The organism is Thalassoglobus sp. (genome assembly GCF_048270125.1).
In the GTDB taxonomy this organism is placed as follows: domain Bacteria; phylum Planctomycetota; class Planctomycetia; order Planctomycetales; family Planctomycetaceae; genus Thalassoglobus.
The window spans coordinates 1-57,671 of record NZ_JBLWTN010000011.1 but is presented as its reverse complement, the minus strand read 5'-3'; the positions used below and the strand labels follow the sequence as shown (position 1 = coordinate 57,671).

Sequence of the window (57,671 nt, the reverse complement as noted above, 5' to 3'; positions counted from 1 at the left end):
GATTCGGGCCTGAATCGTTGCGTCAGGCGTCGGCCCCTGATCACAATCCAACCCAGACGGAACATCGACAGCCAGCACAGGTTTTCCGATTCCATTCACAGCATGAATGATCGTCAAGTATGGTTCCCGAATCGCTCCCTGGGTCCCTGACCCGAGCAAAGCATCAACGATCCAGTCCGAATTTTGCAACTCAGAAATCAAGCGATCCAGATTCTCAGGCATCGACAGGTTCAGTAACGGAAGTTTCGTCTTCTGAATAATTTTGAAGTTCGTCGCTGCATCACCGTGATAGCTGTTCGGATCGGTACAGGTGATGACAGTCACTTGAAGCCCGGCGATAGCAAGGTGCCGGGCAATGACGAAGCCGTCACCACCATTGTTCCCGGCCCCGCACAAAATCGTCACACGCCCTGTCGCAGATTCTTTCAAAAGAAGCTCAGCGATCCCCCGCCCGGCATTCTCCATGAGAACGATCCCCGGGATGCCGTATTCACGAATTGCGATGTCATCAACTGCCCGCGATTGACTTCGAGTCAAAATTGTAGAACCCATCGACTATCACTCCTGCCCATGTGAGATTGAGTCGAGCAATTACAAGCATGGGAAATAGGCCCAAGCCCTCTGACATTACCAGCAAACGCCCAACTCTTCTTAATATGCCCTTTTATTTCCGAGATTGATAGTCACTCAGTTCATAACATCACTCAGACCGGACATTTTCGCGAGATTTTATAACCTGTTCACAATCTCGGAAAGGGCTTCGAGGAATGCATCGACTTGCGTATCGGTCCCGACTGTAATTCGTAGACCGTCCACTCTCCCGGTTGGGTTTGTTGTTGATTCAGGAGCCGCGTTGGGGAAGTTCATGTAGCGGACGAGGATCTTCCGTGCTTTCAATTGCTCGTAGATCTCATGATGTGACAACGCCGGATGTGTTGTCCAAACAAAATTTGCCTGACTCGGAACGGGATCAAACCCCAGAGTCTTCAAGGACTCCGTAAGCCGCGAACGTGTGGAAAGGATCTTGGCTCGATTTTCCAGCATCCACGCCTGATCACGAATTGCTGCCTCCGCAGCTGCCAGCCCCAGCGTGTTACAGTTATAACTATCTTTCACCTTTCGCATCCCGGCAATGAGGTCCGGGTGAGCGATGCAGAACCCGAAGCGTAACCCGGCAAGGCTGTATGACTTGCTGAAGGTCCGCGTCACGACAATTTGCTTCCCCACCTCAGAGTGCAGAAGCTCCAACTTGTGAGGTTCGTCGACAAAGTCGCCGTACGCTTCATCATGTACGAGAACTCCATTCGGCGGAACGATCGATTGAATCACTTCTCTATCCCAATGATTTCCGGATGGAGAGTTCGGGTTCGGAACGAACAAGAGCTTGGCCTGATCGATTAGAGGTCGATTGATCTTGATATTCCAGGACCAGTCAGGTTCGAGTCGCAACCGCGCGTGACGCGTACCCTGAATCTCGGAGAGAGTTTCGTAGAGGATGTAGCTGGGATAGGGATAGGCGATAAGGTCATTTTTGTCAGCAAAACTCCTGACCAGAATCGTGAGATTTTCATCGCTTCCATTGGCTGGAAGAATCCAGTCTGGATCAAGATTGAACAGTTCAGCGGCAGCTTGACAAAATCCACGTCCAAGTGGGTCCGGGTAGACATTCAGCCGACCTTCAGCAGCCTGTTGAATCGCACTAACGACTTTCGGCGAAGGTGGATAAGGATTCTCATTCGTGTTGAGCTTAACCCAACCAGACTCCTGCGGTTGTTCTCCGGGAACGTACCCTTGAAGGGCTTCAACATCGGGGCGAAAAAGGGACATAAATAAAGGGTGGTCTAAGGTCTAGGACAAGAGTGTGTGAACTGTGAGGTGTGTCGTGAACGAGAGTTTACTGCCAGTCTTTGCGAATTGCTTCGATGCGAGCAGTTAGTTTTTCAACAATCTCCGGATGTTTGGAAGCGACGTTTTTCATCTCTCCTGGGTCGTGATCAAGGTTACAAAGAAAGACACCATCCTGCGGGCCGAGTTCTCCTTTCTTGCTGCGATCCTGAGGATTTATGAGAAGTTTCCAATTGCCTGAACGAATCGCCAGTTGAGGTTTCTTGCCAGCTCCTAGCTGCCAGAACAATTCCTCATGCGGGGATTTATCGTTCTGCAAGAGCACGGACTTGATGCTTCGCCCATCGAGGTGATGTTGCGGGCGGTCGATTTCGCACAAATCTGCGATCGTTGGATACCAGTCGCACCCCATCACCATTTGCTCTCGAACTTCTCCTTGCGGCAATTTTCCAGGCCACGAAATGAACGACGGGACTCGTAGTCCACCTTCGAACAGGCAGCCTTTCGCGCCGCGGTATGGACCGCTGTTCCCACCACCGAAGAAGGCACGTTCCTCGGTAGAATGACCATGGTCTGACTGAAAGATCACAATTGTGTTCTCGCGCAGTTTGCTTTCCTTTAAGAAGTCGAGCACTTCGCCGACTTTTTCATCCATGGTTGAGACGAACTCCGCATACATTCGACGGGGTGATTCAAGATGTTTGTAATGCTCTCGCCATTTTTCCGTCCCCTGCATCGGGTAATGTGGAACGTTGATCGCCCAATACAGGAAGAAAGGTGATTCACTTTTCTCTCTGATAAATTTCTTGCACTCATCAACCATTAAATCGGGAAAGAATTTCCCATCCTCCCAGATCTCCGTTCCGTCTCTCCACAAGTCATGCCGGTTGGGGCCATTCCAGTAGAAGAAATGAGAGTAATTGTCGATGCAACCACCCATGTGACCGAAGGAACTGTCAAAACCTTGAGCGTTCGGCATCGTCTGGTCGTTGTATCCAAGATGCCACTTCCCAACATGTCCCGTACGGTATCCTGCGGATTTCATCATCTCTGCAAGGGTCACTTCCGATGCAGGCATCCCGGCCTGCCCATAAGCAGAAGAGACATTACCCGGAACCCCTGCCCTGGCGGGAAAACGCCCCGTCAGCAAGCCTGCACGAGATGCAGAACAGATTGCCGAAGGAGAGTACATTTGCGTAAACCGAATCCCGGTCGCTGCCAGATGGTCTTGCGTTGGGGTGGTGAGATCTTTTGAGCCGTAACAGTTGGCATCGAGCGATCCCTGATCGTCAGTGTAGATCAACAAAACGTTTGGCTGCTCTGCTCTTGCGACGGAAAAAGTTGACAGAAGGCTTGCAAGAAATGCCAAAGCGAGAATTCGTAAAATCATTTTACTTTTCATTTTCATGTGTTACTTCGCCGGGCACTGCAAGTCTCTGAATGCAGAATCAGTCCCAGCGCATCCCGAGTCGCAGGGTCACCTCCAGTGTTTCACCATCACGAAGGACACCAAGCTTGACTGACCTTCCTGGAACTTCTGCGCCAACAAGATCAACGAGTTGTTGCATGCTGGTTATTTTCCGAGCTTGAAACGTGAGTAGCACATCCCCTTCAAGCAACCCGGCTCTGTCAGCGGGATCACCTGGATAAACCTTGGTCACTTCCATGCCTGGAGCTCCCTGTTTCACTACTCCGGAAACCCCGAGATAAGCTCCGCTGTGAGTCCGAAAATCTTCACCGGCGACCAACCTCTCCCAGTCACGGGTATAGGCCTCAATCGGGACGTGGAAATTCAGGTCGGTGCTTTCACCAATCCGCGTATTGACACCGATGACCTTTCCGTCAATCCCGAAGAGCGGACCTCCGGAGTCTCCACCAACGAGTTCACAGTCGGACTGGATCATCCAGGGATTCTCAAGAATCACTCGCCCCAGTCGCAGCACCATCCCACGTTCTTCCTGATACCCTCCCGGGTGGGCCACAACCATGCACCAGTCTCCCGGCTTACTCGCTTCTTCCGCCATAGAACAATACGGCCAGTCCGTGCGGTCGGACTCAATTTTCACGAGGGAGGCATCAAGGACTTTATTCCGTCCCAGCGACCGCGCCCGATAGCGATTTCCATCAGACATGATCACGGACAGTTTTCGGTCTGGTCGCCCGGAAACATGCGCCGCTGTGAGAACATGGCCTTCGGGACTGACGATCACTCCACTTCCCTGCGCACCGCCGACCTGCAGATTGACCGTGCATTCCTTTAATCGCGGAATGAGCGAGGTCAGGTGGTCCTGCATCTCTTGCAGATCCTTGACCGATTCTGGCACGGGCTTTGTGAACGCTTCCGGAATCACTTCCACGGAAACCGGGTAAGTTTTCGGAACGCTCTCTTCAGCGGTAACTATTCCGACAAAAAGAGACAACCAAAGAAGAGACGCACCTGGAAATATTTTCATAGGAGAACCTATTATCATGCAGGGTAGACTCAAAAATTATAGCGCACATCACTGACAATTCTCCAGCGACTCCTGATTTGCTCTCACAATAACTCGACTCAAGAGCGTTTGATGCAACTCATTCCCAGCGGAAGGGTTGCTCGGTCAAACGGTGAAATGCATCAATATACTTGGCACGAGTTTGAGTCACGATTTCCGCAGGTAATTCAGGAGGAGGACTATTTTTGTCCCAATCTGTCGATTCCAGCCAGTTTCTCACAAATTGTTTATCGAATGACGGTTGCTCCTGCCCCGGCGAGTACAAATCTTCTGGCCAAAACCTCGAACTGTCTGGTGTCAGCACTTCGTCAATGAGAATCAATTCTCCCTCAGCTTGCCCAAATTCGAATTTTGTATCGGCAATGACAATTCCCTTTCCCCGAGCATAGTCGGCAGCTGACTGATAGATGTCCAAAGTCCGCTGACGGAGTTCCGTCGCCAGATCCTCGCCGACCTCTTCGCACATCCGCTCGAAGGAGATGTTCTCATCGTGTCCTTCATCCGCTTTCGTTGCTGGAGTAAAGATCGGCTCTGGGAGCTTGCTGCCATTCACAAGTCCCGCTGGCAACTTGATTCCACAGACCGACTGGGTCTGCTGATACTCCTTCCAGCCAGAACCAGCCAGGTAACCCCGAGCGACACACTCGATCGGAACCACTTCCGATTTCCGGACGACCATTGATCGTCCTTCTAAACCGTTCACATCGGTTCCGTCGGGCAATGGAAGAAGTTGTGCATCCAGGCTCAGCAGGTGATGCGGGACGTTGAGTCGGTCAAACCAGAACTTGCTGATCTGAGTCAAGACACGACCTTTATCCGGAATCCCGGTTGGCAAGATCCAGTCGAAGGCACTGATGCGATCGGTCGCAACAAGCAGCAGACGATCTCCAAAATCGTAGACATCGCGCACTTTGCCATGCCGGACTGGAATGCCCGGAAGATCTGTTTTAACAAGTGGAGACGATGACATGAATTGTTCCTTGAGAGGAGAGTTGCGCCAGATTGCCTTCTTGAAGTCCCAACGTTCAATCAGCGATTGAATTAGAGCATCTTTCGAATTGGTTTGCAGGTTCTGCCTCGTGGCGAACAGCATTTTTCCTAGAGAAATGCGTTCTTCACGGACACACGGTAGAGCAAACTGCTCTACCGACAAATTCAGCTGTGACTTCAACCATCGTGCGAACGGTTGTCAATCAAGCTTGAGCGCTGAGTCTCGAAGCAGAGTGGGCTGAGGGATTTTCTTTCGCAGCGGCCATCCATTTTTGACCAGACCTGCAACCAGTCCACAAGTGATTCCAATCAACAGCCCCATTAAGTGACATTCAGAGCTAACGTTCGGTGTCATTTGGTCAAACACCATCTGAAAGGCGACAATGAAGAGCAGTAATCGAAACTCGCCAGCGACCAGTTGATTCCGCTTTTGGACTTGCCCCCAGGCCAAATAGCCCAACAAACAACCAAGTAATCCCATCACTCCCCCGGAAGCTCCGACGAGGACATAAGGATTCTCAGCAGTGGCTCCCAACGGAATCACTGTCAGCAGAAAGATCGAGAGGACTGCGCAAAGCAAATAGGCGATGGCCATCCAAATCGGTCCCCATGCATCCTCCACACGCTGCCCAAGAATCACCAGACCGACGACGTTCATCAACAAGTGCAACAGACCAAAGTGAAGAAACGCTGAGAAGAAAATTCGACGCGTTAAATTCGGCTCCAGCTCAGTTGGCAGAACGAGAGCACCGATTTGAATCAGGTTCTCTTCGCTGGAAGTGTTTTGAAGCAGCAGAGACGCTTTCTCAACCATTGTGAGCGTGGTTGATTGCATGACCGCCTGCCCGACGCCACCGCTGATCATTTCATAAACGAAGAATCCGACCAAAGTTGCGACCAGCCCCCATGTCGCAAAGTGTGCACTCGAAGCGGGAGAACTGATCAACGCAAACCGGGTTTCATGATCGAGATCAGACTCGATCTCACTCATGATCGACGACGAGCCTGCAGGAGGATGGTGAAGAACACGAACGGGATGAGCCAACCTTCGCTGAGAAGCGATGGCGATCTGCCGGTCCTTCGAAGACTGAAGTTTCTGGAAACTCTGATTTCCATCTTCGAGTCGACCGCTGGCCTGCATTGCAGTTGCCAGCCAGAAACGTTTTGTATCCGCATCAAAATGGCCAAGGGGACCATCAACAAGATGGGCAACTACATCGATTCGTCCACAAAACGCAGCCAGCTTCATCCGCGAGATATTCAACATCAACGCGGAGTTCCCACGTTTCTTTTTGTTCAAGCCACGCCGGAAAGACTCAATCAGCAATTCTGTCTGCCCAGTTTCGCCGAGTGCCTGAAGATAGATATTGGCCAACAGCGGATCTGCAAGAAGTCCTTGAGGTGACTTAGAGGTTTGAATCAATCTCAGAAATCTGTCCCAACGTCCCTGCAACCGCGTTGAGATCACAAATGCTGACTTCCCTACCGAATTATTCCTGCGGCTGATTGCCTCCAAAAGATCAAGGGCCTCTTGATCGCGCTGGCGGGAAAGTAACCACAATGCTCTCACCAAACGTGTCTGTTCGCGCATGCCGCTAAACGGGTGGAGCAGAAATGCAATCCAGGAAAAGAGTGACGCAGCATAGAAACGCCGCGAGCTTAGACAACTGTTCGAAAGTTGAACTGCAATTCCAGGTAGAAGAATCAAAACAAACCAGACACCTCCGGCATAGAATCCGGCGGAATCTTGATCTTTGCTATATGCGAAGAGGAGCACTCCGATTGTGAACAACGTTGGAAGCAGCCGCACGAGACTCGAGATGCGGAACCTCAACAGGTTGATCAACGTCATCCCGCAACTGATCGCGACAGTCCATATCAACAACCAGTTGAGCGACATTCGTGAACAGCCTGTTCTTTAGGAGAGGAGTAAGAAATGAACTCTGCGTAATCCGGGACTATCGCCCCGCCTAATCCGTCCGGGACAATGGTCCCGGGCTACGATGAGTTGGTCATCCTTACTCTGCTGCCTGCCGTTGTGAAAAACAAGAGTTTGTGAAAACAAGAATCTTGCTGAAGCTCATGCCTCAAATCGTACCACACTTCCCGTGACCACAGCGTCCCCCTTTGACTCTCGACGATGACTCTCGATAGCGACATTGCCGCTCACGTTGACGAGAATCTGGAGGTTACGCGAAAGGCACGAAAAAACGAGCGACCTACGCAGGAGACTCTTCTTCCTTCACCTCTTTGTTTTCCACAGTCTCTTTAGCCTCTTCAGTCTCGAATGTCGGTGGCTCAAATTTCGGAGCCGACATTTCAGGTTCGTCATCCTGAACATCGGGACGTGCATAGGTTGACGAAGAATGAGAAGAACTCGAACCGTGCCGAACATCATCTTCGATGCCCTGAATTCCTTTTTTGAACTCAACGATCCCCTTGCCAAGGCTCTTGGCAACTTCGGGCAAACGCTTTCCAAACAGAAGAAGTGCAATAATCCCGACAATCAACATTTCCGGGACGCCAACGCCACCTGGGATAAACCCGAGAAGACTCGATACCATAACTCCACCTCACACCCTGATTTTCAATGATCGATTGTCTGTTTTTTATTTTGGAATGACTTCAGAACGACGCCCTCTCCGGAATAGAACCCGCGGAACAAGGGGTCAATCGTCGCATCATTTGGGAAGAAGCTTTTGTTCTTCATTCATCCCCTCGCGGAAGGAGCGAACACTCCCACCGAGTGACTTCATCGTTGAAGGAAGTTTTTTTCCGAAGAGAAGTAGCACAATAAAACATAACAGCAAAAGCTCGGGAGTTCCTAATCCGAACATCGTCCTGCTCCATTTTTCTAGAATTACTGCGGAAGTAATCGACACTGTGGAAGAAACCGACAGCGAGAGTGGAGGCAGTGCAGTCAGGATAGACGAATACCGCATCCGACAACTGTCGGAGTGAAGGCGACTCGTCTTGCCCACGAACAACGCAAGCGATTTTGAGCAAATTTATAATACCCTTTTGAGTAGCCATGTCAATGACTGAACATCTCATTTCAACTTTCGTATCGATTACATTCGCAAGTCGTTAAGTGAATCCAGGAAATTGGTTATGTCGCAACAATCATCAAAGCTGCACACAAAATTGGTCGAAACTAAAACAGAGCAGCAGCATCAGCGACAGGACAAACTGTCGACTTTGAGAATTGTCACTGATGTATCGGACTGGAAATTTGGGTAAGATATGTCAAGGTATTGGTTGGAAACGAGCAGTTTGAAGTGATTGTTTCGCCGCACTCTATGATCTGCGGTGTCCAGCGAAGTCCATCTGCTTCAATCTGACCACTCGATCCCTGGCCCCTTGACTAGCCAACTCAACGGCTGCGCAGGGTTTATTGATCGGCATGAAGACAATCACGATGCATCGCGCCATCGATCCAAGAAGAATTAGAGACAAACGAAAGCACTCATGAAAGTTTCAATTATCGGTGGCGGTGGTTTAGTCGGTTCTTGTGCAGCCTCCGCACTTCAATATGGTGGGATCGTCAAAGAAATCGCCCTGGTCGATGTGAATCAGGACCTTGTCGAAGGACAGGCCCTTGACCTGCTCCACGGAGCCTCACTGACCTCTGATCAGAAGATCGTGGCTGGCGGACCGGAACTCTCTCAGGATGCAGATATCATTTGCATCACCGCAGGTTTGCGTCGGAAGCCGGAAGAAAGTCGCCTCGACCTGATCAACCGAAACGTGGCATTGTTCAGCAATATTCTCTCTGACCTGAAGTCAGCCGGTTACAAAAAAGAAGCCAAAGTCTTTGTGGTCTCCAACCCCGTAGATGTGTTGACCTACCTGGCAATGAAAGAACTCGATTTGCCACCACAGCAGATCATTGGCCTCGGGACTGTTCTCGACACAACACGCCTGCGAAGCATGCTCGCTCAGCGAATCGCTGTCCCACCCAGTCAGGTTCAAGTCACCATCTTCGGAGAGCATGGAGACAGTATGGTTCCAATCTGGTCGAATGCTCAAATCGCCGGGCTCCCCCTGGAGAAATATCCGGGCGTTACCTCTCAACTGATCGGAGAAGTGGAAAAGAAAACTCGTGGTTCAGGAGCAGAAGTCATCAAGAAAAAAGGTGGAGCTGGTTTCGCTGTCGGAGCTTCGATTGCCGATGTGATTCACACAATTGCTCTGGACCAGGAAAGAATACTTCCAGTCTCGTCTCTTCAAAATGGAGCGTACGGACTTAGCGACGTTTGCATCAGCGTGCCGACTGTCGTCGGAATCAACGGAGCACAATCTCACATCGAGATCGAACTCTGGCCAAAAGAACAAGCTGCCCTGCAACGCTCAGGTCAAGTCCTCCGAGAGACCATCAACAAGGTTCTCGGTACTTAATCGCTTCTGCTCATCGCCTATTCTGGGGTGATATTCTGAGATAATCCGTCCCCCGTCATGTGCTCATCTCGAAACAAGTCAGGCCCCTCGCTTAACGCGCGGGGCCTGACCATGAATTCTTGTGGTGTCACACTTGTGAAACTTGTGGAGTTGTTCAATTGCCAGCTAACGCAAGTTTGCCAAGCCACTGACGAAGGTCTTCAGGCTCAAGATTGATGGTTTTCACAACGCCGTTTTTGTCGACAAGCCAGTACGAGGGAACGATGCTCACGCCGTAGTGCTTGGCGATCGGGTTGCCCATGCCTCGCTTCGATGGGGCTGAAAAGAAAATGTGAGGCCACTGATTGTTCGTCATCTCGATGAATCGATCAACCGCTGCTTCCTCCTTGTCCAGGTTCACCCCGACAACGGCAGCCTCTCCTCCAAAGGATTCAATCACATCGTTGATCAGCTTCATGTCTTCCTGAAAGACGATCGAGTTCGAAGCCCAGAAAGCAATGACAGTCGGGCGACCACGAAATTGATCCGCGGAGAGAAAGTTGCCATCAATTGTCGAACCTCCAAACTCAAGAAGCTCCTGCCCCGGCAAGCGTAGTCGTCGCAACGGATTTTTCACTTGCTCCGCAAATGGAGAACTTGGAAACCGATCTTCAACAATCAGCATGCAGCTTTTGGCTTCCTCAACCAATCCAATCTTATCGCAGATATTTCCGGCAGCGACCAAGTGGATAGCAGCTCGATTTGCCTCTTGTGGGAACTTGTCGGTGAAGAGTCTCGCTTGTCTGGAAAACGCGAGTCCCCACTTGGGATCTTGAGCAGCGTGGTTTTGAGCTTTCAGTTGCGTGTATTGCAACAGTTTGAACGCAGATTCGACTGCGGCAAAGGACTTAGGATCTTTTTTGTAAAGCGTCTCAGCATCTTCCGAGAGCAACCGGACCTGCACCTGATCACCGGCAATCGCCAACTGCAGTCGGGCACTCGCCAACGCAGCCACAGCCGTATTGAAGCTTTCGATCTGCTCCGGTTGATTGTGAGTTTTGACAATCACCTGCTGGGCATGTTCAATCACCTTGAGCAAAGAGCTTGATTTTTGCTGGCCTGTACCACCTTGGCCGATCCCCTGTAACCGGCCGATGTCTTGAAGAAACCATTCAACAGAACCTTTGGCGGCAGGCTTTGCCTCCTTGGCGGATGAATGATTTTTACCCGGTGTCGCAACCATCGCCATTTTGGCTGATTCCGCAGGCTTCTGAATTCTTATCGAATCGTCCAACTTCAGTAGTGGAACATCAATACTCACAGTTGGAGGGACAGTCGGCAAAGAGTTCTCCTCCAGAACCGGTGGAGTTTGAACTTGTGAATCGGCATCTTGCGATCCACATCCCTGAACCAGCAGAACAAAGACAGCCATCCAGACAATCACAAGCTTCTCGCCGGATTGATCAATGAATCGAGCCCCAAAACGGCTTTTCGGCAAGGTTGAAACTATTTTTTGGCTTGAAGAGAGCAATTTCGAATTCATCTGATCGCAATCCTTTGCAATACTGTTGAGTGATACAGATGCGCAGCGTTCCATATTGGCACGCGCAGAATCTGCCGAACGTTTTTTATGCGAAGATGCGAAGATGACGCAAGACCCGTTTCCCGATGAGATTCAGCAGGTCACCGTTCCGGACCTGGGAATAGAAAATCGGCCTGTTTCCCTGGTCAATTGGCTCGTCCCCCCCGACGCCAAAGTCATCGCAGGAGAGCGAATCGCAGAGTTACTCGTTGATTCCACCCTGTTTCATTTGGAATCCGAGCACAATGGGAGACTCAAAAAGTACCTCGTTCCCAGCGGGGTCGAAGTTCAAACCGGGGATTTCATCGCGGAAATTGAGGTCGAAAAGGCTGATACTTACTGATTTCTTTGACGAAAGATGAATGAAGTCCCCATAAATGCGCCCCTCCGCAACGAAAGACCGCTCGACGGTCAGGCACAGAAAATCACCAAGCGAGGATCACGAGTCACTTTGTGAGTGATTATCAAGGGCACCTTTCGAATTGGTGCTCAGGTTCTGACTCGCTCACTTCTTACCGAAGCACATGATTTTCCCGTTCGAAGTATCAGTCCCAATAACCAGATAGCCATCCGCGATGGCGGGAGATCCTGAAATAGATTGCTTCGCCGGGTACTTCCAGACCTCTTTCCCGTCCGAAATATTCAATCCATAAACGTTCCGATCCGCGGAACCGAAATAGACACGCTGACCAGCAATCACCGGCGACGAATCGACCCGCCCGCGAGTCGCGAAAGACCATTTCAACTCACCCGTCTTTTTGTCGAGACAGTGGACATGTTTGTCTCGGCTGCCAAAGATGATCAGGTCATCGGTGACGGCGGGAGAAGTTCGAATCTGTTGCTCCCGCTTTGGAACTGAAAAGCTCCAGACCTCTTTCGAGGTTTCCCAATCGAGTGAGTAAACGCCTCCTCCGTCGGTTCCGAAATAAAGATTTTTATCGGTGGCAGCAGCTGAGGCCAACAGGAGCGCTTCGATTGGAACCTCTTTCGCGGTTGTCCCTTTTTCAATCTCGAAGACTCTCAGAACTGGTTGATCGCAACCGGTCGTGAATGTGTATTTCCCGACAATTGTCGGCGTCGCGTTCACTGGTCCGAATGTTTCCGCCTTCCACACCTGCTCTCCGCTCTTCACATTGAAGCAATATAAGAAGCCGTCGTGCGACCCAAAGATCACGTTGCCATCGACAATTTGAGCTCCGCCTACGATTTCCCCTGCGGTTTCGAAGGCCCATCGCCTCTTCCCTGTCGCGCGTTCAATCGCGTGGAATGTCCCAAAATCGTCACCAACAAAGATGGTCGTTTCATCAAGCGTCAGCGGAGCGTTAAATCCGGGCGCGATGTCGTTTTCAGCGACCATTTCAACGGATCGATACGTCCACAGTTTTTTGCCCGTTTTCAACTCGAAACAATGCACATCACCACTCAACGTTGCAGCGTAGGTCTTCCCATCTGCAATCACCGGCGTGGAAGCGGTTCCATCTGGAGTTTTGAATTCCCATTTAAGTTCGAGTTCGTCAGCCAAAGGACTGGCTGCAACGCCGAGATTTTTCAATCCATTGCGGAAAGAACTCCACGACTCATGCTTCACATCGTCCGCATGGCTTGATGCATTCGCGAACATCATCACCGATGCAAGGACAGCTCCTCCCGACACAACAACTCGACCGATTGGTGTTTTTAATAGGCGCATTTGTATAGCTCCAATAACGAAGAGGCATCGACTGGTCGCGGATTACTCTGCCCGGTCCATTGTTCAGAAGCTTCGCTTGCCATTTTCTCAAACAGGGACTCGTCCACGTTGCACTCTCTGAGTCTCCCGGGTTGTTCGGACTTTTGCACAAGATGAGTCAAGTATTCTGCGAGAATCACTGGAGCCTCTGGATCTGAGTTTTCGCACAAGCCAATATCCTCAGCAAAGTGACCGTACAAATTCGCGATCTCAGGCAACGCTCCATTAAATCGAACGACATGGGGAAGCAGCACTCCGATGGCAATTCCGTGCGTTAAGTTGCAATGGGCGGACAATGGATTCGCCAAAGCGTGTGTTGCTCCCAGCATCGAGTTTTCAATCGCAGCCCCGGCGAAGTGAGCCCCTAAGAGCATCGCTCCGTTGGCATCAACATTTTGCGGTTCCTGTAGAGACTTCAAGAACGACCGGCTTAACAGGCTCCAGGCTTGACGACTGAAGAGCTGAGAGACTGGTCCACGCTTGAGGGTGACATAACTTTCCACAGCATGACTGATGGCATCGATCCCGGTGGCAGCCCGAACAGATCGCGGCATCGTGAGTGTGAGATCCGGATCGAGAATCGCGACCTTGGCGGCCGCTTTCTTGTCGCCGCAAGCCATTTTCATATGTGTCTTTGGATCCGCGACAACGGCGAAAGACTGGGCTTCGCTACCCGTGCCCGATGTTGTGGGAATCGCGATCAGCGGCAACATCGGTTTTGTCGCTTTGCCGACTCCCTTGTAGTCAGACATTTTCCCGCCATTGGTCAGCAGGAAATTAATCCCCTTCGCACAATCCATGCTGCTCCCGCCACCTAGACCGACGATGAAATCGATCTGCTCATTCCGGGCAAACGCGACACCTTTCTCAATATCATCCGACGTCGGATTCGGTTCGACATCATCGAAGACGGCGACTTCGAGCCCCGCTGCGGCAAGGTACTCTTTCGCCCGGTCTTCATGACCGGCATCTTTCAACCCCTGATCGGAGACAAGTAAAACCTTCGAGCCGCCAAATTCGGCAACAAGATCTCCTATCCGGGCAAGCGTACCTTGTCCGAAAACAACACGTGTCCGGGGATCAAAATCAAACTGAGGAATCTGCATGTCCATTCCGTTGGAGGGTCTGCTCGGAGGGCGAGGCTGGGTGGGATATTCGTCTACATATCCTATCGCCACAGAAAAGCAGAGAAAAGCGGGGCTGCCCAGAAAGTCTGATCCGTTGCGATTTCTTCGGATTACCCAAGTCGACCGAATTGGCGGTCGAGCTCATCTCGCGAGAGTTTTAATGCGGTCGGGCGACCGTGTGGACAATGGTGATGGTCGTCACAGAGATGACGCTGGGCCAGCAATGATTCCATTTCTTCGAAGGTCAATCGTTGCCCCGCCTTAATGGCGGCCTTACAAGACATCATATGCAGCAGTTCATCGATTAAGTCACGTCGCTCAAGTTTGCGACCAGACGATTCCAGCAGATCAACAATGTCTCGGAGAAGCGACTTGGGGTCAGCCTTGGCGAGCAGTGTGGGGTAACCGGTCAGAGCAATCGTACTTCCGCCAAACTCCTGAATATGCAGACCGAGTTCCTTCAGCAAATCCTCCTGATCGAGAAGCGTACTCGCCTCACGACTCGAAAGCTCAACAGTCAGCGGAATCAACAACTTCTGAACTTCAACACCCCCAGAGAGAATTCGTCGCCGGAGTTGCTCATACATGATTCGTTCATGGAGTGCATGCTGATCAATCACTGTGAGGCCGTCAGTCGATTCGACGACGAGATAGCAATCGTGAATCTGCATCGCGCGAATTTCCGCAGACGCACTTGCAGGATGCTCGCCCGCTTCGATTGACTCGATATGCGTGACGCCACCTGGCTTATTTGGAAGCTCTGTTCCCGAAGTTCCACCGAAAGAAGATTCGCTCGGTAATTGATCGACCGAAGGTTGCGACGGCGGAGGGCCAACCTCTGGGCCAGCCAGTTTTGAGACAGCTTCAAACAGCGAGCCATGCCCCTTCTGTTCATCGAGCTGATTCTTCGCCCATGAAACCAGCTCGCGCTGCATTTCTCGCGGTTCCGACTTTGGACCGGAAGCTTCTGGCTGAGCACGATCGACGGAAAGTTTGGAATCGAGATCCATCGATAGAAATTTGTTGCGCAAAGTTGAGAGCATCAACCGGTACAGCACCTGGGAATCTCGGAAGCGAACTTCCGATTTCGTGGGGTGAACATTCACATCGACAAGTTCCGGATTCAGATCCAAAAACAGAAACGCAATCGGCTGTCGACCGATCATCACCAAACCGCGATAGCCTTCGCCCAAAGCGTGTTGCAATGAACGGTCCTGAATCCAGCGGCCATTCAAAAACAGGTACTGCCCTTTACGAGTCGATTTACTTTGTGACGGATGCGCAACATAGCCCCACAGCCGCGTCCCTTCATGTTCTGCTTCAACCCAAATTAAGTTTTGGGCGAGTTCGCTGCCGTAGAACAACTCTAGTCTCTCGATAAATCGATGCGTCGCAGGGAGTTCGTAAACGGTTTTGCCATTGTGTCGCAGCACCATGTGCAAGTTCGGATTCGCAAGTGCAACACGCGTGAATTGTTCGGAGATGTGGCCAAACTCAGTCGCCTGCGTCTTCAAAAACTTACGTCGCACGGGAGTGTTGCAGAACAGCTGTCGGACTTCGATTTGCGTCCCCTCTGGACATCCGCACGCTTTCGGCTCTTTAACAATTCCACCATTGACCTCCATTTCCGTGCCGACTTGCTGACCACGCTGCTTGGTCCTCAGTCGGAAGTGTGAGACTTCCGAAATAGACGCCAGTGCCTCACCTCGAAAACCCATAGTCCGCACGCTGAACAGATCATCAGCATCGGCGATTTTACTGGTAGCGTGGCTGGCAATGGAAAGTTCAATATCGTCGGGATGAATCCCTTCACCATCGTCAACGATACGAATCAATTCTGCACCACCCTGCTCAATGTCGACCTCGATTCGGGTCGAGAGAGCATCGACGGAGTTCTCAAGTAACTCCTTCACAACACTAGCAGGACGTTCAATCACCTCCCCGGCAGCGATCTTGTTGATCACGCTGGCAGAAAGCTGATGAATTCGAGTTTCGACATCCGTGTGAGTAGAAGACATAAATCGTACTAAATGAACGTGAAATGACGACAGCAGCAACACAACTCATTCACGATGTGTCGCGTCTCTCAGGAAGACTTGATAGGAAGTTGGCAGCCCCCCCACCACCGGACAAACCAGCGGCTCGAGAAAGGCTCATTGCGTGGACTTAAACGTCACACAAAGCAACCGCCTCTGCGAGACCATCCCAAGGGTCACGAGTCGGAATAAATTCCTGCCCGACATACCCAGTGTACCCAACATCCAAGAGTGCTTTCATGACTGCGGGGTAATTGATTTCTTGAACATCGTCGAGTTCAGCTCGTCCCGGGTTTCCAGCTGTGTGAATATGCCCCAGCCAGTCTTTGTGTTCTCTGATTCGGCGGATGACATCACCATCCATGATTTGCACATGATAAATATCGAACAGCAATTTCACGTGCGACGAACCGACTTCTTTGAGAATATCGATGCAATAATCGCAATGATCTCCCTGATACCCCGGATGCCCTTTCATTGGGTGCGAATCGTCTCGCGTGTTGAGCATCTCAAGACAAACAGTCACATCGTTCTTCTCGGCATCACCTGCAATTTTCTTCAAACCTTCGACGCAGTTTTTCGCACCATCTTCTTTGGAAAGTCCGTTTGCCATGCCTGTGAAAGTGATCACGCTTTTGACGCCGAACTCTTTGCATTGACGAATACGTTCGCGCAACCTGGCGAGACACTCGTCCCATTCATCTCGGTTATTGAAGCCCGTTTGAAAACCATGGCTCCCCGAGATCGCACAGGTCAGGCCGTGCTTCTTCAGAGTCGGCCAATGTTTCGGGTCGATCAATTCAATGCTCTGACATCCGAGTCTCACAGCGACATTGCAGTACTCATCAACATCCGGCCACGCCTTGTTGTAGCACCAGTTAACGAGAGACTGCTTGATCCGATTATTTTTGGCAACAGGGCCCGCTTTGTCTTGCGTCTCTTGATCTTTCGCAGCCTCAGCCGTTTGACTTCTGGTTGCTTGACTTCCGACTGCGACAGCCGCTGCCACGCTGGAGGCGGACCATCTCATCCAGTCTCGTCGAGAAATCCCGCTCGGCTGAGAATTCTCAGAATGTTGATCGTTTGCCATCTCGGTGACTCCTGCAGGAAACGGTGTCACATCGCCTTCATAACGACGTGTTCGACTGAACGCCGATTGTACTCCGACGAGTGCCTGAATCTCAACTGGCCCGGAGAGAGAAAACCGGCCAACAGCTTTAGACTCCGCAGCATCCCCTGCAACGATCCAGCAACAGTAAGCACTTACCAGAAAGCACCTTACAGTTGACTCCGGTCGTAAAGCTGAGCCAGAGTCAATCCGAGGAGCCGGACAAAACCTTCTTCAAACTGCATTCGTATCCGGCCCCCGGTCTCTGTCGGACGAATATCAATCCGGACCGCATCTTGACCTTTCTCAATCGCTTCTAACGCGAGTTCACGACCATTTTGGTTTGCGTTTTCCCGTGCTGGTAAATTCATCCAGGGCAATAGTCGGAAGACAACTTGAAGTGGAGCGGTACTTCCTTCAAGAGTCCCAGGAGGAGTTTCGAGCAGCAGGTCGATCGCGAAATCAAGTTCGGAGAGTAATTTGTCTCCCCCGATCCCGAACCAGAAAATTCCATTTCCAGAACCTAAGTAGACACTGGGATGACCGCCATATATCCGCAGGTCTTCCTCACTTGCATTGGTAGCAACAAGACGATGGAACATCACGTTTTGATGTTCATGAACATCAAGTTCTACGGATTCGATCCCATCAAGCTCACCAACACCAGAGAGGAGGTCTCTGAGCGCAGCTCCAAACGTTTGCGAACCAACCAATTTGAGGCCACCGATCAAAGCGAATTCATTACGTTCAATCGGAATAAACTGAAAGACACCATTGATGTGTTCTTGCTCGGCAGTCGCACGCAATGAATCTGCGATGCGACCAATTGACGCCACGAACGTCTCCGGGAGTTGCTCACCCAGAGCCAGTTCGAAACCTTTGATGAGACCAATCATCGCCTCTTTCTCTCGACGATCCATTTTCCAGGAAATCGTCAGAGTCAGCGGGTTTGAGTCTGACTGGAGTGGCTCGAAGATACTTTTCCGTCCGCCGATATTCTTCATGAATTCGGAGAATTCACTTTCGGGAGTGGCGTCAACGAGTAATTCAATGGCAGCCATTTTTTCTTCAGGCTTGGCTTCCAAACCAATTGTGATCTGTTCACCATCACGAAGAATCTGTGTCATCAACTCCAGCACGCTTTGACCACTCGCTTTTCGCATTTGGTGAGCCGCCTCCGACTCATCGTCACGTTGTTGCAATTCTGCCTGCGAACTCGATTGCAGGGTCGCGATGAAGAAATCTTTCATCAATGGCTGAATATTTCCCAGCATCGCAGAAGCGCTCACATCGTAACGGGCCACCATACTCCGTACGACCTGTTCCGGATCAGGCAGATCTTCCAGCATCGATTCATCAGACGCTGCAAACGCATAACCGTTCTCGACCACCATATTGATGCCACGATTTCGCCGCCCGAATGGAAACTTGTAGACGTTCTCTTTGCCTTCTACTTTTTCCGGTTTCGCTGGCCCCAGAGAAGCCGTCCGAATAAAAGCATCCATGTCATCGACCGGGATGAACGCAACACGAACCGGCTGCGGGGGGAGCGAATCGCTCAGAAAGAACATGAACCCAAACGGCTTGGTACGGCTGACGCCTTCCAGATTCCCTGCTTTGTCTGTCAGGAATTCGTTAATCATATCGGTCATGTCGGACCGACCGGTGGCATCGAACATCGCTGCAATATTCGTTAGCGATTGATCGATATTTTTCACTGCGACCGCAGCAAATGGAAGGCGCGGACCGAAGTCTTCTTCGAGATCGTCCTGTCCAAAGACATTTGCTGGATGAATCGCAAGCAGACTCGCCACGATGATTGCGAACAGAGAATTTTTTGAATTTCGATTCTTCATATTCAACCTGATGACCAAATCTCTAATGACTGAGAGGTCGCTCCCCTGCTCTGAAATCAACGACCGCTTCCCGACTTGTGTGTAACTCCAAGCGGCTTCTTCCGTTTCGGCATTCTTTGAAAAAAAGGCCGAAACAACAAGGATCCACAAAGAATGTCACTCACGATACCCATCCCAGTCACTCTTGGTGTCAGAAAGTTGAAGATTTTTTTCTCGAGACAGTGATCGATTCCGACAGCATCAATTCTTGCAGGATCGCCTCTTTGGCTAGATTTTTTTCGAATCGGTGTTCGTGCTCTACCTCGCAGCGCGCGGCAATTATCGAAACCGCCCACTTCGCTGACAGCGTTCGATAATGAAGCCGGCCTGAATTGATACAATCCTACTTAAGACTCTATCTCCTCAGCCGCTCAGAGAAACTGAGCGAACAAGGAAAACAGTTGAGTGCCGACGGCTGCCAGCGTATCGTGGAGCGATCCCTCTCGACCAGTTTGGCACACAAAGAGTTCACCTTGATCATATCGCACGCAGGCTCCGGACCGTATGAGCAAAACAATTTCGAAGACCATTCTTCTCACTTGGCTTGCGATGACACTGGGCAACCCCATTGCTTCCGCGAATGACTATTTTCGGATCACGGTTGTCGATGCAGAAACAGATCGTGGGATCCCCTTAGTCGAACTCACCACGGTCAATAATATCCGCTTCGTCACCGACTCTGCAGGCGTCGTGGCATTTCACGAGCCGGGGTTGATGAACCAACGGGTCTATTTCAAAGTCTTCAGCCACGGGTACGAATCCCCCCAGGCAGGGTTTGGTTTTCAAGGAAAGTCGTTCGAAATCACTCCCGGTGGCAAAGCGGTCTTAAAGCTGAAGCGACTCAATATCGCTGAGCGTCTTTATCGCGTCACTGGAGAAGGAATCTACCGCGACAGCCTATTGCTTGGTGACAACGTCCCGCTTGCAGAGCCAGCCCTGAATGCCGGGGTGCTTGGTTCAGACAGTGTTGTGAATACGGTTTTCAACAACCGCATTTACTGGTTCTGGGGAGACACCAACCTGCCTGCTCATCCGTTAGGAATTTTCGATGTTCCGGGTGCGACATCAAAACTCGCGAACGACGGTGGACTCTCACCCGATGTGGGGGTGAATCTCAACTATTTCAAAGCGCCCAACGGACTCGCCAAAGCGACCGCTGACATGCCCGGAAAAGGTCCGACCTGGATAGGCGGGTTGATTGCTTTAAAGGACAAAAATCTACGTGAAAAGCTCCTCGCCAGCTACGCGAAAATCGAGCCTCCTTTAGAAACCTACGAAAGAGGGATCATTGAATTCGATGTGGCTGCGGAAGAGTTTCGACAAGTGAAAACGTTCCCGTTGAGCACTCCTCTTTACCCGAATGGGCATCCGCTGAAAGTGACTGAGAACGGTCTGGAGTATGTCTATTTCTGCCTGCCATTCCCGACTGTCCGAGTGCCCGCGACCGCCGAAGCTTATAAGGACTTGTCGCAGTACGAAACTTACACCTGCTTGAAAGCTGGAAGCACCCCAAACAAGCCGCTCATAGATCACGACGAACAAGGAGCCGTCAGATACTCATGGAAGAAAGGTCTCCCATCACTCGACATGAAATCACAAGCGGCATTGGTGAATTCAGGTCTTCTAAAACCAAACGACCTGCGGTTTCGGCTCTTTGACCTCAACACAGGTCGCGCAGTGAACTGCCATGGTGGATCGGTTTACTGGAACGAGCACCGGCAACGCTGGGTCTGCATCATGCTCGAACTCTTTGGTACATCACCTTTAGGAGAAATCTGGTACGCCGAGGCCGACACTCCTCTTGGTCCGTGGCAATACGCCCAAAAGATCGTCACCCATAACAACTACAGCTTCTACAACCCCAAACAACATCCGATGTTCGACCAGGAAGATGGTCGCATTATCTATTTCGAGGGGACCTACACCCATTCGTTCACAAATAACAAAGACCAAACTCTGCGATACGATTACAACCAGGTGATGTATCGACTCGACCTCGATGACGAACGCCTGGCACTCCCGCTACCAATTTATCGAACAATAGACGCTGAGAACAAAGAGTCACTAGCCCTGCGAACTTCCGTCAAACAAGCCCCCCATCACAAAGACCCCGAAAACAAAGACTTAGCCTTCTTCGCACAAGACCGAAAGACCTCGCTAAACATCCCGATTTACACAACACTGACGAATGGCTCTCAACACTTATCTGCAACTCCGAATGAAGGGAAACCACTCTTCTACGCGATGCAAGCAAACCAGCCTGAACCACCTGCAACCACATTACCGTTGTTCGAATTCAAAAACCCTACGAGCGGCGAAAGACACTACACAACCACATCAACAGCCCCCAAAGGATTCATCAACCAAGGCATCCTCTGTCGAGTCTGGACCACAAATCCCAAGCAACCTTAAGCACCACGATACGTAGAAAGAGTTATTTCCGAACACGAGCAAAAGCAGTTTGCTCTATCGTGTGACCGTGTCGAACACGTTTCACCAGAAAAACTGCTGCTCACCACAAGGCAGAACCCGAACACCAGTTAGAATTAATGTGATCGAGTCGATTCAATATTGATCTTTACGCTCTGTCTCGTGGCGAGCAGTTTGCGAGATGATGAAGACGACCTTCACAATCACAACAAACATTAAAGACGCCCGGTCTCTCCTCGTGATGAGTTTGCCCCTCAGTCCTCAAACCCCGTCACACCTTCTAAACTGCCTTCCAATGCAGTTCGATTGCTGGAACTGAATGAGAAAAATTGCGTGGCAAATTAAAACGGATCGACCGCGATTCCCATTGAGATTGCTGGGCACATTACTCTTGCCTCTGAGAATAAAATGCTCAACAAATCAATGGCTGACAGTCTGAGTTCTTTCGGCATCAATCTCAGCGAGGTTCGGGTGTTTAACTAAGTAGTTACCAATAGCTAAGTAATCCATCCGGCCCTTCAGGAATGCTCGAATTGCATCGTCCGGTGAGCAGACGATCGGTTCTTCATGCATATTGAAGCTCGTGTTGATCACCGCAGGAATTCCTGTAATGTCGTAGTAAGCCTTGATGATTTTGTAAAAACTTTCGTTCGATTTCATCGAGACGTTTTGCGGCCTAGCTGTTCCATCAATATGCACTGCTGCCGGGCACATCTCTTTCATTTTTTCGGTGCAATCGAATGTAATTGTCATAAACTGTGCAGTTTTTTCACAGCCATCAGTCTTGAGGAACAGGTCTTTCGAATGCTCTTCAAGGCACGCCGGAGCAAAGGGCATGAATTCGGTTCGCCCCAGCTGATGATTCAACCACAAATTTACCTCAGGATCCTGAGCTGGATACAAAATTGATCGGTTCCCTAATGCCCGGGGACCATATTCCATGCGTCCGTTAAATCTTGCAATAATCCGGTTCTCTGAAAGGAGCTTTCCGATTTCAGATTCTGTATTCACGGAGAAGTCCGCATCGAGTCCCGCTTCCTTAAGAGCAATGCAAATCTCTTCATCGGAATATTCTGGACCGTAATAAACATTGTCAATTTCCAGAGAGCCTAACTTTTCACGTTCAAATGCCAGTAGTCCTGCACCGGTCGCGCAGCCACCATCGCCCATGTTCGGATAGACAAACACCGAATCGACACCCTCGATTTCGTGAATTCGCTGGTTGAGTTTGACATTCGCGTTCACTCCTCCAGACACGACGACGTTCTTGGCGCCGGTCTTGTCAACCCAAACTTCGACCGCTTGCTTCACTACATCTTCGAGAACATTCTGGTACGTCGCAGCGATGTCTCGCTTTGAGAAGTGCTGCGAAAAGTACCGTGACAAAAAGTAGTTCAAGGCACCATGCATTCTGATGTCACCCTCTTCAAGGCCATCAAAACGAGCTTTCAAAACCGGTTCAAGAAGCGTGGAATCTCCATAAGCTGCAAGTCCGACAATCTTCCCTTCGTGCCGACCAGCGGTGAATCCGAGTGCGCTTGTCACGTACTCATAAAAAATACCGAGCGAATACGGAAATTTGAATTGATGAAGCAGTTTGAAACCATCAGGACTGCACGAATAGACCGCACCAGCATTACCGGTTCCGTACCCATCGAGAAGCACCGCGATGGCCTCAGAATAGCCCGACGAATAAAAGGCATTAGCCGCATGCGTCAGATGATGATTGAATCTCTTCAGTTTCCCTTCCAGGTGATACTTTTTCAAACCCTCAAGAAGCTGTTGATTTCGCAGCGTATGATCTTCAACAGCCATGTCTCGCCAGCGGGCAAGTTCTTTTCGGTGCATGCGACGATCGAAAGCAGGAACAGTCGCTGCAAGTTTATAGATCGCCCGCTTCCAAGCCGGTTTGCGCTCCATAAATTCCATTGACGCATCCAGACCAGGAATCGGATCGACAGTTGGAGATTTTTCTAATTTTGAGACTGCACTCCGAAGATAACTTGACGATGCTGACAGGGCTTGAGTGCTGTCACGTTGCCCGTCGAGTTGAACGCTCTTATCAATCGCCTGCGCTTCTCCGTGCGCATCCAGAAAAGCGTAGGCGACCACATCGATTTCGGATGGTGACCAACCTGTTAATTCAAATCCCAGATCGAGTGCCCGATAAGGAAAGCCATCTTGAAGCTTAACTCTCGAAAGTCGCTCCTCTCCACAGGCAAAGACTACTCGACCATCCTCGATGAAGCTGATGGTCGAGTCTTTATCGAGGGGGCTAATTCCCAAAACCTTCATGATATTTTTCCTCAAGGAGGCCTGCCAGTTGGGACATCGTCGCAGGCTGAAAGATCGGCTCTCTTTGGAGAACCTGAAAAACAGACTCAATTCCCAACAGAATCCGATCGCAATCTTGCTCACTTTGGCAGTATGGACCGGGGCCTGGAGAGAGAGATGAACTATGGACTGTAAAGGTCAAATGTCCAAGGCCTGACGACGCTGCAATGTCAAGAAACTTGACAATTCGATGAGCTTCTTCACATTCGAAGTTTAGCCAAACGCGCGACGCAACTCCCAGTTTATTCAATATTCCAATCAAGCGGAGTTTCGCGAGAGCTGGAGATTCCAATCTATTAAAAATCTTCAACCAGCGATCGTAAGGTCGACGCGTTGTCACCATCGTAAGCGGAACTTCCCAAAGGACCTCGCCGCTTCCAAACTCAATGCGTGTTGGCTCCAGCCCCCGATCACAGTAGTCTGGAGCACCATCATCAGGCCAACTTGTGTAGGGACAGACTGAAGAATCAACGAGAAACTGGTGCTCCACCAGAAATTTCTGCACCACATCGCCACTTGAATACCGCCCACCCCGAAAACTTTTCGGTGTTATTCCGGCATCGACCAGCGAATCGAACGTAGCTTGCAACTTTTCGATTTGTGCTCCGGGAGAGAGGTTGTGTGTAAACGATTCGCCTGGTCCAACGGTTTCTGATTGAATTGGCGGAGTATTCCAAGGATGAAGATGCATCCCAATTTCAACATTTTCTGATTCGCTCAGCTTCGTAATTATTTCAGCTGAGGCACGATTCGCAATGACCGCATGATTGCAGAAATACGTCGGACGAATGTCGTATTTGTCGCAAAGCGATTGAAAACGGCCCAATTGGTGAATGTTTGAAACCGACAAATCTCGAACCGGAAACGGCCCCGACCAGTCCCATTCCTCTTCCGTATCAATTGTGACCGTAAATGGAATCAAATTCATAATCAGAAAGTGCCCGCAGAGAAAGAAACATTTCGCAAACAGACTGGGAATGCCAACGAATCAAAACTATAGCATTTGCAGAAAGAATGTTCGCGTCCTGCCCTGTGAAAAAAGAATCATTGTTAATGAAAAGCACTCTTCACAGAGACAGAAAGCAAGAGAGTGTTTCAGTAATAATAAAATCTGATCAAGACCTCGCCCCCATAGATTGATCGCAATTTCATGAGGAGCATGGTTCTCACCTCTCAATGTCTTTTACTTGTACCATACAACCGAGATCAGAATCAACGAAACACCACCCATGCACGAAGTCTCAGGAAAATTCTATCGATTGTTTCGGTTAGAAGCATCCTGCTGAATTTTGTGTAAAAATCTCATTTATCTCATGGTTGTTAGATTACTTTAAACTCCTGTCATCCCTCTGAAAACCACCCTATGACTCTCTAAAATGCTCGCAATGTGCAGCCCATGAGATGCTACATCAGAGTTGCTAGAGCAGTTTGCTCTACCGTGTGCCCGTGAAGAACGCATTTCTCCAGTAAAAATGCTGTTCGCCACGAGGCAGAACCTGCAAACCAATTCGAAAGATGCTCTAGAACCACTACCAGGGGTGGATCAGCTCAGATAGACTCGACGCGACGGATGCCGATTCACCAGCACTCTTATTGTTCTATTTCTCGGACGAGTTCGATGGTGCCAGCTGAGAAAAGAACGGAAGCAAAAGAGCCAGACTGCCGGTACAGGAATCCACTCAATGTTTAGAACCAGTCCGAAAACCTCTGGAAAAGCCGCTTTTCTCAACGTTTGAGAGAGCAATTTCAAGTTTCAGGATCAGTTCTAATAATCGTTTCGCGAAACATACTGAACCTCATTATGAAAATTGAGGGGTGCTTCGCTCTGCCCCGGTGAATACAGACTGTTTTCAATCATCGACTGACTCTTCCATGCACTTTTAAGAACTCCCCCTGATACCTGAAATTGCTCAGTCAAACACTGAGAAAACCAACTATCCCATAAGCTTCCAGAGGGGTTTTAACCAGGCTTTCGTTTTGCGGAAAGTTCGGAGACTATGGTCGCAGGTAACGGTAATAGACTTCGAGGCTTAATGTTGCGACGGCGGTGGAGTAGATTCTGCCGCCGTAGTTTCCCCAGACGCCGCGCGGGTCCCAGCTGCCTGCTTGTGGGCCGACGGTCCGTTGCTCCTGAACGAGCAGGTCGCGGAGAGCGGTGTTCCATTGCTCCCAGTCTCGACCGCCCCGCTTGTGCATTGCCAGAGAGCCATAATACCAATAATAGAGATTCAGCGACGTCCGACTCGGCCTGTTGGCAAGCAGATATCGAACTGCTTCGTCGGTTGCAGTCAGGTCGGTATCGATCCCTAACATCTGTCGACAAAAGAGGGCTTCAGCGGTCATGGCTGGTGAGGGGGCCTCGCCTGCCCGATAGCCTGCTAAGCCGCGATAACGACCAACACGTCGAGAATCGAGAAACTGAATCATGCGATGTTTGGCTTCAAACGGAATTTCAATTCCGGCAGCTTCAGCGCTTTTCAGAGCCATCAATTGCCAACCAAAGATGCTCATATCACCATCGGGCTGTCCTTTGACATACCGCCACCCACCATCGTTGATTTGAGTCGCCAGAATAAAGTTGATGGCACGTTCTAATGGCTTTCTTAAAAATTGAGCATCTTCGCTATCCTTCGAAACGGCGTACGCTTCGGCAATCGCGAAGGTCGCCATGCCGTGGCAATAGACTCCGGAAAACTCTGTCGCGTTCCCGCCCAGGTATCCCGAAGTTTTATCGCCGTTGGGCCATTCGATTGTTTTTTGCTGCGCTACGAGCCAGCGAAGAGCACGTGTCACATTGGGAGAGTAAATCCCCTGATCCACAGTGTTCAGCTTGCCAAGAAACGCCAGAACCGCGAGTCCTGTCACTCCAGTATCTGATTCACGCCCCGCAAATTTTCTGTCGATGCCATCGTCGTCGATGCCGACCTTACCAGAGCCATTCTTACTGGCGTCCCAATACCCGTCCGGATGCTGAACCGAAGCGAGCCACTTCAAGCTCAAGTCGACTGCCTGCTCGGATCGTTCAGACCCGCCATACTTCAGAATCGCCTTCCGGCGAAGTTCGTCTGACCTGAGAATATATGCATTCGGCACACTGTTGATGTCGGTGCGGGCAATCAGCTTTTCATCGGGGAGAACCATCTGCGGACGTTCGCCGGGAACGGGAACAAACTGTCCGAGGCTGCTGATCGAAGCACCGATGTCCGTCCGATCCGGGTTAGGACTTTCAGGCTTCATTAATGGCCGGTAGCGTCCAATCGATGGGGCATCGTTCTCTGTGATATTTCTGAGCGACTGGGTTCTGGCAATTTTGGGATCTATCTGGGAACTACTCGTCGCCGACTCAGTCGGCTGTGCAGCCTCCTGGCCGAGTAAGTCACTCTCCTGCAAAACCGGTGCGGGAGATTCACGACGAGCGATCATCTCATCAATTGGCGCCTTCTGCAGCACTGCCTCAGGCGCAACAGTCGCATTCAGTGACTGCGATGTCGTATCTCGCGTGAGTTGAGGAGCGAGGCGATCCGCACTTCCCTGAGTCGGCTTTTCAAGATCGCTCAGTTCATTCATCCCGATGAGTGGACGGGACATTCTTTGCGCAGCAGCTGAGAAAGTTTCTTTGTCATCGCGAGTTTGCGTTTCTAGCGTCTCCACGTTGACATCAACGGCAGCTTCCTGGAGTGCTCCTTTCTCTGCAGTGATTTCCTGCAGCGGCACCGGCAGAGATTCAGAAGGGAGCAAAGCGGAATCAGAAGAAAGTTCTGGTTTCAGGTCGAGAGCTTCGGTCGGCTTGTCGAGTGCTTGGTCAATCTTCGTTAAGTCCGGTGGAGGAGCTTCGAAACGTTCCCATTCCTGATTCTGACTCGACTTGATCTGATCCCAGACCGGAGTGTTGCCACCTTCCAGATCGACTTTTTCCATAGCTGTTCGATCAGGCACAGTCTGGATGCTGATCGGTTCATCGTCCAGGTTGACGATGTCTGCATAGACTCGCTGCCGATACTCCGGGAGTAAGGCGATCAGCCCACAGGCCAATAAAATATGCACACCGATGGAAAAGAAAAACGCCTTGGATTCCGTACGACGATCTCCCCAGCGAGTTCCGATCATGGTGAGTAAATGTGCGGACGCGAGAATGAACCCAATGATCAAAATCAACACCAGCAACGGTTGAAACAGTGCGATGAGCAATGTCCCAAAATGCCAGGCTTCAGATTGCAAGTCAATGGCTGCGAGGGCCATGCTCAACCCTCCTTGATTTGATTTGCGAGTTGGATACTTTTAATTTTCGCCCGATTGCAAATATTCAGAACCGTCATGACATGCTGATACGGGCCCGGTCCATCCCCACGGATGATGACGGTCTGCTCTGGATATCGTTCCCGCGCGGCTCGGAGATCCTTTTCCAGTTCCTCAACAGTCTTCGCTTCTCCTCCCAGAAAAATTGAACCATCGTTCGCCACATTGACAATCAATTCATCCGGCAGTGCAGTCAGCGGTTGAGCGTCTGAGACGGTCGGCAACAGGATCTCGAATTTGTTTTCGTGTTCGGTGAACTGCGTCCCGACCATGAAGAAAATGACCAGCAACAACACGATGTCAATCATCGGTGTCAGATTGAGTGCTGGCTCTTCAACTTCTTGGGTTTTCAGGGGCATGTCTATTCACTCCGTCGACTTGGCGAATCCAAATGGCAGGGTCAGTAGAGCAACAACTTTGATGATTCGATAGGAGAACCCGGTTGTTCGCTCTCAATCCCTTGGCATTTGTCACTTGTCTATCAGCCTCTTCTTCAGTGGGCTTCGTATGCGGAGGCCCATTCACAGGTGGGACATTTTTAAGTGGCCCCGTTGGCAGGCGGACGATTTGTTTAGCGCCGATTTGGGAACAACTCTTTGACTTCGCCTTTACAAACCGCTCCTAGAGTATATCGGTCATCTCAGTGATCTCGCAGGGTAATTCACGCGATTTCCTTGGGACTCGAGTGAATTGACGCCGATTAGAGCAACTTTTGAAATCGTATTCGCGATTAGTTTCGTTGCGAATTGTCTTGATCATCATGAAAGTGGCCTCTATGGAGACGATGAGCATTGAAAATGCTCTCGTAAACCGAGATAGGCCAAACACTTGTGCTTCCTGACGCTCGATTTTATCAGTTCGCGCCATACTCGGAAACCTGGGTCGTTTCCTCGCTCCATTGCGGTCTCAGTAAACCCAACCCAATCATTTCGGTCATTAAATGCTTCACAATGGGACCAGAGGCATCTCCTCCGGAACCACCATGTTCCAGCACGACGCAGAAAGCGACTCTGGGCGATTCCACCGGAGCGTAACCTGCGAACCAGGCATGATCCGGTTTTCCATCCACTTCCGCAGTTCCCGTTTTCGCTGCCATCGTCATGGAGGGAGTCAACGCAGCGACCCCGGTTCCATGCGGATGATGGACAACCATTTCCAAACCGTGACGAATCGTCGTCAGCGAACGTTCGGAGAGTCCGGGGATTTTTTTCAATGTCTGTTCCGTCTCGGGCAACTCGCGGGATTGTACCATCCGGACTCGCGGTGTCACCAGATAACCGCCGTTCCCGATCGAGGCCATCATTCGCGTTACCTGAAGTGGCGTCGCGAGAAGCTCACCTTGCCCAATCGCCAGTTGCATCGAGGTTCCAGGATACCATTTCTTGCTCGCTTCGGGATCGTGAGGATTCGGCAGGAACCCCGAGCTTTCAAACGGAACTTCGATCCCGGTCGGCTGGCCAAATCCAAATCGTGACGACCAGTCTACGAGGACATCCGGTCCAATCCGCTGAGCCAGATCGTAGAAGAAGACATTGCACGAGCGGCACAACGCATCGTCGAGATGAATCTCTCCATGTCCCAATCCATACTTGCGAAAAATCATACAGCGAAGCTGATCGGGTGAATTCAAATATCCGCGACACTCCAGAACTTCATCCGGCGTCACCTCCCCCTGTTCCAGAGCCGCAGCAGACGTGACGACTTTGAAAACGGAGCCCGGCGGAATTGCCATCTTCGTTGCCCGTGGGAAAAGTGGCTGATGAGGATGCTCAAGGATTTCTTTCCACTCTGCTTCACTTGGCTTCAACATCATTTGCAGCGAGTAACGCGGAGCCGCTGCGGCGGCAAGAAGATCGCCTGTCCAGAGATCCATCGCGATCACGACACCTCCGACTGGTTGCGGATCGCTCTCTGGATTCGAAAGTGCTTGATCCAGAAGTTCTTCAGCCGTACGCTGCAGGCGGGAATCAATTGTCAGGACAACATCTTTTCCATCAACCGGGTCCTGCGAGACCTCACTCGAAAGTTTTTCCCCACGGCGATTGACTTTGTGAATTCTCGTCCCTTCGTGTCCTGTCAGTACGTCATCAAAAGCTTCTTCGACGCCCCCCTGCCCTGCAATTTGATCACGGCCTGCAGAGGCTTTTCGTAATCCAATCAGATGCGGAGCGACATCACCGAGCGGGTAAATCCGTGATGCATGACTTTGAACATGCACACCTGGAAAACGATGCGGAGTTGACTGAATCGCCGCCACAACGCTCAATGGAACGTTCTCGACAAGCACGTGCGGTTCAAGTTCTTCTTTTAAGATGATGGGATCGCTTTGATATCGTCGCGGAGGAGTCGTCAGTTCTTTGCGAATCGTTTCTATAATTCCGCTTAGCCCCTGTTTGAAATCAAGGGGTTGAGGATCATTTTCTGCAAGGGAGTCACTCCTTCTGGCCTCCACCGAGACGACCATGCGTTCGATTCTTTTTTGCAGCCGCTCAGCTCGACTCAGAAGCTCATCTGCTGGCACCTTTGTCAGACTCGAAAGTTTCTCAAAGAGCGCCTGACGATCCCGCTTAAGCTCCTGCTCCATCAATTCTCTAGCTTCCGGATCATCGCGTTGGTTTCGATCGAGCCGAGAATAGACCTGCCGCCGCAGCCAGACGGCATCAAACGGTTCCTCCAGCCAACGATAGTCAACAGCAAGATCGTAGCGAGTTTCGTCGAAGGCCAGCACCGCTCCATCGCGAGAGAGAATTCTTCCGCTGCGAGCTGGAATGGTCTCTTCGACAATCTGTATCTTTTCCCACGGCGAGATGAACTGCTGGGCAATCATCGCCTGAACATGGCAAACACGGATGCCAATCAGAAACACAACCCCGACGACAACGCCGCCAAGTATCCCAAGCCGCATTTGAGGAGAACTTCCAATGCGGTTTGCATCTTCGCGAGAACTGCCGAGGTCGGAGAACGGTTGGTTCTGCATCGATCACTCCCACGCATGACGGCGATGAAGAAACATGAACAGCATGCAGACGGCAATCGAAATCAGAAACGTCAAGGCGACCTGAGCAATTTGCTCCATCCCGATCGTTCCCAGAAAATTGGTGTCCGGAAAATGAACAATTCCAATCCGGCCAACTTTCAAAACGCTTAGGACCAAGAGACAGCGAATCAGCGTGGCAGCAAACGTCGGTCGCTTCATCTCAGACGGTTTTGTCCAGGCAGCGATGAGGGTCACGCTTGTAAACAGCATAACACACAATGGAATCGGCTCCACATGAACAACGCTTGAGAGAAGTCCCGCGACTCCACCCCAGAACACAATCCATTGTGGACGAGAAAACAGGCAAACGACGACGACAGCTAAATCCAGAAACGCAGGAGCAATTCTGAGATCAGTCCACGCTGTCCACCCGAGGTCAGCCACGCAGGCAAACCACATCAGAACAGCGATTACAAAGTTCAAGAACACGAGTCGTCATCCGTGAATTTAGCCGGACACTCCTGGTGTCAGGCGAAAAGTGGCGACCAACGGGTCGCGGGCATTTCGGCACAAACTGCCGGAAAGATACGCGGAATCAACGATTTAGATCAATTGGACTTTGGGGCGTCCGCCGCGAAGCTGACAGATTCGAACCCGGCTGCCTGACAAGTGTCGTACACGTCAACGACATCTCCGAGCGGGACATCGCCCGCGATGTCTAAAATCACTGGATTTTCAGGCCCCAGTTCCGCTAAAGCCCGTAATTGTTCTTTCAGTCGCTCCAAATCCTCGTACACGGTCCCATTCATATCAACGCGTGTTTTCTTGCCTTCTGCCTCAAACATCAGCTTCAACCAGATATCAACCGTCAGTTCTTGTGGCTCTACCGGCGTGATGTCGGACTCCACCGCCCCGGCTGCGGAAAGTTCCGTCGGAAGCAATTCTTCCCGGACTCCACCAGATGCGGTCACCACAAAGAAAATCAACAACAGAAACACAATATCAATCATCGGAGTCATCGCTCCGAAGTCGTGATCACGTTCATGCTGCTGGGGGATACGCATTTTGATTTGAGTTGTCTAGGAATTTTTTTTGATGATGAAGAACGTGTTCACTCTCGTCGATCTCAGAAATAAAGGCTTCACATGAAAAGCATGTTCCGCAGACAAAATTCAGCAGCATGTTCAAAAGTGGCCTGCAGTCATATCGCTCCATCCGTGGCAGTCATTTATCTCCCGGTGTGTTCACCTGGACAAAGGGGACACTGAAGACCTAAATGAAACTTGCTCTAATCACTAGCTGCTATCCTTTGCCAATTACGTGAAATCCAAACTTTGTGACTCCATATTTCGGGCAGATGAGCATGATCGGTTCGATAGCAGAATAGGGTGTTGTGCGGTCACCTCGAATTCGGACGGCGTAAGTTTGCGGGTCACCTTCAGCCCCATCTTGGATCATCTCTTCAATCTGTCCCATCTGAACTTGCTCCGCATTGACGAAATACTCACCCGCGGAATTCACCGTCACGATGAGCCGACGCGGATTTTCATCGTCCGTTGATTGAGTCGCTGTTGGCAATTCGACGACTTCTGTCGGTTCACTTTTCGCAAAGTGTGAGGCGACCAGAAAGAAGATCACCAGCAAAAAAACCACATCAATCAAGGGAGTGATGTCGACTTTAAGTCCATGCTTACGAGATCGGACGGGAAGACGCATGCGCTAGCTCCTCGCCGATCCGGGGTTTGTTTTCGTCGCCTTTCGTTTTTCAATCAATGAACGTCTCAACGGAGAGACGAGGTGCTCCGCCATTAATGTTGTCTCTGCAACGTATTCATCGATGCGATTGCGGAACCACGCATACGCAGCGAGTGCGGGAACGGCGACGCAGAGCCCGAAGAGTGTTGTGACCAGTGCCTCGGAGATAGCAGGTGCGAAGTCGGCCGGCATCGGATTCGCTTTTTCAGTGAACTCTGCAAACGCCTGAATCATTCCCCAGACAGTTCCCATCAATCCCAGCATCGGAGCCAGTGACCCGATGACCGAGAGATATTCGATTTTCCGGGAAAGACGCGCTGCTTGCTCGACACAGGCATCTTCCATTGATTTCTCGACCGCGTTGTATCCGAAGTTCGCTTCCTGTAACCCGGACATCACCACGTAGGACAGAAAGGTCGGCCGTTGACGGCACAACTGATCAGCCTGCTGAAACTGCCCCGCTGAAATCATTTGATGTAATTGTTCTGCGAGTCCGCGCGGCATCAAAGAGCCTTTACGGATGCTCAGCAAATGTTCCATCACAAGTGCGACCATTGCGACGCTCAGGGCAATGATGACGTATCCAATCGCTCCTCCGGCTTGCAAAAGAGCTTGTGGATTGACTTGCCCATTTTCAAAAATCGCACCCTCGGCAGCAAGAACCGGGCGCGAAACGAGAATGAATCCCAGCATCATGCAGGTTGTCATCAAAAATCGAAATCGCTTGGCCATGTGAGTGAAATCCGACTGAGAAAATCTCATCATCCTTCCGAGCATTCACTTACTCAGAATTCGAGTTGATCGAGTCCGTTCTATTTTCAGCCAGCTTTTCGCGGGCAATTGTCGATTCCGAGGTTGTTGGAAATCGAATCAGAAGTTCGCGATACAGAAGATCCGCTTCATGAGTCAACCCCGTTCTTTCGATTGCCTGGGCAGCTTCCAGTGTCGCCCGCGAGGTGAGAGCCTCATGATTCGTGTAAATTATCGTCAATTTCAGAAACTCCGCAGCCGCGAGTCGCGGTTCCCCCAAATGAGCGTATCCACGTCCCAGTAAATACTGCGGCCCAGGTCGGAGCGGTTCCGGCAACAACTCAATCTGATCTCGCCAGCCCTGCAGAATGTTCTCAGTCACCTGACTCTTCGCAATCGCTACCCGCCAGAGTTGAGCCCGCGCAAGCTTCGAGATTCGTGGATTCGGATCACTCGCCAGGTCGTTGAGTTCTCGCTCCGCCAGCTTCCCGGAAACACCGTCAAACAAGAGAATCGAAGCAGCCAGTAATCGCTCTCCATTGCGTGAACTGACCAACATTGAACGAACTGATTTCCGCACAGATTCGCTGATGCTCATGGGTGACCAGACCAGCGGAGCAATCCCCCAATGTCGCGAGTATGGATCGGTATTGATGATTGAACGAAAGGAGGCGATCGCTGAGGCAAGATCCCCTTGTTGTAATCGACACCGAACCAGCCAGGCTGCGATTTCACGATCGACCCATTCGCGCGGCTCGCGATCATAAGCGGTGATGAAATACGACGCGGCATCCTCTAATCGACCTGCGGTATAAGCTTCGATTCCCGCAAGATGGGAGGGGTCGTAATGTGTTTTGATTGTGATGATGTCGTCTGCAGAAATACGCTGCGGATTGCCGTTCAGCGTCATCATCTGTAACTCGCGACCCGTCGAATCAATGATATCACCCACCATGGTAATCGGCCGCAGAGAGCCGGAAGGACGATATGTGACCCGATCCTCAGCAACGCCTGCGGTTGCTCCAACATGGATCAACATGCTGATGGCGGCCAGCAGGATCATGCAAGAGAGCAGACGTTGTTGCGGAAATTGATTCACGAGACAGGCGACCCGGAAGCCCCATCGACCTCTGGAGTGACGGAATCTTTCTCCGAGACCTTTTCAGCTTCAGGAGACCAAACGAGCGGAAGCATCATGAAGAACCCCGCAGTAATTGCCATGTCAGCAATATTAAAGATCCCGGTCCGCAATCCGCCAATGCCAATATTGAAGAAATCGACCACGTACTCGAATCGAACGCGGTCAATCATGTTTCCGATTCCCCCAGCCACAACCAAGGTAAACGCGAGGAAAACATAGTGATTGATGTTCTTGCCAAACAGAAGATAGGCAGAGACACCAAGCAGAACGAGTCCGTTCGTCACCACGAGAATCCAGAACCGGGCTTCATCAGGCAGTTCACCGCCTAATCCCAGAAACGCCCCATGGTTTTCGGCATACGTGATCCGGAAAGTATCAAAGAAAAATGAACGTGGCGGAAGCCCCTTCCAGTTTTGAATTGCATACAACTTCAGCCATTGATCGACGACGACCATCACCACCGAAGTCACGCTGAACCAAATCCAGCGTTCCTTCTTTGAGATCGGCTGTGAAGAACTTACCTGCATCATTTCATCCAATCCTATTCGCTGAAATTCATGTCATCACAGCGAGCTATTTTCATGGAACGGGAAATCCCAATTCCCGATTCCTCAGCGAGTCCGCTTCACGTTGCGGTACAAATACTGCCCATTATTCTGCTTCGCTAACTCTCTCAAGAAATTTCCTGCTCCATCGAGTGCAGGTGCTTGAGATCGTCCGAATTCAATACAGTGAATGCGAGCTCCACCGTGGTTTCGTTTTTTGATTTGGTTCAATTCCGCCGCAGAGAGTGCCTGTTCCGATGCCCCGTCAGTCAACAGGTAAATCACATCCGGGTTGCCTTCAAGTGCCTTCATGATCGCGGGTAAGTGTCGTGTTCCGCCGTCGGCCAAAATTGAACGTAAGCGGCCACTTACCTGCATTCGCTGAGCATCGGTCCCCCAGAACATATTATTGGGACTGTTTCTCGGCTCCAGCAGTTTCACTGTTCCGGAATAAAAGATCACCTGGAATTGCTGCGTTTCATTCAAGCGAGACAAGCTCGCCTGCAACTCTGCCTTGGCTGCCTGAAGTGCTCCATCATTGTCCATACTGAACGAGCGATCAATCACGTAAGCAAATCGCTTCCCGACATCCTCAATTCCCAGAAAAGAGGTTCCCCCAGAGACCGGGGCTCCTGTCCCCTGAGATGTCGTCGGCGTTCCTCCTGCTTCACTCGGTTGAAGCAAATCGTTGTTGGCGAGAATCTTTGGGATCGGAATGCTGCCTGCTCCAATTGTCAGAGGAGCGAGTTGCATGCTTGGAAGTTCCAAGGCGACTGGTGGAGAATTCTCTACGACCGGCTCTTGTGCCGTGAGCGGGTTCTCATAAGCCAACTCAGCCGGAGAGTCCTCGCTTTCGGACTCTGTTTCGTTCTCTGTTTCCGCTGCGCTCGGTCGGGTTCTGATGCCGACGTCGCGAAACGCTTCACCATTATCACCCGCCATATCTGCTTGACAGCTCGGCAGTTGCGACAACAGCACAATCAACCCGGCAACCAATCCATGAAACAATGCCGAAAGTACCCAGCTTGGGACCGTCACCCAACGCAAGTGAGGACGTAACCAGTCCGTCAACCGCGTTTGAGACGATTCTAAACTGGGATTCGACATACGTTTCATCACTTTTCAGGCGAACAATATCTTGTCAGGGCAAACTCGATGCCTCAGCGACGCAATAACTTCCACTGGAAGTTTACGGCGACTACAGAAAAAGGGTCAATGTCGATATTCCCGTTCGCAGTCAACTCAGCCATACATTCGGCCAGGCATCAGGCCTATCCCGAACTAGACCCAGCTCCCCAAATGCCGGGACTCTCACACCAGGGAAGCCCCCGGATCTTCTCCAACTCCATCTTGACCTGATCCCGCTTTTTGGTCTGTAATCCAGACGCTGCTTTCCCATCACCTCATCAACCACGAATTTCCTTGACCACATTCGATCGATACCTGCTGGTTCGCTATCTGCAAACCGTCGCCGTTTTCTTCTGCGCGTCGGCGGGGCTTTTTGTGGTCGTTGATGGATTCGTCAACCTCGATTCATTTCAGCATTCCGCAGAAAAAGCGGACGGCGGAACGGTGATGCTCTTCCAGCTGATGATCGATCACTATTTCTATCAGTCTCTGATGATCATCGAGCTAGCCGGACCTGCAATTGTTGTCATCTCAGCGATCGCTGCGCTTGCTTCGTTTTTGAAGAATGGAGAGTTTCACCCCGTTCTGGCAGCTGGCGTACCGACCTACCGGGCGACGATTTCATTATTACTGGGAATGTGTGTGGTCAACGGTTTCTTGATTGTCAATCAGGAAGTGATCCTTCCAAACGTCGCTTCCAAATTACAACGTCGACATGGTCAAACCGCTGATGACGGACACAAAGTCGATCCGCAATTCGATCCGAGGTGGAAAATGTTCGTCTCGGGCGAAGAAGTCTTCCCAGCAGAAAAGCGGCTTCATAAACCACAGTTCCGGTTACCACCTGTTATCTCACCAAATCAGGATTCAATTTCTGCTGAGGATGCATACTATTTGCCTCCAACAAGCAATGAACCTCAAGGTGGCTGGCTACTGAAAGGGATCACAACAAGTTTTGAAGAACTCTCACTCTCCGAGACCGGAAAGAAAGTCATCGTCCCGCAACCGAATGGAACCGATGTTTTCGTCAACTGTCATCTCACGTTCAGCCAAATGAGTCGACACACGTCCAACCATAGTTTGATGGGAACCGGGACGTTGTTTCAAAGGCTGCAAGAGCCGTATGGCAGCGTTCTCTCTCGCCGCAGCTTGTTAATGCACCTCCACTCACGACTGACGCGCCCGTTACTCACAATCGTCGGGTTGTATATTGTCATCCCACTCATCATTCGCAGAGATAAGATGAGCAACATGCAGCAGGTGACCAACATCGCAGTCTGTATGCTGGTCCTGGGTATTGTTTACGGAATTTCAATGGGCAGTGGCTTTCTCGGTCAAACGGGAATCGTCCGCACCGAACAAGCTGCCTGGGCTCCCCTTGTCTTTGGCAGCGCCTTCGCCACTTGGCTCAGCGGTTTAGTGAGAACATAACTTCTCGACCAAGCTGCTTCATCCTCCTGGGCGATGAACAGCACAAAAGCTCTAAGAACAGATCAGTCGCTGTTGAAGTGGAACGCATCATCATCCACACTGGTTGCCTGGACTCGTTGAGAAAAACCGTTCGCATCAGTGCATACAGAGAATGCACGCCAAGGAGCAGCCGATGGTTCCCACACGCATGGACTTCGTCGCGATCACCACTCTGATCACCATGCTTTCAGGCACGGTGGCATCATCCTTCGCTGAAGGTCAGCCGAATGTGTTGATGATTGTCTCCGAAGATAATGGTCCTGAACTGGGCTGTTATGGCGATGCTTTCGCGCGGACGCCGACTCTGGATCGACTGGCGAGTGAGGGAGTTCGCTTTGAGAATGCGTTCGTGCCGTACTCGGTCTGTTCTCCGTCGCGAGCAGCATTTCTGACTGGGCTGCACCCGCACCAGAATGGACAGATCGGCTTGGCGACTCACAAGTTCGCCATGTACGACAAAGAAACTCCGAACGTTGCCACTCACCTCAATGCGGCCGGTTATTACACAGGCCTCATTGGGAAGCTGCATGTGAATCCAGAGAGTGCCTTCCCTTTCGATTCGCATCAAATCCCGAGTTCCAATTTCCAGAGAAAACAATCGGTCGCTGACTACGCGGCAGCAGCGAAGAAATTCATCAGCGAAGCTGGCGAAAAGCCATTCTTTTTATCTGTGAACTTCCCCGATGCTCACTTGCCGTTTATTCGCAAAGTCAACGGACGTCCCCTCAAACCGCTTAACGAAGACGAAGTCCAGCCAATGCCCTGGATCGGTGTGAATTCTCCAAGGCTGCGTGAACAAGTTGCAAACTATTACAACTGCCTGGAGCGTCTGGATTCCGGTGTCGAAATGCTGCTCGACACACTTGCTGAAAGTGGTCATGCCGAAAACACATTAGTCATCTACTTTGGCGACCATGGAGCTCAATTCCCTCGCGGTAAAGGGACCGTATACGAAGGAGGCCTGCGAGTCCCAATGATCGTTCGCTGGCCCGGACAGACCAAAGCTGGAACCGTTCGAGAGGAACTCGTTTCGACCTTGGACGTGTTACCCACCATTCTGACTGCAGCTGGCCTCGACGTTCCCAAAGAATTGCCGGGCCTGCCTCTTCAACCATTGCTTCGCAATGAAACTCCCGAGTCATGGCGTCAGTTCAATTTCGCACTGACAACCGGCTCTTTCCCACGTGCCTGCTTCGTTCAACATTCAGTGCGTGACGCTCGCTATAAACTTATTTCCAGCCCACACCCCAATACGGAAAATCTGGACGCCAACACCTACCTCGATGAGAAACACCCACACTATGTCATTTCCGGAGCAACAGCTGAAGAACAGCTGGCTGCCCCGGCACATGTTCAACAGGCGTTCGCTCTGTGGTCGAAGCCGCCACGTTTTGAACTTTATGACTTAAAAAATGATCCCTACGAGTGGAACAATCTCGCTGAAAACCCAGATCATGCTGAGGCTCTGAATCGCCTGAAGACTGCCCTCTCTGACTGGCAATCCCGCACTCGCGACCCGTTCATCCTGCAAAAGAATGTCGATGATTACGTCAGCGAACAACTCGCCAACCGAGATTTCAAGTACCGAAAGATGAAAGACTTTCGTTGGTCGTACATTGACGACTTCGCAAAGTGGCGAAACCAGAAGTAGAACATCTTTCGTATCTCCACGGGCACACGGTAGAGCAAATTGCCCTATCGTGGCACAATCTCGAGTGCGGGATGCTTGGCCCGCAATGGCGAGAGATCGTCCAGATTGACTTGTTTTGGAATGATTAGCATCTTGAGATTCGGAAGCTCACTCAATGCCTTCAGACCGTTGGCGGTGACCTTGGTGTCATGGATATCCAGAACCTCCAGACTCCACATTGAAGTCAGCTCGACGATGCCTTTGTCAGTGATGGGGTTGCCCCAGAGCGACAGTCTTTTCACATGTATTTGAAGCCCTACGAAATCAAGCTGTCGATCAGTGATCCCAGTCTTCGCCAGATACAGCCGATCGATTCGACCTGCCCAGCGCAGTTCGTTGAGCAGTTCACTCGTGACACTTTTTTTCTCAAGGTGAACGTACTGTATCGCCTTATGAATATCGACTTTAACTTCGGCTCCGGCAGCTTCCAGTTTCTTAGCAATTTCGATTCGTCGCTGCATGCTGTGGTCATACCACGGTTCCTGATCGTTACGGCGAAGCTCTTCCGAAGGTAGTTCAAACTTTGGAGTTTTTTGCAATTCCTCGCTAAGCGTAGCCCCCTTCGGAAGCGGTTTCGTCAACACCTTCCCCACTGCAGTTGCATCGACAATCTCGCCGGTCCACTTTCGGTCAGGCTCGACCTGAAGCGTTCCGATGGTTCGTTGAGTCACACGTCCAAGCCCTGCTTTCGAACCGTTCACGACGCCACTTTCAGTCTTGATTAGCCAGTCATCTTCTCCGGGAAAGAGATAGAACTCTCCCTGAACTTCTCCGGTGAGAATGTCCTCGACTCCTACCGCATAGCTTGAAACTTTTCCCGGTCGGCGAGGATCTCTGAGCGATCCGGCAATGAGCATTCCAGCTGGCTGCAAGAGAGTTGAGTTATAAGCACTCAATGAGGTTGGGCGTTTCAAAAGAGTTTTTCCGGAACTGGCCGCACGAAACTCCAACACACCTTTTTGAACGTGGGAAGCCAGTGTCTCTCCAGTGAAATCCCAAGAGATTTGTTGACCTCGAAAATCTTCGTGGACAGGTTCGAGATCCCCGGTTTGTAAAAGTGAAGCCAGCGGTGACCTGTGTCGATAGATCGATTCACTATCGTAAGAAATGACGGGAATCAATCGTCCTGTTGGATCAATCTGGCCGACTCCGATCCCCCAATCGGCGAAAGTTTTCGACTTCAAGGTTTCCCCGCTCTCGACATCAATGAGACTCACCTCATTGACCCCGGCACTTCCGTCATTCCCCGGTGACAATGCAGCGATGATCTGTTTTTCATCAACTCCAAAACCTGCGGAAATGACAGCCTTGCTGGAAGAGGAATAGTTGCGAATGACTTCTCCGCTTTCGCAATCCCAAAGCAAGATGCCTCCACCATCACCGTCGTACCAGTCCCCAAGAGAAATCAATAGCCGCTTCCCATCATGAGTGAACTGTGCAGATGTAATTTCACCATTCGAATAAGGCTGATCGGGCTGGACTCGAAACGTTTGTAAAACGTCTCCAGTGTCGAGACTAAATAGCTTCAGTTCTCGACGTGTTGAAACAGCAACTTGTTTCTCGTTTAAATCAAAGGCTCCAACGAATATATTTTCAAAGCCGAGTTTCATTTCACCTTTTTCAAGATCCCAAAGGGCTCCGAGATTTCCGCGACGCCCCCAGGTTGATCCCCCAGACAACAACCAGCGCCCTGTCCTCGAAAATGCAATGGGCGAATGATGATCCGCATCAAAAAAAGCAGTCTCAGTTGGGACTTCGAGAGTTTGACCAGTTGAGCCCGACTCGATGAGTGAGACCGTACGAGCCTCCTCATTGATGCGCAGCAACCACTGATCAGGAGTGAACAAAACTCGATCATCTGGAGACTGCTGGAATGTTTCCCATTCCTCTTTAGCAGGAGCCTGTTCATGTCGATCAAATGCCCAGAGTTCCTCAACTCCGTCCGGATCGATCAAACGAATTCCACCCTCTGTGAAATCGGCATCGCGAACAGTTCGTGGAATCGCTAGCAACGGGACCGCTGTCGCGACATCCCAAACGACCACCCGTGGTGTATACCAAAACTCACCGGAACCGATCGTCAAACACTTTCGACCATCCGGGCTGAACACCACTTTTGAGATGCCGACCGGAGAGCGAAATCTTTGATGGACAGTTCCATCTTCAAGATTCCAGAGAATCCCGACACCATCTTCCGAGCCAGTCAACAGGTACTGCTGATCTGGCGTCACGGTCGCAGCACTCACCCTTCCTTCTGCCGGGAAAGTTTGCAACGTTTCTCCCGACTCCAAATCCCAGACGTGAATTTCTTCTCGGCCACAAGACGCGACTAACACCGGCTCGTCATCTCGAAACATCAAGAAATGAATCGATCCCGAATCACCCAATTGAATTTCCCGAAGTAGCTTTCCGCTCTGTTTGTCAAAGATCGAAACGGCCTTGCCAGCTTCTATGAGAACAGCATCATCCCCATAAAACCGCAGAGTTTTCACCGCCCCGGACGATGGGAAGCGCCGCAGCGCCAATCCTCGCTTTGCGTCCCAGAGCACGACGACCCTGTGATGTCTTGCCAGCAAATGACGATGCCCCGCATCGTAATCGATGGGCTGAGTTGCCGAACTCAGTCCCCATTGCTGTACCCAGACTTCGTGATTTTCACCAGCGTAAAGATCCTTGAATGTCCCTTCCAGAAAGAGCAGAAAAAATGTGCCCAGCAACACGGCCGCCCGGACAGAGAGTCCGTCACAGCATTTGGAACAGTCTGCCAACATCACTACGATCCTCACCAACTCACCCCGCAACTTCGATTTCCCGGTCACATCACCGGTCACATCAAGTGTTCTGATCCAAGCAACAGCGTACCAGAATCGTTTCTTGATTGTGACGACTCAGCCGCGTGGATGGCACTTTGAGTGGATCGATTTGAGGCGACTATGTTCGACCTGGGTATAGATCTGCGTGGTGCGAATGCTGGCGTGACCGAGCATTTCCTGCAGGGCACGGATCTCAGCTCCACCGGCGAGCATGTGAGTTGCGAAACTGTGGCGGAGGGTGTGCGGGCTGATTTTGTCGCTGCAACCAACTCGAGCAGCGTACTTCTTCACGACATGCCAAACCATGATGCGCGTGATTGCTCGACCGGTACGCGTAAGAAACAAGAACTCACTCTCTCGGTTACGAAGAAGCTTTGGCCGCTCTTTCTCGAGGTACTCCTCAATCGCTTTACGTGCAAACGGATTCAAATTGACAATCCGTTCCTTGTTCCCCTTTCCGGTGCATCGGCAGTAGTTCTCTTCGAGACGGATATCTCGTAGTCGCATTCCACTCACTTCCGAAGCTCGACACCCAGTGGCATACAGGATGGCAAGAATGGCGCGGTCCCGTTTCGGGAAACTATCTTCCCATGTCGGCGCATCAAGCAGGCGATCCACCATCTCCGGGCTGAGCACTGTGGGCAGGTATTGCCAAAGCTTGGGCGACGACATCAGGTCGACGGTACTCTCAGCGATGATCCCTTCCAGAACGAGATACCGGAAGAACATTTTTAACGCCACCAGCCGCCGTGAAATCGTCGTCGCTTTAAGTTCTCTTTCATGCAGCGTCTGCAGAAACTGAGACATGATCCCCAGGTCGACATCCAGAACCGAGCCGATTCGATTCTCGCTCATCCAACTGGCAAACTGCTCGACATCATTTCGGTACGCCTTCACCGTGTTGATCGACATCCCACATTCCGCCTCCAGATACGATAGAAACGCATCCACAAACTGATTGGGATTCAAATGATGCTGCGTGACAGCTTCAGTCGATTTCACAGGTCGACGACGAGGAGGCATTTTTCACGATTGAAGAGTTAAGGATTGAATTGATTGCTTCGCACCATGAATTCAAATCGGCAGTTCAGGGTCTTGAAGTCTTGGCGCAGTGATCTTCGCGCATAGAAAAACCCGCCATTGGGTTCCAATGACGGGTTTCAAGGATCATTCAGCTACCAGAGAGGCTGACTATTCTGATCGTTCGGGTTCTGCGGGCGATGGAGGAAGTTCATCTGAGCCCTCTTCTTTCTTGGCTTCGGCTTCCACCTTCGGTGTTTCACTTCTCATCGCAGATTCTTTCAGAGTTTTGTTCTCACTCTGAAGTTGTGCAACAGTTTTCTTTTGCGCTTCAGCATCTTGCTTTGCTTTAGCAAGTTGATCCTGAGTCGCTTTCAATTGTTTCTGAGATTCGGCAAGGCTCTTCTCTGCAACATTTTTTTGCTGCTCAGCGTTTGCCAATGCTTTTTTGCTATTGGCTTTCTCTTGTGCGATTGCTTTGTCTTTGTCAGCGACAGTTTTCTTCAGGTTAGCAATCTGAGCCATCTGCTCTTTGGCGACCTTCTGTGAGTTTGCCAATTTCGCTGCGAGGCTCTTCTTCTCAGCTTCCATCGCTGCGAGTTTCTCCCTCATGGCTGCGAGTTCGTCATTGGCTGCCGCGACATCTTCCTGAAGCTTCTTTTCGTTTTCACGTGCTTCAAAAAGGTGCTTAGCTGTCAAATCTTGTGACGCCGCAAGTTCCTGATAGGTCATCATCCGACAACCGTTGCTTGAAACCGGAACGCATGCTTGCTTCCGAGGAGCACAGTTACGTCGTCCGGCTTCGCTCTCATTCGGAAGAGCAAAACAGAGAAGGGTCACGGAACACAGCAGTAAAGTCTTTTTCATCATCATGGTTCAGGCTCGCTGAGCAAAAAGTCATGTTGCACCGGAACTTGGTGAACATAGGTAGGATGTTCTTGTTGTGGAATCATCGCCTTTTATGAGCAAAATGCAAAGGATTTACACAAAGTTCTGTTTTATGAGGCAATGAATTGCGACAAACAAGATTGCTGTATTGAATGTTCGGGTTACAGCGAGGAGCTTCGTTCAAAACAGACTCGCATATCCCGCAATGGTGACCATGATGGCTCCGACAAGAAGTCGAGGAATCAGCTTGCGTTGATCATCCGAAAGTATTTTTGGTCCGGGAGATGGCGTAATGAGACCTGCTCTTTGAGCAGCGAGTTTCAGAAGGCTTGGCCCCTGCTCAGCGAGCCTCTGCTGATCGAGCCCCTCCTGGCTCACCTCCTGGTGCATCAAATTCTGCCGGGGAGAGATCACCGACCCGAGCCAGGCACCTCCCGCTGCTCCACCAACGGCTCCTAAAACAGCCAATAGTGATCCAATCACCGGAACCGCCATTCCGGCGAGGAGACACGTCAGACTCCCGATTCCAGCCCCTACGAGGACACGTTGACGGACCGGTTCACTCGCCTGTGGGGAAAAAATTTGATGTCGCTTCGAAGCGTAGTTAAACGAGTCTCCCAAGATGGCAAGAACAATGAGCAGGCAAATCGAAAACCAGCCCAGCCCCAGCCCGCTCTGACGTTGTGGAAGCAAACACATCACGAGAACAGAATTCGCCACGACGATCCAGTTTCCGGGCAAGCGATAGAATGTCCCCGCCCAACTGGCAACGTTTGCCAGCAGGAGAACCACAGCTACGGGATAATAGATCCAGTCTCCGAACATATTTCGCATCAAATTTGGCACAGTAGCCGCATTTGAGTCCCAACTCCCGAACAATCTTCTCGTTCGACTTCGCCTCCAATGACTCACCAGACAGGGAAGTCGATACCGACAAAAGCCAAGATACAACAAACCGAAGAAAGACATTTCTCTAGTGGCTGTGTAGAGTATCGGTCTTAAGTGATGTTCACGAGACCGATACAAAAATATCTCAGCCTGGTGATGACAATGAGGCCGTCTCCAAAATGAAGAGATCAGATTCGGGTTCCCGATCCATCCTCAAACATTCTCCCTGACCGCGTTTTCAACCTACAGCTGTATCAATGCCGCCGACCCCGCCACAACCTCCTTCGAATTCTCGCAACGAGAAACGAACCGCTTCCGCGTTTCCTGAACTGAGTGATGACCTGTCAACGTTTCCCGAGATCCCGGGTGGCTGGCGTCTTGAAGAGTACAATATTGGCGAGTCGACCATCTCGTTACATCGCCCGATCGATCCAGATCTTTTCCTCGACGATGCAGATGTCGCGGCTGCGAATGTACGCAATGACTACATGCCATTCTGGGCATATCTGTGGCCGGCAGCAGTCAAGATGTCTAAAGCGATTCTCAACGCCCCCTGGAGTCCTGAGGATTCGGTTCTGGAGCTCGGATCGGGACTGGGCCTCGTTGGGTTAGCGGCGATGTCACGTGGAGATCGGGTCACCTTCAGTGATTATGATCCGACAGCACTTTTCATGTGCCGCAAGAATGCACTCGAAAACGGTTTTAAAGACCCACCTGTGATGCAACTCGACTGGCGAGAACCGAAGAGCGAGCAGTTTGATGCCATTTTTGGCTGCGAGGTGACTTACGATGCGCCGATTCACTCAGTCCTTCTCGACCTGCTCAACCTGATGTTGAAGCCGAATGGCCTATGTTGGCTCGCCGACCCAGGACGGTATCAATCCCCAAAGTTTTATCAGCTGGCATTGGACCGTGGATTCGAAGTGCGGATCTTCAATGAGGACTTCAAAGCAATCGAAGTCCCTTCGTCAGAAGGATTTCAGATCTTCGAAATCCGAAAACCTGATAGCACACCTCTAACGAAACAATCTTGAAGCATGCAATTTATTCTGTGACCGTAAAAATCAATTTCACGGTCGCACCGAATGCTTGCTTGTCACAAGGAGGTGAGGAGAGGTTCGGTACGCTCTATGCGAACTCGAAGAACGATTCTTCTGCATCGTGGGTCGGATTGGGTTTGGGATAGCCGAAGAAGAATCCCTGGGCGAGATCGAATCCAATCTCACGACAGAATTCGGCTTCTTCCCGAACTTCAATCCCTTCTGCCAACGTCACAATGCCGACCTCATGGGCCGTTTCAATCAGAGATTTCAACATTCGATGTTGATACGGATTCGCCTGATGCACATCTTGAATCAGGCAGCGATCAAATTTGAGGTAATCAGGTGGAGCTTTCATCAGTTCAAGTAAGCGAGATTGCCCTGCACCGAAATCATCATAGGCGACCTTGACGCCGATCTCTTTCAGCTTCTTTTTGTTCTCCAACATTGTCGAAGCACTTTGAATCGTCTTTTCGTGAAATTCCACAACGACCGAAACTCCCGGAAAGCGACGCAGAGATCGACGAAGCGAAGGTAAGACGTCGCGATCCATATCTTCATGCTGATGCGTGTTCACAAAGATCGGAACATGGAGCCCCAGATTGTGAGCGAATTCAATAGCACGCTCACGACACAGAATACTCAAGTCGACTTCCTGATTCACCAGTTCCGCCGTATGGAACATTTTCCCAGGATTCTCAAGCCCAGCCATTTCGCTGCGGGCAAGTGCCTCATATCCGACAACGAGTTCTTGTCGAAAATCAAGAATGGCCTGATAGTACGGTGTCACACGTCGCTGTGAGATCAGATCGTTGAATTGGCTTAAAATCCAGTCTGCATCGATCGTGACCAGATCTTTGACAGTTTTCTTAAACTCCGCGTATGTGCTTTCATCCCGTTTTGGGACTGGTGCAGTGTATTGAACACGAAACTCCATATCAGCGAGTTCGATATGATCTCCAGATGAGACCGGCATCGGCTGCGTGACACGTTTACGGTTGAGAAAAGTTCCATTCGTACTTTTTAGATCTCGAATGAAAAGCGTTTCACCAATAAAGAGCAATTCAGCATGTGCTCCGGAAACACGTTGAGACTTCAGGCACAAATCGGAACTCGACAGACGCCCAATCTTGACGGTGGGAAGTGTGATGTCCGTTTTCACCAGAGTTTTTCCGGGAGGTAAGCACCCCACAAGCGACCAGCCAAGAGGGACTGACGAAGGTGCTGTGTTCGGATTCTTGTTGATCGCCTTGACGCTCATCAACCTGCACTTTTTTAAAAACTGGAGAGGGATTTGAAGAGTTGTTCCTCAGACCCTACCTCTCAAAATCTGCTAAGAGAGCCAAGTTTGATCACACTCTTTTCGAACTGAGGTAGTTTCTCAACAAGCTGATTGCAGTGAAATGAATACTCCGAAGGTACCGTTTTTCTCAGCTAGATCGAAAAAGAAGATTACACCACTGAACGTGAGCGGAATTTGCAATTCTGCAAGAATGCGAACCAATATTTTTTGACATTGGCGATTCATAATAAATTAGCGAAAAGCGATTGCGAGCACGATCAGCCGACTAAGCGACTTCGTAGAGAAACTCGATTTCAACCGAGGCGTTCAAAGGCAGAGCGTTTACGCCAACCGCAGCCCGGGCGTGTTTGCCTTTTTCGCCAAAAATTCGCTGAAGCAACTCGCTCGCTCCGTTGGCGACGATAGCTTGATCGTGAAATCCTGAATCAGATTGCACAAAAACACCAATTCGGACGACGCGCGTCACGCGGTCCAAATCACCTTCCAAGTGCTCATTCAAGATCGCCAAGCCATTGAGAACGCACTGCTGTGCGGCAGACTGAGCCTGATCAACTGGTGCTGCAGATGGAACCGGACCACGGGCAAGCAATTCTTGACCGGTTATCGGTAGCTGACCACTAATGACGACAAGTTGACCGGTTTGCACGCATGGAACATATGCTGCAATCGGCTTAGGAGGAGTTGGGAGAATGAGATCCAACTCCTGAAGTCGTTCGGCCACAGACATCGTTATGCACTCTTTCGGAGATCTTCGAAGAAAAGCGTCAGTGACGCCAATCATTTACTGCCCATGCTGAAGCTGAGCAATTTGTCGACGATATCGAGCTGCTTTGTAAGCAAATTGTTTGCGCTTTGGCGAGCTTTTGGTTAAAGCAGCCCGTCGTTCGTATTTTTCTGCCAGAGCAGTTTTCGCGTCAACGATCGATTTTGAACGGTCCATTGTCCCGTCGCCTTTTCAGAAATGAAATATAGTGGAGGATTTTTCGAATCGAGAAGTGTACTCAATCAATGAAAGAGTTTCCAGTCGTCGTCCGCTTTAGAGTATCATCCCGGGGATTTCACCTCAAGTCCCTGCTACACAAAGTCTTGCGACACACTCCAGTTCCTTCGACGACTTTCGAATGCGACTAAAATCACAATCAGATATGACAAAAATCCAATCGCTGCAAATGGGGAAATGTTGATATCAGGAACGAATTCGTATCGCATCATCGACACAGCGATCAAGTTGTTGCAAAAGTGAACGAAAATCGGAATCCAGATCGTCCCGGTTTTGAGGTAGAGAAATTGCAGTAAAAACGCGATCGGAAGAGTAGCAATCGCATGCGAGGGAGAAACATGAGCGATTGCAAACAGAAACGCCGTCATGACTGAACCCGCCCAAACTCCGTGTCGATGAACAAGCCCGCGACCAATCACGCCACGAAAGATCAATTCTTCCCCCACGGCAGGTCCCAAAGCTAATGCAACCACCAAAATCGGATAGGGCACACCATTTAGGGTCGACTGCAGATATTCCAGAGATGACGTTTGAAGTGTTTGGCTCGAAAGCCGTTGCGTAATGCCTGTATGCAGAAACGAACCAGATAATTCGTAAATCAAATCACCTAGAACGGCAATCGGAATAACAGTGGCCAACGCAAAGATTACCTCTTCATGACGTGGAGTTCGCCAGCCTATTGTCTCACGAAAGTTTGGGCCGAGTCGCAAACGCATCAGCGGCACGACCACGAACAAAGCTCCTAAACTCGTGACTCCGATCAAAAGAAAAGAACGATCCAGATTCAGATCCATTGCCAGTTGCAGAATCATCGCTTGTGAGGGCCAATCGAATCCGTAACCAGCGAAGACCAGGAGATAAAAGAAAGCGAGCAGGACGAGAGCCTGCCCGAACTGATAGCTACAAGTCCACAGCAGGGACTCTGGAATCGAACAGGGACGTTCAGATTTTCTCACACTTCACCTCATGGCGACCGCAGGCGAAATTGTAATCAATTCCGGCTGATATCGCATACGTCAACGTAATCTGACCTGTTGGCGTTAAGTTGGAGTTGGCTGGCGATTGAACTGGAAGTTGTCTCGAACTCTCCCGCAAATCCGTTGGTCTGCTCATCGGGATGAGACATCCAATGATGCATTGACCACTCCTTAAGGCTTTTCAATTTAGAACCAGTCCGAAAACTTCTGGAATAGCCGCTTTCCTCAATGTTTGAGAGTGCAATTTCAAGTTTCAGGATCAGTTCTAAAGAGAATTCAATGCTGGTCGTTCCCATGAGGCTCACTTTCATGACTTCATAGACTGCTCGCCACGAGGCAGAACGTAAAGCCTCATATTGGACCTACTCTAGAAACGCGTTGAACACCACTTTCTCAACACCCCGATTTCACTAACCAAGTTTACTGGCCCAAATCTTCGAACAAAACAGAGTTGCCCAGAACAGCCAAGTCAAAAAACGACATCAACCCGCGAGAGATAAGCAAAACAGGTCAAATAGGCAAAATTTCCGCCCTGCTCTGATAAGGCAAAACGGGGACAGTCGAATGAACAGTTGCTTCGTATCTATTATGTTCCTTGGGAACGTGTTTTCCTTGATTTTACTGCCGCGAACATTGCCTGCTCACTTGGGTGATCGCGTAGAATCTGTCAACATACGAACAACCGTACAAAATTCATTGTAATTTGCGTTCATTCTCGATTTTCCTTAATGATGGATCGTTCCCGATCATGGAACGTATTTTTAATATCCGAGACTGGTGGGGAAACGGCATCACATTGTGGGTTGTCGTCCTGCTTCTCTTCACGACTCCGTTACTGGTGATTGCTCTCAAGGACGTCAGTCTTGAGAACGACATCACAACGTGGCTCCCGGCAGAAGATCCAGATGCTCAGTCGCTGGAATGGTTCTCGGAGCAATTCGAACGTGGCCATCGACTCGTCGTCTCCTGGGATAGCAGTTCACTGAACGACTCGCGTGTTGAATCATTCGCAACTGCTCTTCAAGCTGAGTCAAACGCGGCGGGAGCGGGAGTTGAATCAATCACCACCCCGCATGACGTCATCCGCACGATGATCGACAATAAGGTCTCGCGAGAAGACGCGGTCAAGCGACTCACCGGAACCTTGGTCGGCGTGGGCTTTTTGAAAGTGAAACTTTCAGAGGCAGGACGCGAAGATCTCGCAGCGAGTATGGAGACCGTCCGGAAGAGAGTCAGTGAAATCGTCGAGGCTGAAGCATCGATCCTCCCGCCTGTGAACAAACTTCCGGGTGAGGAGCAAATCCAACCCGATGACAAGCAGATTGATCAGGCCACGGACATTCGGGTCGAATTCCCGATCCACGATTTCCAATTGCGCTGGCCAGAAATGACATCGGACACGGAAGTCGTTTCTCGAATTCGCAACGGATTGGCTTCACCCGTTGAAGGTGAACAGGTCCTCGTTGAAGATGTCTTCTTCGCAGCAGGAGCTCCCGTAGCAGTTTCGATTCTTCTCGGGAATATTGATGATCATGAAATCGAGCGGACCGTAAAAATTGTTGAAGCGACAGCACTCACTCAAGGAATTGAAGTTGACGAGCTACGCTTAGCAGGGACTCCGATCAGCCGAATCAGGCTCAATGAAGCAGCGAAGCGCGCTGTATGGAATACGGACTACCCTATCTGGAATGTCTACAAACGAGCACCGATATTACTTTCCGCACTCGTGAGCATTATTGTTTCGTTTACGTTGCTCAAAAGCGTGCGGCTGTCAATTCTGGTGACGCTGGCATCTGTCTTCACCTGCCTTGTTGTCATCGCGATGATTCCACTGACCGGAAAATCGCTCAACATGGTTTTGATTGTCCTGCCTGACTTGCTGCTTGTGTTGACGACGTCGGGAGCAATCCATGTCGCCAACTACTGGAAGCATGCCGTCACCAACGGCGATGAAAATCCAATTGTCAGTGCCGTGAAGATGGCCTGGCAACCTTGCGCCCTCGCCAGCATTACGACCGCAATCGGCATGGCGTCACTTCTGTTTGCCGTCTTAGCTCCGGTCCAGCAGTTCGGGTTTTATGCGTCAATCGGCTGCCTGATTTCCCTTTTCATGATCCTCTTCGGCTTCCCATCGATGATGAGCGTCTGGCCTGGAAGAGGAAAAAAGTTTGCCGAGCACGCAGAAAAAGAAGCCACAGCCTGGGGACATTTCGCCCGAAAAATTGTCCACCATCAATTCTTGATCACAACCTCTTGCGTGGGCTTGTTCATATTTTCCATCACCGGTCTGCAATGGTTCAAAACCGAAACAAAAGTGATTCGGTATTTCCCCGCCCACTCGCAGATCAGTCAGGATTATCACTTCCTGGAAGAAGGGCTTTCCGGAATTGTCTCTGTTGATACCGTCATTCGTTTCAACGAACAAGCTGTCGACGAAATGAACATCAACGACCGCATGGAACTGGTTCGCAAGGTTGAAGAGAACATCTCCAAACATCGCTGGATCTCCGGGACAATGTCTCTCGCTGACTTCCGGAATCCTGTGGAACCTCCTGCAGAGAACGCCTCAACCAGAACAAAAGTCTTCTACGGCAGAACTCTTCAGCGAATTCAGAAAGCAATTTTTGAAGGTCCAATTGAAGAGACAAGCCAGTTCGCTCGAAAAGCGACCGCTCCTCTGGATCTGATGACTCACGGAAAACGAAAGATTCAAATCCTCGAAGACGACGAAATCTGGAGAGTCCGTGCTCAATCGATCATCACTGCCGATGTGAATTTCTCAATCCTGACGTCAGAACTCGAACAGATCATTCAAGAAACGATCGCGGATGAAGCAGGGACTGATTACCTCGTCACCGGAATGGTTCCCCTTTTCTTACGAACACAACAAGCAGTCCTGGAATCTTTGATCAAGAGTTTCGGCTTGGCGTTTGGCATTATCGCTGTCGTAATGATTGTCCTCTTGTATAGCCCGACTTCAGGCTTTCTAGCAATGTTGCCGAACCTCTTTCCTGTCGGGGTCGTCTTCGGATTAGTCGCCTGGATTGGAATGCCGGTCGATATTGGAACGATGATCACCGCATCGGTCGCGCTTGGAATTGCGATTGATGGAACCCTGCATTTACTCACCTGGTATCGGGACGGAATTCGGCACGGGATGACCCAGGAAGATGCTGTCGTCATGGCACTGCAACACTGCGGCCCCGCGATGTGGCAGACAAGTGCGACCATCTCGATTGGAATGGTCATGGTCTCGGGTGCGGACCTGTTACTCATCTCCAGATTCGGCTTGTTAATGGCTGCTCTGGTCACCACAGCACTCCTTGCTGACGTCGTTCTTCTCCCAGCCCTTCTGGCAGGCTGGCTAGGAAGAATCATCAAGAAAAACACACCAGTCCTCGAACAGCCAGCTGGGGAAAAACCGGAAACAATTGAGTTCCCGAAAGAACCAGCAGGCGAAGCAGAGGGCTCCAATGAAGCCACTCCCCCTGTTCGCGTCCACACACAATCTTAGCGCAGCCAAGCTTCGGCTGCTGGAGGAATGGCGAGAGCATGTTCAATGCCTGTCGCGCCGGCAGAGAGTGCTTTTCATGTGAATAGAGCAGTTGCTCTACCGTTTGCCCGTGTAGAACGCAGTTCTCAAGTAAAAATGCTGTTCGCCACGAGGCAGAACCTGCAAACTAATTCGAAAGATGCTCTATTCACACAGGCCTACGAGTCAGAACGCCGACATCATTTTCAAAAGGCGTCAGGGACGAGGGATGAGAGCAAGAACCGCACTCAGGGAAGTTTCGTCAGTAAGCAACCTTCGAGATGTGCCCTATTCCTCAACGCTTAATAATGACTTCAGCGTCCGTAAGTTCACTGCATCCATCTCTTCGCCATCCCGCTTTTCTTTCTTGGTTTCCAGATACATCGGCAAGCCGGCAAAACGTGGATCGTTAACCACAAACCGAAACGGTTCCAGTCCCAGAAACCCTTCGCCAATATGGTCGTGGCGGTCGACCCGACTCCCCTGCTCTTTCTTGCTGTCGTTGAGGTGAAACGCTTTCACATTCTTGATCCCGACGTGATCATCCAGCTGTTGCATCGTTTCGTTGTATTCGCTTTCAGTTTTCAATCCATATCCGGCAGCGAAGATATGGCAAGTATCAACGCAAACTCCAAAGCGTTCACCATCTTCTGCATGTTGTAGAATTTGCCCTAAATGTTCGAACTTGTACCCCAGGTTCGTTCCCTGCCCGGCGGTCGCTTCAACCCAGGTTTGGACTTTGAGGCCCGGTGTTCGGCGATGTGCCTCGTTCAGCCCCTCAATCACTTTCGCCAAGCCCTCTTCTTCGGAGCTGTCGACATAGCTTCCCGGATGCATCACCACACCCGAAAGCCCCAGCATCTCCGCCCGTTCAAGTTCGATAACGTATGCCTCGAGGGACTTTTCCCAGAGCTCCGGCTTGGGACTCGCCAGATTGATCAAGTAACTGTCATGAGAACATGGAGAGACCAGCCCGTGCTCCGCCACAGCCTTCTTAAACTCCTCCGCATCCTCTTCCGTCAGCGGCTTCCCTTTCCACTGATTATTGTTCTTCGTGAAGATTTGCACGGTGTTCATTCCGAGCGCGCCAGCTGCATTGGCAGCTTTGTAATATCCACCGGCAATAGATAAATGAGAACCGAATAAAGGCATGGTGATCCGTGGGTGAGGTGAGTGTTGTGAGCAGGGAGTTGCTGAAGTGATCGATGTTTGCTGATGAGGATGTTCGCTGATAAGACTGAACTCATGTCCAATAACTTAGCCTTCGTGCAGCTCTTCATGCGTTTGCACATTCAAAAGAGCGCTGACAAAAGAGCACAGTAAATTATTTTTGGAACTGCTCGGATTGTCGACCAGTCTCCCCTTTAACTTCGGCATTTGGCCATTTCTTCTTCGATGAGTCACCGAAAGGAAGCAGGTCTCAACAAATACCACAAGTTTGACAATTAAGCTCGCCATCGAAGCAGATCGTCACCTTCTACCGGACATCCCCAAGGCCACAAATCGACGCATCTCCAATCACTGAAATGTGTTGCAAGAACCTGAAACAAAAAAAATTCCTCTTCCGCTCTCTCTGAATCCCTCGTTTTTCAGCCAGTTGAACCACTGAATGGTGGGTGCGTTACGACCTGCAATCGCCCCCCTCGGTTGAAAGACTTTCAAACTTTAGAACTATTTTCCTATTTTCTTAAATTCACGTTGACCGTTTTTTCGACCGCTCGTATCGTGCTGACCATCAACGACGCGGACATTCCTGTCTGCTTCTTGAATCCCCTCAAACAAATTCAACTCACCCATATCCAATTCAAAGCAATTCATTTTTATCAGCGATGAATGTTTTGAAGGGTTCGAATTCAGCAACTCTCTCTATCTCTCGAAAAGGATTTCAACAATGAAGCGGTTCGCTTTAGTTATCACTTGTGCAATGATGCTTTCTGGTTCTGGATGCTGCCTCTTTGGTTACCCGGGTGGCGGATGGGGAGCTGGCTACCCACCGACTTATGGTGGCGCAGGTTACGGCGGCGGTGCTTGTCCAACTGGTGCCTGTGGAACATACCCAGGTGCTTACTCCGGTGGTGCCCCGACAGCGGTCGCGCCTTATGGATACCCGCAAACCGCTGTCTCTCCATATGGGTACCCACAAACTGCAATCATTGATCCGGTCCCGGTTTACTAAACCGAGTCAAGAGTTTGGAGAGTGCTGATTGAGTGCAGCCTTCACGGGTCTACGCTCAACATGTGAACTCACCAACTGGTGATTGACCGCACGTTGAGACACCAACCCGTTTGATATTTCAAAGCACCACGTCCACAACTGGACGCGGTGCTTTGTTTGTTTCATCAGTCTATGAAGTGCGTTGATTCTTCACGTTGACTCCTCACGCTGTCGCTCAATTTTAGAACTCGGATGATCAAAGACCACCAGGAGACGACCGGACCACGGCAAGCAGAATTCGCAAGTTCAATTTTCGTCTAACCAAGCCAGTACCACCCTGCCGACTTTCGACATTGATTTCCCGCTGCACGCAGCTGGCAAATCGTTTCGCTTGTGCCAGTAGGGATAATCAAAATCGATGATATCGCAGGTGGGGATTTTGGCGATGAGATTGAGCGGAATGTGATCGTCTCGAATTTCATATTTCTGGCGATGAATAAATTCTCGCACACCGAGTCTCCGAGCAGTCTCCCAGATGCTGCGCGTCACTTCCGGGGCATACCTGTAACTGTTCTTTTCGATGTAAATGTTCAAGTTACGATCCGCCACCATATCGAGAAGAACCCCTTTCACATACCGAAAGTTTTTCGGAGGGTTGTCTCGGTATTGAGTCGCGAAGTATTCAGAACCGTGGAAGTACTTGTCGTCTTTGCTATAGACCAGTTCTTCGCCGTCAAAAAAGACGAAGTCCACACCCAGCTTGGGATTGATTGACTTCATGTGATGCGCGAATTCCATCAACAATGCGACTCCGCTTCCTCCATCGTTGGCTCCGATGAACGGCTTGGCACGATTCGCTGCAGTTGCTTCCTGATCGGGAAACGGGCGTGTGTCATAGTGACAGCAGACGAGAACTCTTTCTGCCCGATCGGGATGCCATGAAACAATCATGTTCTTCATCCGCACAGGTGCCCCGGTTTGCGGATGCGTGACATCGAACTCCTGATAGCGAACCTCTGCGGAGAACTTCGCAAAGTGATCAGCGATCATTTTCTGCTGCCGCAGCATCCCTTCAGTCCCGGAAATTCGCGGGCCGATGTCACAGACATCTTTCAAATACTGGTAGGCCCTGTTTGCGTCAGGGACTGGGGTTTCTGCAATCGCAAACTGGCTTCCGATTCCCCAAAACAGCAGGCCCCACAATACTCTCTCCATGATATTCCTCACTTGATGTCGACAATCCTTGATGACGCAAGAGCAATCAAAGCTTTATCAAACTTCGAAGCTGCCCCAAACGATGTCAGAATTGCCCCCCTCAAGCAAGTCGACGTGCCGAAATCACACCTGAACTCGCATCAGGATGACTTGATGAGATTTTGAAATTTTTTCCCAAAAAGATATAGAACAGCTATCGTTGATCTGTATAATCTTCGGGAGTGGAAGTATCTCATTTCCCAAAGGTCTTCACAGACACTCTCCCTCTTCCATGGGGGATCAAGGTCATTCGACAACGCAGTATTTCTTAAGAATCTACGTTGAGAAGCGATGAGGATTCGCTCACTCACAGGTTTTCCTGTGTCCCGGAGCGTTCAACATCAGCTCAACACTTCTGAGCGAAATCCTGGCCGAAAGCCTTGAGTTTCGGCGTTTGTGCAACCGGGAGAAGTGAGTAGATTTCTGAGTATTTTTTTGAGTGTTTGAGCCAAAGATTTTGACTGCGTCTTCGAGAAGTTCTCAACAGGCAAGTCAAGCAGTGGCTCTCAAGTAAGGATGGCTGCAATGCAGCGAGGAACGATTAAGAAGCTTGTTGCTGACAAAGGTTTTGGATTTATCACGGGTGGAGACCAGGGCAAAGATTTATTCTTTCACGTCTCCTCAGTTCAAGACGCGGCATTTGAATCGCTTTACGAAGGTCAAAACGTCGATTTTGAGTCTGAAGAAGGCCCCAAAGGGACACGTGCCTCAGTCGTCAAGCCTGTCGACTGATTCTCATTAGAACCGCGACTCATATTTAAAACGATGAGTTGAACTCCATCTTCAAATCACTCAGGAAACGGTGCGCCGTTTTCTGAGTGATTGAAGTATTGGTCGAACGCTTCATCCGCAAACCTTACGGCTGCAAATTTGAAGTGCTCATCGTTCGTGCATTTCCAATGCTCTTAGCAGATCAGCCGTTAGAAGTTGATGCGACAATTCTGAAATCGGTGTTCCCAACCATTGAACAGGCGATTCGTAATCGAGTGCGCGCTCGTCTCCGACTCCATTCATCAATTCCTGCCAATTTAGAGCATCTTCAGGTTTGGTTTGCAGTGTAGCCGCAGGAGTGAATGTAATTCAAACATTCTTGGGGACTGAACT

46 protein-coding genes (1 of these 46 running past the window's edge) are annotated in these 57,671 nt (G+C 50.5%); 9 read left to right on the top strand and 37 right to left on the bottom strand.

The features are described 5' to 3' along the window. The 8 genes from ACN0YR_RS14090 to ACN0YR_RS14055 form a co-directional block, all read right to left on the bottom strand. A protein-coding gene (locus ACN0YR_RS14090; RefSeq protein WP_417849878.1) for an NAD(P)H-hydrate epimerase crosses the window boundary here: on the bottom strand, nucleotides 1–552 show its 5' portion. It extends 126 nt beyond the left edge of the window; the window shows 552 of its 678 coding nt (coding positions 1–552); it begins with the start codon at nucleotides 550–552; the stop codon falls past the left edge of the window. A 177-nt stretch (nucleotides 553–729) separates the two neighbouring features. After that, entirely contained in the window at nucleotides 730–1,827 is a 1,098-nt protein-coding gene (hisC, locus tag ACN0YR_RS14085) for a histidinol-phosphate transaminase (protein ID WP_417849877.1), read from the bottom strand. Nucleotides 1,828–1,894: 67 nt separating this feature from the next. Next, nucleotides 1,895–3,235, bottom strand: coding sequence for a sulfatase-like hydrolase/transferase (locus tag ACN0YR_RS14080; RefSeq protein WP_417849876.1), 1,341 nt, complete (start codon nucleotides 3,233–3,235; stop codon nucleotides 1,895–1,897). A 58-nt stretch (nucleotides 3,236–3,293) separates the two neighbouring features. After that, nucleotides 3,294–4,298: a S1C family serine protease gene (locus ACN0YR_RS14075; RefSeq protein ID WP_417849875.1), complete on the bottom strand. Its 1,005-nt coding sequence runs from the start codon at nucleotides 4,296–4,298 to the stop codon at nucleotides 3,294–3,296. Between the two features lie 118 nt (nucleotides 4,299–4,416). Continuing rightward, entirely contained in the window at nucleotides 4,417–5,307 is an 891-nt protein-coding gene (locus ACN0YR_RS14070) for a phosphoribosylaminoimidazolesuccinocarboxamide synthase (protein WP_417849874.1), read from the bottom strand. A 219-nt stretch (nucleotides 5,308–5,526) separates the two neighbouring features. After that, nucleotides 5,527–7,227: a rhomboid family intramembrane serine protease gene (locus ACN0YR_RS14065; protein WP_417849873.1), complete on the bottom strand. Its 1,701-nt coding sequence runs from the start codon at nucleotides 7,225–7,227 to the stop codon at nucleotides 5,527–5,529. A 319-nt stretch (nucleotides 7,228–7,546) separates the two neighbouring features. Further along, the gene (locus tag ACN0YR_RS14060; protein ID WP_417849872.1) at nucleotides 7,547–7,891 is read right to left on the bottom strand and encodes a Sec-independent protein translocase subunit TatA/TatB; all 345 of its coding nucleotides are present in this window, start codon (nucleotides 7,889–7,891) and stop codon (nucleotides 7,547–7,549) included. Nucleotides 7,892–8,008: 117 nt separating this feature from the next. After that, nucleotides 8,009–8,164: a twin-arginine translocase TatA/TatE family subunit gene (locus tag ACN0YR_RS14055; RefSeq protein ID WP_417849871.1), complete on the bottom strand. Its 156-nt coding sequence runs from the start codon at nucleotides 8,162–8,164 to the stop codon at nucleotides 8,009–8,011. A gap of 631 nt (nucleotides 8,165–8,795) precedes the next feature. Between ACN0YR_RS14055 and ACN0YR_RS14050 the strand changes: the two genes are divergently transcribed. Further along, on the top strand, nucleotides 8,796–9,725 hold the full coding sequence (locus ACN0YR_RS14050) for a malate dehydrogenase (protein ID WP_417849870.1): 930 nt from the start codon (nucleotides 8,796–8,798) through the stop codon (nucleotides 9,723–9,725). Nucleotides 9,726–9,879: 154 nt separating this feature from the next. On the opposite strand, the gene ACN0YR_RS14045 is transcribed toward ACN0YR_RS14050, so the two are convergent. Further along, nucleotides 9,880–11,247 carry a TlpA family protein disulfide reductase gene (locus tag ACN0YR_RS14045; protein ID WP_417849869.1) on the bottom strand — a complete coding sequence of 456 codons (1,368 nt, stop codon included), beginning with the start codon at nucleotides 11,245–11,247 and terminating at the stop codon, nucleotides 9,880–9,882. A 55-nt stretch (nucleotides 11,248–11,302) separates the two neighbouring features. On the opposite strand from ACN0YR_RS14045, the gene ACN0YR_RS14040 reads away from it, so the two are divergent. Continuing rightward, nucleotides 11,303–11,629 (top strand): biotin/lipoyl-containing protein, encoded by a 327-nt coding sequence (locus ACN0YR_RS14040; RefSeq protein ID WP_417849868.1) that lies wholly within the window; start codon nucleotides 11,303–11,305, stop codon nucleotides 11,627–11,629. Nucleotides 11,630–11,791: 162 nt separating this feature from the next. Here ACN0YR_RS14040 and ACN0YR_RS14035 read toward each other — a convergent pair whose 3' ends face one another. From ACN0YR_RS14035 to ACN0YR_RS14015, 5 genes are all read right to left on the bottom strand, one after another. Continuing rightward, nucleotides 11,792–12,976 carry a PQQ-binding-like beta-propeller repeat protein gene (locus ACN0YR_RS14035; RefSeq protein ID WP_417849867.1) on the bottom strand — a complete coding sequence of 395 codons (1,185 nt, stop codon included), beginning with the start codon at nucleotides 12,974–12,976 and terminating at the stop codon, nucleotides 11,792–11,794. After that, on the bottom strand, nucleotides 12,964–14,121 hold the full coding sequence (locus ACN0YR_RS14030; protein WP_417849866.1) for an iron-containing alcohol dehydrogenase: 1,158 nt from the start codon (nucleotides 14,119–14,121) through the stop codon (nucleotides 12,964–12,966). Before ACN0YR_RS14030 ends, ACN0YR_RS14035 begins: the two co-directional genes overlap by 13 nt. A 131-nt stretch (nucleotides 14,122–14,252) precedes the next feature. After that, nucleotides 14,253–16,160: a DNA mismatch repair endonuclease MutL gene (mutL, locus tag ACN0YR_RS14025; RefSeq protein WP_417849865.1), complete on the bottom strand. Its 1,908-nt coding sequence runs from the start codon at nucleotides 16,158–16,160 to the stop codon at nucleotides 14,253–14,255. A gap of 148 nt (nucleotides 16,161–16,308) precedes the next feature. After that, nucleotides 16,309–17,268, bottom strand: coding sequence for a hydroxypyruvate isomerase family protein (locus ACN0YR_RS14020; protein ID WP_417849864.1), 960 nt, complete (start codon nucleotides 17,266–17,268; stop codon nucleotides 16,309–16,311). A 188-nt stretch (nucleotides 17,269–17,456) separates the two neighbouring features. Further along, nucleotides 17,457–19,142, bottom strand: a complete 1,686-nt coding sequence (locus tag ACN0YR_RS14015; protein ID WP_417849863.1) for a hypothetical protein — start codon at nucleotides 19,140–19,142, stop codon at nucleotides 17,457–17,459. Nucleotides 19,143–19,685: 543 nt separating this feature from the next. Here ACN0YR_RS14015 and ACN0YR_RS14010 point away from each other — a divergent pair. Continuing rightward, nucleotides 19,686–21,593 carry a hypothetical protein gene (locus ACN0YR_RS14010; RefSeq protein ID WP_417849862.1) on the top strand — a complete coding sequence of 636 codons (1,908 nt, stop codon included), beginning with the start codon at nucleotides 19,686–19,688 and terminating at the stop codon, nucleotides 21,591–21,593. Nucleotides 21,594–22,031: 438 nt separating this feature from the next. Here ACN0YR_RS14010 and ACN0YR_RS14005 read toward each other — a convergent pair whose 3' ends face one another. The 12 genes from ACN0YR_RS14005 to ACN0YR_RS13950 all read right to left on the bottom strand — a co-directional run bounded on the left by ACN0YR_RS14005 (nucleotide 22,032) and on the right by ACN0YR_RS13950 (nucleotide 36,516). Next, entirely contained in the window at nucleotides 22,032–23,906 is a 1,875-nt protein-coding gene (locus ACN0YR_RS14005; RefSeq protein WP_417849861.1) for a carbamoyltransferase C-terminal domain-containing protein, read from the bottom strand. Next, on the bottom strand, nucleotides 23,887–24,873 hold the full coding sequence (locus ACN0YR_RS14000; protein WP_417849860.1) for a hypothetical protein: 987 nt from the start codon (nucleotides 24,871–24,873) through the stop codon (nucleotides 23,887–23,889). Before ACN0YR_RS14000 ends, ACN0YR_RS14005 begins: the two co-directional genes overlap by 20 nt. Nucleotides 24,874–25,940: 1,067 nt before the next feature. After that, nucleotides 25,941–28,184: a prenyltransferase/squalene oxidase repeat-containing protein gene (locus ACN0YR_RS13995; RefSeq protein WP_417849859.1), complete on the bottom strand. Its 2,244-nt coding sequence runs from the start codon at nucleotides 28,182–28,184 to the stop codon at nucleotides 25,941–25,943. 2 nt (nucleotides 28,185–28,186) lie between these two features. After that, nucleotides 28,187–28,600 (bottom strand): ExbD/TolR family protein, encoded by a 414-nt coding sequence (locus tag ACN0YR_RS13990; protein ID WP_145196346.1) that lies wholly within the window; start codon nucleotides 28,598–28,600, stop codon nucleotides 28,187–28,189. A 494-nt stretch (nucleotides 28,601–29,094) separates the two neighbouring features. Further along, on the bottom strand, nucleotides 29,095–31,218 hold the full coding sequence (locus ACN0YR_RS13985) for a peptidoglycan D,D-transpeptidase FtsI family protein (RefSeq protein ID WP_417849858.1): 2,124 nt from the start codon (nucleotides 31,216–31,218) through the stop codon (nucleotides 29,095–29,097). Between the two features lie 3 nt (nucleotides 31,219–31,221). Then, on the bottom strand, nucleotides 31,222–31,707 hold the full coding sequence (locus ACN0YR_RS13980) for a hypothetical protein (protein ID WP_417849857.1): 486 nt from the start codon (nucleotides 31,705–31,707) through the stop codon (nucleotides 31,222–31,224). A 119-nt stretch (nucleotides 31,708–31,826) separates the two neighbouring features. Further along, nucleotides 31,827–32,282: an ExbD/TolR family protein gene (locus ACN0YR_RS13975; protein WP_417849856.1), complete on the bottom strand. Its 456-nt coding sequence runs from the start codon at nucleotides 32,280–32,282 to the stop codon at nucleotides 31,827–31,829. Between the two features lie 238 nt (nucleotides 32,283–32,520). Continuing rightward, nucleotides 32,521–32,934, bottom strand: coding sequence for an ExbD/TolR family protein (locus ACN0YR_RS13970; RefSeq protein WP_417849855.1), 414 nt, complete (start codon nucleotides 32,932–32,934; stop codon nucleotides 32,521–32,523). A 3-nt stretch (nucleotides 32,935–32,937) separates the two neighbouring features. Next, complete coding sequence (locus ACN0YR_RS13965) at nucleotides 32,938–33,705, bottom strand: MotA/TolQ/ExbB proton channel family protein (protein WP_417849854.1); 768 nt, start codon at nucleotides 33,703–33,705, stop codon at nucleotides 32,938–32,940. A gap of 49 nt (nucleotides 33,706–33,754) precedes the next feature. Then, nucleotides 33,755–34,822, bottom strand: a complete 1,068-nt coding sequence (locus ACN0YR_RS13960) for a hypothetical protein (protein WP_417849853.1) — start codon at nucleotides 34,820–34,822, stop codon at nucleotides 33,755–33,757. Continuing rightward, nucleotides 34,819–35,394 (bottom strand): signal peptidase II, encoded by a 576-nt coding sequence (gene lspA / locus ACN0YR_RS13955; protein ID WP_417849852.1) that lies wholly within the window; start codon nucleotides 35,392–35,394, stop codon nucleotides 34,819–34,821. The genes ACN0YR_RS13960 and lspA overlap by 4 nt, the downstream gene beginning before the upstream one ends. An 81-nt stretch (nucleotides 35,395–35,475) precedes the next feature. After that, complete coding sequence (locus tag ACN0YR_RS13950) at nucleotides 35,476–36,516, bottom strand: vWA domain-containing protein (protein WP_417849851.1); 1,041 nt, start codon at nucleotides 36,514–36,516, stop codon at nucleotides 35,476–35,478. A gap of 315 nt (nucleotides 36,517–36,831) precedes the next feature. On the opposite strand from ACN0YR_RS13950, the gene ACN0YR_RS13945 reads away from it, so the two are divergent. Then, nucleotides 36,832–37,968 (top strand): LptF/LptG family permease, encoded by a 1,137-nt coding sequence (locus tag ACN0YR_RS13945; RefSeq protein ID WP_417849850.1) that lies wholly within the window; start codon nucleotides 36,832–36,834, stop codon nucleotides 37,966–37,968. Nucleotides 37,969–38,140: 172 nt separating this feature from the next. Then, nucleotides 38,141–39,658, top strand: a complete 1,518-nt coding sequence (locus ACN0YR_RS13940; RefSeq protein WP_417849849.1) for a sulfatase — start codon at nucleotides 38,141–38,143, stop codon at nucleotides 39,656–39,658. A gap of 44 nt (nucleotides 39,659–39,702) precedes the next feature. Here the strand turns inward: ACN0YR_RS13940 and ACN0YR_RS13935 are convergent, their stop codons facing one another. From ACN0YR_RS13935 to ACN0YR_RS13920, 4 genes are all read right to left on the bottom strand, one after another. Then, on the bottom strand, nucleotides 39,703–42,468 hold the full coding sequence (locus tag ACN0YR_RS13935; protein WP_417849848.1) for a hypothetical protein: 2,766 nt from the start codon (nucleotides 42,466–42,468) through the stop codon (nucleotides 39,703–39,705). A gap of 117 nt (nucleotides 42,469–42,585) precedes the next feature. Then, nucleotides 42,586–43,533: a site-specific tyrosine recombinase XerD gene (xerD, locus tag ACN0YR_RS13930; RefSeq protein ID WP_417849847.1), complete on the bottom strand. Its 948-nt coding sequence runs from the start codon at nucleotides 43,531–43,533 to the stop codon at nucleotides 42,586–42,588. Between the two features lie 168 nt (nucleotides 43,534–43,701). Then, on the bottom strand, nucleotides 43,702–44,403 hold the full coding sequence (locus tag ACN0YR_RS13925; protein WP_417849846.1) for a hypothetical protein: 702 nt from the start codon (nucleotides 44,401–44,403) through the stop codon (nucleotides 43,702–43,704). A 195-nt stretch (nucleotides 44,404–44,598) separates the two neighbouring features. After that, nucleotides 44,599–45,252 carry a hypothetical protein gene (locus tag ACN0YR_RS13920; protein ID WP_417849845.1) on the bottom strand — a complete coding sequence of 218 codons (654 nt, stop codon included), beginning with the start codon at nucleotides 45,250–45,252 and terminating at the stop codon, nucleotides 44,599–44,601. 311 nt (nucleotides 45,253–45,563) lie between these two features. Here ACN0YR_RS13920 and ACN0YR_RS13915 point away from each other — a divergent pair, with 311 nt between their 5' ends. After that, complete coding sequence (locus ACN0YR_RS13915) at nucleotides 45,564–46,340, top strand: class I SAM-dependent methyltransferase (RefSeq protein ID WP_417849844.1); 777 nt, start codon at nucleotides 45,564–45,566, stop codon at nucleotides 46,338–46,340. Between the two features lie 94 nt (nucleotides 46,341–46,434). Here the strand turns inward: ACN0YR_RS13915 and ACN0YR_RS13910 are convergent, their stop codons facing one another. From ACN0YR_RS13910 to ACN0YR_RS13890, 5 genes are all read right to left on the bottom strand, one after another. After that, complete coding sequence (locus tag ACN0YR_RS13910) at nucleotides 46,435–47,607, bottom strand: EAL domain-containing protein (protein ID WP_417849843.1); 1,173 nt, start codon at nucleotides 47,605–47,607, stop codon at nucleotides 46,435–46,437. A 307-nt stretch (nucleotides 47,608–47,914) separates the two neighbouring features. Beyond that, nucleotides 47,915–48,376, bottom strand: coding sequence for a RidA family protein (locus ACN0YR_RS13905; protein WP_417849842.1), 462 nt, complete (start codon nucleotides 48,374–48,376; stop codon nucleotides 47,915–47,917). Between the two features lie 54 nt (nucleotides 48,377–48,430). Next, nucleotides 48,431–48,589, bottom strand: coding sequence for a hypothetical protein (locus ACN0YR_RS13900; RefSeq protein WP_417849841.1), 159 nt, complete (start codon nucleotides 48,587–48,589; stop codon nucleotides 48,431–48,433). 134 nt (nucleotides 48,590–48,723) lie between these two features. Further along, entirely contained in the window at nucleotides 48,724–49,605 is an 882-nt protein-coding gene (locus ACN0YR_RS13895; protein ID WP_417849840.1) for a CPBP family intramembrane glutamic endopeptidase, read from the bottom strand. 35 nt (nucleotides 49,606–49,640) lie between these two features. After that, nucleotides 49,641–49,922 carry a hypothetical protein gene (locus tag ACN0YR_RS13890; protein WP_417849839.1) on the bottom strand — a complete coding sequence of 94 codons (282 nt, stop codon included), beginning with the start codon at nucleotides 49,920–49,922 and terminating at the stop codon, nucleotides 49,641–49,643. Between the two features lie 452 nt (nucleotides 49,923–50,374). Between ACN0YR_RS13890 and ACN0YR_RS13885 the strand changes: the two genes are divergently transcribed. Beyond that, nucleotides 50,375–53,140 (top strand): efflux RND transporter permease subunit, encoded by a 2,766-nt coding sequence (locus ACN0YR_RS13885; protein WP_417849838.1) that lies wholly within the window; start codon nucleotides 50,375–50,377, stop codon nucleotides 53,138–53,140. A gap of 306 nt (nucleotides 53,141–53,446) precedes the next feature. Here ACN0YR_RS13885 and ACN0YR_RS13880 read toward each other — a convergent pair whose 3' ends face one another. After that, nucleotides 53,447–54,310 carry a deoxyribonuclease IV gene (locus ACN0YR_RS13880; RefSeq protein WP_417849837.1) on the bottom strand — a complete coding sequence of 288 codons (864 nt, stop codon included), beginning with the start codon at nucleotides 54,308–54,310 and terminating at the stop codon, nucleotides 53,447–53,449. Between the two features lie 739 nt (nucleotides 54,311–55,049). Here ACN0YR_RS13880 and ACN0YR_RS13875 point away from each other — a divergent pair. Continuing rightward, nucleotides 55,050–55,334, top strand: coding sequence for a hypothetical protein (locus tag ACN0YR_RS13875; protein WP_417849836.1), 285 nt, complete (start codon nucleotides 55,050–55,052; stop codon nucleotides 55,332–55,334). 285 nt (nucleotides 55,335–55,619) lie between these two features. Here the strand turns inward: ACN0YR_RS13875 and ACN0YR_RS13870 are convergent, their stop codons facing one another. Continuing rightward, nucleotides 55,620–56,528: a M28 family peptidase gene (locus ACN0YR_RS13870; protein ID WP_417849835.1), complete on the bottom strand. Its 909-nt coding sequence runs from the start codon at nucleotides 56,526–56,528 to the stop codon at nucleotides 55,620–55,622. Nucleotides 56,529–57,092: 564 nt separating this feature from the next. On the opposite strand from ACN0YR_RS13870, the gene ACN0YR_RS13865 reads away from it, so the two are divergent. Further along, nucleotides 57,093–57,299, top strand: a complete 207-nt coding sequence (locus ACN0YR_RS13865; RefSeq protein ID WP_145196297.1) for a cold-shock protein — start codon at nucleotides 57,093–57,095, stop codon at nucleotides 57,297–57,299. The last annotated feature ends 372 nt before the right edge of the window (nucleotides 57,300–57,671 follow it).

Coding starts and splice junctions, on each gene's coding strand:
- ACN0YR_RS13910 (WP_417849843.1), bottom strand. CDS start 47,607: ATGAGCGTCAAGGCGATCAACAAGAATCCGAACACAGCACCTTCGTCA.
- ACN0YR_RS13865 (WP_145196297.1), top strand. CDS start 57,093: ATGCAGCGAGGAACGATTAAGAAGCTTGTTGCTGACAAAGGTTTTGGA.
- xerD (WP_417849847.1), bottom strand. CDS start 43,533: ATGCCTCCTCGTCGTCGACCTGTGAAATCGACTGAAGCTGTCACGCAG.
- ACN0YR_RS13890 (WP_417849839.1), bottom strand. CDS start 49,922: ATGGGAACGACCAGCATTGAATTCTCTTTAGAACTGATCCTGAAACTT.
- mutL (WP_417849865.1), bottom strand. CDS start 16,160: ATGTCTTCTACTCACACGGATGTCGAAACTCGAATTCATCAGCTTTCT.
- ACN0YR_RS14070 (WP_417849874.1), bottom strand. CDS start 5,307: ATGTCATCGTCTCCACTTGTTAAAACAGATCTTCCGGGCATTCCAGTC.
- ACN0YR_RS14005 (WP_417849861.1), bottom strand. CDS start 23,906: ATGAAGGTTTTGGGAATTAGCCCCCTCGATAAAGACTCGACCATCAGC.
- ACN0YR_RS14065 (WP_417849873.1), bottom strand. CDS start 7,227: ATGTCGCTCAACTGGTTGTTGATATGGACTGTCGCGATCAGTTGCGGG.
- ACN0YR_RS13870 (WP_417849835.1), bottom strand. CDS start 56,528: ATGGAGAGAGTATTGTGGGGCCTGCTGTTTTGGGGAATCGGAAGCCAG.
- ACN0YR_RS14075 (WP_417849875.1), bottom strand. CDS start 4,298: ATGAAAATATTTCCAGGTGCGTCTCTTCTTTGGTTGTCTCTTTTTGTC.
- ACN0YR_RS13970 (WP_417849855.1), bottom strand. CDS start 32,934: ATGCGTCTTCCCGTCCGATCTCGTAAGCATGGACTTAAAGTCGACATC.
- ACN0YR_RS14035 (WP_417849867.1), bottom strand. CDS start 12,976: ATGCGCCTATTAAAAACACCAATCGGTCGAGTTGTTGTGTCGGGAGGA.
- ACN0YR_RS13995 (WP_417849859.1), bottom strand. CDS start 28,184: ATGGCCCTCGCAGCCATTGACTTGCAATCTGAAGCCTGGCATTTTGGG.
- ACN0YR_RS13940 (WP_417849849.1), top strand. CDS start 38,141: ATGGTTCCCACACGCATGGACTTCGTCGCGATCACCACTCTGATCACC.
- ACN0YR_RS14060 (WP_417849872.1), bottom strand. CDS start 7,891: ATGGTATCGAGTCTTCTCGGGTTTATCCCAGGTGGCGTTGGCGTCCCG.
- ACN0YR_RS14010 (WP_417849862.1), top strand. CDS start 19,686: ATGAGCAAAACAATTTCGAAGACCATTCTTCTCACTTGGCTTGCGATG.
- ACN0YR_RS13920 (WP_417849845.1), bottom strand. CDS start 45,252: ATGCGAAATATGTTCGGAGACTGGATCTATTATCCCGTAGCTGTGGTT.
- ACN0YR_RS13975 (WP_417849856.1), bottom strand. CDS start 32,282: ATGCGTATCCCCCAGCAGCATGAACGTGATCACGACTTCGGAGCGATG.
- ACN0YR_RS14045 (WP_417849869.1), bottom strand. CDS start 11,247: ATGAATTCGAAATTGCTCTCTTCAAGCCAAAAAATAGTTTCAACCTTG.
- ACN0YR_RS13915 (WP_417849844.1), top strand. CDS start 45,564: ATGCCGCCGACCCCGCCACAACCTCCTTCGAATTCTCGCAACGAGAAA.
- ACN0YR_RS13875 (WP_417849836.1), top strand. CDS start 55,050: ATGAAGCGGTTCGCTTTAGTTATCACTTGTGCAATGATGCTTTCTGGT.
- ACN0YR_RS14080 (WP_417849876.1), bottom strand. CDS start 3,235: ATGATTTTACGAATTCTCGCTTTGGCATTTCTTGCAAGCCTTCTGTCA.
- ACN0YR_RS14020 (WP_417849864.1), bottom strand. CDS start 17,268: ATGGCAAACGATCAACATTCTGAGAATTCTCAGCCGAGCGGGATTTCT.
- ACN0YR_RS13900 (WP_417849841.1), bottom strand. CDS start 48,589: ATGGACCGTTCAAAATCGATCGTTGACGCGAAAACTGCTCTGGCAGAA.
- ACN0YR_RS14030 (WP_417849866.1), bottom strand. CDS start 14,121: ATGCAGATTCCTCAGTTTGATTTTGATCCCCGGACACGTGTTGTTTTC.
- ACN0YR_RS14000 (WP_417849860.1), bottom strand. CDS start 24,873: ATGAATTTGATTCCATTTACGGTCACAATTGATACGGAAGAGGAATGG.
- ACN0YR_RS13965 (WP_417849854.1), bottom strand. CDS start 33,705: ATGGCCAAGCGATTTCGATTTTTGATGACAACCTGCATGATGCTGGGA.
- hisC (WP_417849877.1), bottom strand. CDS start 1,827: ATGTCCCTTTTTCGCCCCGATGTTGAAGCCCTTCAAGGGTACGTTCCC.
- ACN0YR_RS14015 (WP_417849863.1), bottom strand. CDS start 19,142: ATGAAGAATCGAAATTCAAAAAATTCTCTGTTCGCAATCATCGTGGCG.
- ACN0YR_RS13950 (WP_417849851.1), bottom strand. CDS start 36,516: ATGTCGAATCCCAGTTTAGAATCGTCTCAAACGCGGTTGACGGACTGG.
- ACN0YR_RS13885 (WP_417849838.1), top strand. CDS start 50,375: ATGGAACGTATTTTTAATATCCGAGACTGGTGGGGAAACGGCATCACA.
- ACN0YR_RS13990 (WP_145196346.1), bottom strand. CDS start 28,600: ATGCCCCTGAAAACCCAAGAAGTTGAAGAGCCAGCACTCAATCTGACA.
- lspA (WP_417849852.1), bottom strand. CDS start 35,394: ATGATGCAGGTAAGTTCTTCACAGCCGATCTCAAAGAAGGAACGCTGG.
- ACN0YR_RS14055 (WP_417849871.1), bottom strand. CDS start 8,164: ATGTTCGGATTAGGAACTCCCGAGCTTTTGCTGTTATGTTTTATTGTG.
- ACN0YR_RS13905 (WP_417849842.1), bottom strand. CDS start 48,376: ATGTCTGTGGCCGAACGACTTCAGGAGTTGGATCTCATTCTCCCAACT.
- ACN0YR_RS13880 (WP_417849837.1), bottom strand. CDS start 54,310: ATGCCTTTATTCGGTTCTCATTTATCTATTGCCGGTGGATATTACAAA.
- ACN0YR_RS13925 (WP_417849846.1), bottom strand. CDS start 44,403: ATGATGATGAAAAAGACTTTACTGCTGTGTTCCGTGACCCTTCTCTGT.
- ACN0YR_RS14050 (WP_417849870.1), top strand. CDS start 8,796: ATGAAAGTTTCAATTATCGGTGGCGGTGGTTTAGTCGGTTCTTGTGCA.
- ACN0YR_RS13935 (WP_417849848.1), bottom strand. CDS start 42,468: ATGTTGGCAGACTGTTCCAAATGCTGTGACGGACTCTCTGTCCGGGCG.
- ACN0YR_RS13985 (WP_417849858.1), bottom strand. CDS start 31,218: ATGCAGAACCAACCGTTCTCCGACCTCGGCAGTTCTCGCGAAGATGCA.